At 72.0% G+C, this 57,671-nt stretch carries 52 protein-coding genes (1 of these 52 running past the window's edge); 19 read left to right on the top strand and 33 right to left on the bottom strand.

Annotation, left to right across the window (positions count from 1 at the left end):
* The 12 genes from scpB to uvrB all read right to left on the bottom strand — a co-directional run.
* A protein-coding gene (gene scpB / locus ABD54_RS01595) for an SMC-Scp complex subunit ScpB (protein ID WP_235431927.1) crosses the window boundary here: on the bottom strand, positions 1-74 show its 5' portion. It extends 610 nt beyond the left edge of the window; only the first 74 of its 684 coding nucleotides appear in the window; its start codon is at positions 72-74; its stop codon lies off the left edge, out of view.
* Entirely contained in the window at positions 71-946 is an 876-nt protein-coding gene (locus ABD54_RS01590) for a ScpA family protein (RefSeq protein ID WP_047867640.1), read from the bottom strand. The genes scpB and ABD54_RS01590 overlap by 4 nt, the downstream gene beginning before the upstream one ends.
* Positions 947-1,068: 122 nt before the next feature.
* Entirely contained in the window at positions 1,069-1,470 is a 402-nt protein-coding gene (locus ABD54_RS01585) for a hypothetical protein (protein ID WP_047867639.1), read from the bottom strand.
* On the bottom strand, positions 1,467-2,420 hold the full coding sequence (locus ABD54_RS01580; protein WP_047867638.1) for a ParA family protein: 954 nt from the start codon (positions 2,418-2,420) through the stop codon (positions 1,467-1,469). Before ABD54_RS01580 ends, ABD54_RS01585 begins: the two co-directional genes overlap by 4 nt.
* A gap of 250 nt (positions 2,421-2,670) precedes the next feature.
* Positions 2,671-3,657, bottom strand: a complete 987-nt coding sequence (locus tag ABD54_RS01575; RefSeq protein ID WP_047867637.1) for a site-specific tyrosine recombinase XerD — start codon at positions 3,655-3,657, stop codon at positions 2,671-2,673.
* A gap of 3 nt (positions 3,658-3,660) precedes the next feature.
* Positions 3,661-4,323, bottom strand: coding sequence for an NUDIX domain-containing protein (locus ABD54_RS01570; protein ID WP_047867636.1), 663 nt, complete (start codon positions 4,321-4,323; stop codon positions 3,661-3,663).
* Between the two features lie 48 nt (positions 4,324-4,371).
* A complete protein-coding gene (locus tag ABD54_RS01565; protein ID WP_082166625.1) occupies positions 4,372-6,012 on the bottom strand; it encodes a CTP synthase in 1,641 nt (546 codons plus the stop codon).
* Positions 6,013-6,341: 329 nt separating this feature from the next.
* Positions 6,342-6,962, bottom strand: a complete 621-nt coding sequence (locus ABD54_RS01560; protein ID WP_047867634.1) for a nucleotidyltransferase domain-containing protein — start codon at positions 6,960-6,962, stop codon at positions 6,342-6,344.
* A complete protein-coding gene (locus ABD54_RS01555) occupies positions 6,946-7,869 on the bottom strand; it encodes a hydroxymethylglutaryl-CoA lyase (protein ID WP_047867633.1) in 924 nt (307 codons plus the stop codon). The genes ABD54_RS01560 and ABD54_RS01555 overlap by 17 nt, the downstream gene beginning before the upstream one ends.
* 184 nt (positions 7,870-8,053) lie before the next feature.
* On the bottom strand, positions 8,054-9,049 hold the full coding sequence (locus ABD54_RS01550; RefSeq protein ID WP_047867632.1) for a GNAT family N-acetyltransferase: 996 nt from the start codon (positions 9,047-9,049) through the stop codon (positions 8,054-8,056).
* Positions 9,050-9,419: 370 nt separating this feature from the next.
* Positions 9,420-9,872, bottom strand: a complete 453-nt coding sequence (locus tag ABD54_RS01545) for a DUF3060 domain-containing protein (RefSeq protein ID WP_082166624.1) — start codon at positions 9,870-9,872, stop codon at positions 9,420-9,422.
* A 182-nt stretch (positions 9,873-10,054) separates the two neighbouring features.
* Entirely contained in the window at positions 10,055-12,154 is a 2,100-nt protein-coding gene (uvrB, locus tag ABD54_RS01540; protein ID WP_047867630.1) for an excinuclease ABC subunit UvrB, read from the bottom strand.
* A 153-nt stretch (positions 12,155-12,307) separates the two neighbouring features.
* On the opposite strand from uvrB, the gene ABD54_RS01535 reads away from it, so the two are divergent.
* On the top strand, positions 12,308-13,411 hold the full coding sequence (locus ABD54_RS01535; RefSeq protein WP_235431926.1) for a hypothetical protein: 1,104 nt from the start codon (positions 12,308-12,310) through the stop codon (positions 13,409-13,411).
* A gap of 184 nt (positions 13,412-13,595) precedes the next feature.
* Here the strand turns inward: ABD54_RS01535 and coaE are convergent, their stop codons facing one another.
* The 5 genes from coaE to polA all read right to left on the bottom strand — a co-directional run bounded on the left by coaE (position 13,596) and on the right by polA (position 20,119).
* On the bottom strand, positions 13,596-14,198 hold the full coding sequence (coaE, locus tag ABD54_RS01530; RefSeq protein WP_047867629.1) for a dephospho-CoA kinase: 603 nt from the start codon (positions 14,196-14,198) through the stop codon (positions 13,596-13,598).
* 48 nt (positions 14,199-14,246) lie between these two features.
* Positions 14,247-14,765, bottom strand: a complete 519-nt coding sequence (locus tag ABD54_RS01525; RefSeq protein ID WP_047867628.1) for a GNAT family N-acetyltransferase — start codon at positions 14,763-14,765, stop codon at positions 14,247-14,249.
* 161 nt (positions 14,766-14,926) lie between these two features.
* Positions 14,927-16,417, bottom strand: a complete 1,491-nt coding sequence (gene rpsA / locus ABD54_RS01520; protein WP_047867627.1) for a 30S ribosomal protein S1 — start codon at positions 16,415-16,417, stop codon at positions 14,927-14,929.
* 429 nt (positions 16,418-16,846) lie between these two features.
* Positions 16,847-17,290 carry an alternative ribosome rescue aminoacyl-tRNA hydrolase ArfB gene (gene arfB / locus ABD54_RS01515; RefSeq protein WP_047867626.1) on the bottom strand — a complete coding sequence of 148 codons (444 nt, stop codon included), beginning with the start codon at positions 17,288-17,290 and terminating at the stop codon, positions 16,847-16,849.
* Positions 17,291-17,335: 45 nt separating this feature from the next.
* Complete coding sequence (polA, locus tag ABD54_RS01510) at positions 17,336-20,119, bottom strand: DNA polymerase I (RefSeq protein ID WP_047867625.1); 2,784 nt, start codon at positions 20,117-20,119, stop codon at positions 17,336-17,338.
* A gap of 135 nt (positions 20,120-20,254) precedes the next feature.
* Here polA and ABD54_RS01505 point away from each other — a divergent pair, with 135 nt between their 5' ends.
* Together ABD54_RS01505 and ABD54_RS01500 are read left to right on the top strand one after the other, a co-directional pair.
* Complete coding sequence (locus ABD54_RS01505) at positions 20,255-20,683, top strand: hotdog fold thioesterase (protein ID WP_047867624.1); 429 nt, start codon at positions 20,255-20,257, stop codon at positions 20,681-20,683.
* 464 nt (positions 20,684-21,147) lie between these two features.
* Positions 21,148-22,395, top strand: coding sequence for an ABC transporter substrate-binding protein (locus ABD54_RS01500; RefSeq protein WP_047867660.1), 1,248 nt, complete (start codon positions 21,148-21,150; stop codon positions 22,393-22,395).
* Between the two features lie 214 nt (positions 22,396-22,609).
* Here the strand turns inward: ABD54_RS01500 and ABD54_RS01495 are convergent, their stop codons facing one another.
* The 5 genes from ABD54_RS01495 to ABD54_RS01475 all read right to left on the bottom strand — a co-directional run bounded on the left by ABD54_RS01495 (position 22,610) and on the right by ABD54_RS01475 (position 26,896).
* Positions 22,610-23,710, bottom strand: a complete 1,101-nt coding sequence (locus ABD54_RS01495) for a glycerate kinase (RefSeq protein WP_047867623.1) — start codon at positions 23,708-23,710, stop codon at positions 22,610-22,612.
* Positions 23,711-23,762: 52 nt separating this feature from the next.
* On the bottom strand, positions 23,763-24,350 hold the full coding sequence (locus ABD54_RS01490; RefSeq protein ID WP_047867622.1) for a hypothetical protein: 588 nt from the start codon (positions 24,348-24,350) through the stop codon (positions 23,763-23,765).
* A 111-nt stretch (positions 24,351-24,461) separates the two neighbouring features.
* Positions 24,462-25,382: a zinc metalloprotease HtpX gene (gene htpX / locus ABD54_RS01485; protein ID WP_047867621.1), complete on the bottom strand. Its 921-nt coding sequence runs from the start codon at positions 25,380-25,382 to the stop codon at positions 24,462-24,464.
* A 456-nt stretch (positions 25,383-25,838) separates the two neighbouring features.
* A complete protein-coding gene (locus ABD54_RS01480) occupies positions 25,839-26,117 on the bottom strand; it encodes a hypothetical protein (RefSeq protein WP_013152004.1) in 279 nt (92 codons plus the stop codon).
* Positions 26,114-26,896 (bottom strand): PspA/IM30 family protein, encoded by a 783-nt coding sequence (locus tag ABD54_RS01475; RefSeq protein WP_082166623.1) that lies wholly within the window; start codon positions 26,894-26,896, stop codon positions 26,114-26,116. The genes ABD54_RS01480 and ABD54_RS01475 overlap by 4 nt, the downstream gene beginning before the upstream one ends.
* Positions 26,897-26,992: 96 nt before the next feature.
* Between ABD54_RS01475 and ABD54_RS01470 the strand changes: the two genes are divergently transcribed.
* The 3 genes from ABD54_RS01470 (at position 26,993) to ABD54_RS01460 (ending at position 29,435) form a co-directional block, all read left to right on the top strand.
* Positions 26,993-27,664, top strand: coding sequence for a DUF3043 domain-containing protein (locus tag ABD54_RS01470; protein ID WP_082166622.1), 672 nt, complete (start codon positions 26,993-26,995; stop codon positions 27,662-27,664).
* Positions 27,665-27,825: 161 nt separating this feature from the next.
* Complete coding sequence (locus ABD54_RS01465; protein ID WP_200904022.1) at positions 27,826-28,830, top strand: aldo/keto reductase family protein; 1,005 nt, start codon at positions 27,826-27,828, stop codon at positions 28,828-28,830.
* A 242-nt stretch (positions 28,831-29,072) separates the two neighbouring features.
* Positions 29,073-29,435, top strand: a complete 363-nt coding sequence (locus ABD54_RS01460) for a DUF1622 domain-containing protein (RefSeq protein ID WP_047867617.1) — start codon at positions 29,073-29,075, stop codon at positions 29,433-29,435.
* Between the two features lie 40 nt (positions 29,436-29,475).
* On the opposite strand, the gene ABD54_RS01455 is transcribed toward ABD54_RS01460, so the two are convergent.
* Both ABD54_RS01455 and ABD54_RS01450 read right to left on the bottom strand, forming a co-directional pair.
* On the bottom strand, positions 29,476-29,940 hold the full coding sequence (locus tag ABD54_RS01455; RefSeq protein WP_047867616.1) for a hypothetical protein: 465 nt from the start codon (positions 29,938-29,940) through the stop codon (positions 29,476-29,478).
* A gap of 65 nt (positions 29,941-30,005) precedes the next feature.
* Positions 30,006-30,212, bottom strand: coding sequence for a hypothetical protein (locus ABD54_RS01450; RefSeq protein WP_047867615.1), 207 nt, complete (start codon positions 30,210-30,212; stop codon positions 30,006-30,008).
* 207 nt (positions 30,213-30,419) lie between these two features.
* On the opposite strand from ABD54_RS01450, the gene ABD54_RS01445 reads away from it, so the two are divergent.
* The 10 genes from ABD54_RS01445 to ABD54_RS01400 all read left to right on the top strand — a co-directional run bounded on the left by ABD54_RS01445 (position 30,420) and on the right by ABD54_RS01400 (position 42,406).
* Entirely contained in the window at positions 30,420-31,415 is a 996-nt protein-coding gene (locus tag ABD54_RS01445) for a bifunctional adenosylcobinamide kinase/adenosylcobinamide-phosphate guanylyltransferase (protein WP_047867614.1), read from the top strand.
* 74 nt (positions 31,416-31,489) lie between these two features.
* Positions 31,490-32,248, top strand: coding sequence for an adenosylcobinamide-GDP ribazoletransferase (locus ABD54_RS01440; protein WP_047867613.1), 759 nt, complete (start codon positions 31,490-31,492; stop codon positions 32,246-32,248).
* Positions 32,249-32,591: 343 nt separating this feature from the next.
* Entirely contained in the window at positions 32,592-34,091 is a 1,500-nt protein-coding gene (locus tag ABD54_RS01435; protein WP_082166621.1) for a leucyl aminopeptidase, read from the top strand.
* A 138-nt stretch (positions 34,092-34,229) separates the two neighbouring features.
* A complete protein-coding gene (lpdA, locus tag ABD54_RS01430) occupies positions 34,230-35,606 on the top strand; it encodes a dihydrolipoyl dehydrogenase (RefSeq protein ID WP_047867612.1) in 1,377 nt (458 codons plus the stop codon).
* A 103-nt stretch (positions 35,607-35,709) separates the two neighbouring features.
* Entirely contained in the window at positions 35,710-37,506 is a 1,797-nt protein-coding gene (gene sucB, locus ABD54_RS01425; RefSeq protein ID WP_082166620.1) for a 2-oxoglutarate dehydrogenase, E2 component, dihydrolipoamide succinyltransferase, read from the top strand.
* 305 nt (positions 37,507-37,811) lie between these two features.
* Positions 37,812-38,378: an NADPH-dependent FMN reductase gene (locus ABD54_RS01420; protein ID WP_047867610.1), complete on the top strand. Its 567-nt coding sequence runs from the start codon at positions 37,812-37,814 to the stop codon at positions 38,376-38,378.
* Between the two features lie 398 nt (positions 38,379-38,776).
* Positions 38,777-39,703, top strand: coding sequence for a TIGR01777 family oxidoreductase (locus ABD54_RS01415; protein ID WP_082166619.1), 927 nt, complete (start codon positions 38,777-38,779; stop codon positions 39,701-39,703).
* A 10-nt stretch (positions 39,704-39,713) separates the two neighbouring features.
* The gene (gene lipB / locus ABD54_RS01410) at positions 39,714-40,418 is read left to right on the top strand and encodes a lipoyl(octanoyl) transferase LipB (protein WP_047867608.1); all 705 of its coding nucleotides are present in this window, start codon (positions 39,714-39,716) and stop codon (positions 40,416-40,418) included.
* Between the two features lie 93 nt (positions 40,419-40,511).
* Positions 40,512-41,465 carry a lipoyl synthase gene (lipA, locus tag ABD54_RS01405; protein ID WP_047867607.1) on the top strand — a complete coding sequence of 318 codons (954 nt, stop codon included), beginning with the start codon at positions 40,512-40,514 and terminating at the stop codon, positions 41,463-41,465.
* A 215-nt stretch (positions 41,466-41,680) separates the two neighbouring features.
* Entirely contained in the window at positions 41,681-42,406 is a 726-nt protein-coding gene (locus ABD54_RS01400) for a DUF4191 domain-containing protein (protein WP_047867606.1), read from the top strand.
* A gap of 80 nt (positions 42,407-42,486) precedes the next feature.
* Here ABD54_RS01400 and ABD54_RS01395 read toward each other — a convergent pair whose 3' ends face one another.
* The 5 genes from ABD54_RS01395 to ABD54_RS01375 form a co-directional block, all read right to left on the bottom strand.
* Positions 42,487-42,711: a helix-turn-helix transcriptional regulator gene (locus tag ABD54_RS01395; RefSeq protein WP_047867605.1), complete on the bottom strand. Its 225-nt coding sequence runs from the start codon at positions 42,709-42,711 to the stop codon at positions 42,487-42,489.
* Positions 42,711-43,361 carry a DUF2975 domain-containing protein gene (locus ABD54_RS01390; RefSeq protein ID WP_047867604.1) on the bottom strand — a complete coding sequence of 217 codons (651 nt, stop codon included), beginning with the start codon at positions 43,359-43,361 and terminating at the stop codon, positions 42,711-42,713. The genes ABD54_RS01395 and ABD54_RS01390 overlap by 1 nt, the downstream gene beginning before the upstream one ends.
* 279 nt (positions 43,362-43,640) lie before the next feature.
* Positions 43,641-45,032, bottom strand: coding sequence for an LCP family protein (locus ABD54_RS01385; RefSeq protein ID WP_047867603.1), 1,392 nt, complete (start codon positions 45,030-45,032; stop codon positions 43,641-43,643).
* Between the two features lie 195 nt (positions 45,033-45,227).
* A complete protein-coding gene (locus ABD54_RS01380) occupies positions 45,228-46,670 on the bottom strand; it encodes an LCP family protein (RefSeq protein WP_047867602.1) in 1,443 nt (480 codons plus the stop codon).
* Between the two features lie 279 nt (positions 46,671-46,949).
* Positions 46,950-47,426, bottom strand: coding sequence for an RDD family protein (locus tag ABD54_RS01375; protein ID WP_047867601.1), 477 nt, complete (start codon positions 47,424-47,426; stop codon positions 46,950-46,952).
* Positions 47,427-47,776: 350 nt separating this feature from the next.
* On the opposite strand from ABD54_RS01375, the gene glnA reads away from it, so the two are divergent.
* Both glnA and ABD54_RS01365 read left to right on the top strand, forming a co-directional pair.
* Positions 47,777-49,201 carry a type I glutamate--ammonia ligase gene (gene glnA / locus ABD54_RS01370; protein WP_047867600.1) on the top strand — a complete coding sequence of 475 codons (1,425 nt, stop codon included), beginning with the start codon at positions 47,777-47,779 and terminating at the stop codon, positions 49,199-49,201.
* Between the two features lie 205 nt (positions 49,202-49,406).
* Positions 49,407-52,526 (top strand): bifunctional [glutamine synthetase] adenylyltransferase/[glutamine synthetase]-adenylyl-L-tyrosine phosphorylase, encoded by a 3,120-nt coding sequence (locus ABD54_RS01365; RefSeq protein WP_047867599.1) that lies wholly within the window; start codon positions 49,407-49,409, stop codon positions 52,524-52,526.
* Between the two features lie 257 nt (positions 52,527-52,783).
* Here ABD54_RS01365 and ABD54_RS01360 read toward each other — a convergent pair whose 3' ends face one another.
* The gene (locus tag ABD54_RS01360; protein ID WP_047867598.1) at positions 52,784-53,656 is read right to left on the bottom strand and encodes a ketopantoate reductase family protein; all 873 of its coding nucleotides are present in this window, start codon (positions 53,654-53,656) and stop codon (positions 52,784-52,786) included.
* 70 nt (positions 53,657-53,726) lie between these two features.
* On the opposite strand from ABD54_RS01360, the gene ABD54_RS01355 reads away from it, so the two are divergent.
* Positions 53,727-54,356 carry a TetR/AcrR family transcriptional regulator gene (locus ABD54_RS01355; RefSeq protein ID WP_047867597.1) on the top strand — a complete coding sequence of 210 codons (630 nt, stop codon included), beginning with the start codon at positions 53,727-53,729 and terminating at the stop codon, positions 54,354-54,356.
* A gap of 243 nt (positions 54,357-54,599) precedes the next feature.
* On the opposite strand, the gene ABD54_RS01350 is transcribed toward ABD54_RS01355, so the two are convergent.
* The 3 genes from ABD54_RS01350 to ABD54_RS01340 all read right to left on the bottom strand — a co-directional run.
* Positions 54,600-56,378 carry a carbohydrate-binding module family 20 domain-containing protein gene (locus tag ABD54_RS01350; protein WP_047867596.1) on the bottom strand — a complete coding sequence of 593 codons (1,779 nt, stop codon included), beginning with the start codon at positions 56,376-56,378 and terminating at the stop codon, positions 54,600-54,602.
* 393 nt (positions 56,379-56,771) lie between these two features.
* Positions 56,772-57,110 (bottom strand): hypothetical protein, encoded by a 339-nt coding sequence (locus ABD54_RS01345; protein ID WP_047867595.1) that lies wholly within the window; start codon positions 57,108-57,110, stop codon positions 56,772-56,774.
* Positions 57,111-57,248: 138 nt separating this feature from the next.
* Positions 57,249-57,671: hypothetical protein (locus ABD54_RS01340; protein ID WP_047867594.1), on the bottom strand; the 423-nt coding region annotated here is incomplete at its 5' end.

The following is a 57,671-nucleotide window of genomic DNA, read 5'->3' as shown; positions in this document are numbered from 1 at the left end:
GCCTCCCGGGCCGCCGTGTCCCCCGCCGCCGGGCCCTCCGCTGTCGGGTCCTGCGCCGTGTCCCGGACGCTCATGCGCGCTCCTCCGTCTCCCCGGGTCCGCTCCCGCCGCCGGTGCCCCCGGCGCCGTCGGCCTCGTCGTACTCGCTCTCCAGCTCGACCTCGTCCTCGCCGCCGGTCCAGGTGACGAGCAGCTCCCCCAGCGGTTCGGGCTGGTCGAAGCCCACGTTGGCGGCCCGGTACAGCTCCAGCAGGGCGAGGAAGCGGGCGATGACCTCGAAGGTACCGGCGCAGACGGCCGTGAGCTGGGCGAAGGTCAAACGCCCGTGCTCGCGCAGCTCCGCGACCATCAGCTCGCCCTGTTCCTTGACCGACGTCTTGGCCTGGTGGATGTGGGTGACCGGGACGCTGGGCGGCTCCTTGGGCGTGAAGACCATCCCCGCCAGGGCCGCGAACTCCCGGGGGCCCAGTTTGAACAGCACGTCCGGCCGCAGCCCGGCGAAGCGCTCCTCCAGCGGGACGGCGCGCGCGTAGCGGCGCCCCTGCGCGGCCAGCCGCGCCCGCATGAACGAGGCGACCTCCTTGTACGCGCGGTACTGGAGCAACCGGGCGAACAGCAGGTCGCGGGCCTCCAGCAGGGCCAGGTCGGCCTCGTCCTCGACGTCGCCGCGCGGCAGCAGGCGCGCCGCCTTCAGGTCCAGCAGGGTCGCCGCGACCAGCAGGAAGTTGCTGGCCTGGTCCAGGTCCCAGTCGTCGCCGTGCGCCCGGATGTGCGCGATGAACTCGTCGGTGACCTTGGACAGCGACACCTCGGTGATGTCCAGCTTGTGCTTGGAGATCAGCCCGAGGAGCAGGTCGAAGGGCCCCTCGAAGTTGTCGAGGTGCACCTGGAAGGCGTTGTCGTCCACCTCCGCGCCGGTGTCCGCCGACGTTCCCTCAGCCCCCATGGCAACGGCCCCGCGTCGTCTTCCTCATGAGACAAGGGTGTCACCGGCCAGAACCCGCCGGTGACACCCGTGTCACCTCCGTCGTCGCACCGGCACCCCCTCCGGTACCGGTGCGCGAGCCCTCAGTCCTCGGTCAGCCTGCGTACCAGCATGCTGGCCGGTCCGTGCTCCTCGAAGTCCGCCAGCAGCACGGCGACGGCCTCGCGGACGAGACGCCCCCTGTCGGCGGACAGCCCGTGCTCGGCGCGCAGTGAGAGCCGGGTCTGTTCCAGTGCCAGCAGTTCGGGCCCGGAGATGTAGACGGTGATCTTCTCGTCGTGGCGTTGGCGCCCGCTCGGTTTGGGCGCGCGCGCCGCCTTCACGGCGGACGTGCCCGTGTTGGTGCCGTCGGAGCGCGACGTAGTCTCGCCCCTGCTGCCCTTGCTGCCCTGCTCCGGTGCCTTGTGCTGGCGTTCGGTCTCTTCCGGCACCTCCTCGGTGCCGCTGGGACGGAAGAACAGTTCGTCCGCCCCGGGTAGGGTCACACGCCGTGACCGCTGAGAGGCCACCTCGCCAGCACCTCCTTGGCCAGCTCCCGGTAGGCGTTGGCCCCGGCCGAGGACGAGTCGAACCTGGTGATGGGCTCGCCCGCCACGGTGGCGTCGGGGAAGCGCACGGTGCGGTTGATGACCGTGCCGTAGACCTTGTCCCCGAAGCCGTCGATGATCGTGGACAGCACCTCGCGCGCGTGGAGCGTGCGCGGGTCGTACATGGTGCCCAGGAAACCGTCGATGACCAGGTCCTCGTTGAGCCGCTCCTGGACCTTCTGGATCGTGTCCATCAGCAGTGCCACACCGCGCAGCGCGAAGAACTCGCACTCCAGCGGCACGATGACGCCGTCCGCGGCGGTGAGCGCGTTGACGGTGAGCAGTCCCAGCGAGGGCTGGCAGTCGATCAGGACCACGTCGTAGTCGTTGATGACCGGTCTCAGCGCGCGGCCGAGCATCTGCTCGCGCGCCACCTCGCCGACCAACTGCACCTCCGCGGCCGACAGGTCGATGTTGCTCGGGATCAGGTCCAGGCCGTCGACGTCGGTCTTGAGCAGGACGTCCTCGACCGTCACGTCCCGCTGCATGAGCAGGTTGTAGACGGTCAGGTCCAGTTCGCGCGGGTCGAGGCGGCCCAGGCCGACGGAGAGGGCGCCCTGCGGGTCGAAGTCGACCAGCAGCACCCGTCTTCCGTACTCGGCGATGGCGGCGCCGAGGTTGATCGTCGTGGTGGTCTTGCCGACCCCACCCTTCTGGTTACAGAGTGCTACAATCCGTGCCGGGCCGTGTTCATCTACGGGCCCGGGCTCCGGATATGCTCGCTCGGGTCTTGAGGTGTGCAGGTTAGCCCCCGTGTTGCGTGTCGTCCCCCACGGGTTGGTCACCGGGTCGGCGAGCTCCCCCTCGCCGACAGGTGCGGTGTTCGCAGCCTTGTTGTCCCAGTTCACAACCCTTGACCTCCCCTACGGATCGGCCACGGCTAGGGATGCCGCGCGCCCCTGTCCCTGGCCGCCGTCGGAAACTCAATATGTCGACAGCAACGTACCTCCGCGCGGCGACTCTAGAACGCCGACACGACGCACATCAACAAAACGTACGGGTAGAATCCCACGCCTGCGCCCCTGGGGGAAATCGGAGCCTCCAACCGGGTTGTTCCGCTTCGCGCCGCTCGCGGGCCCCTCGCGGCGGCGTACCCGCTCAGCGCCGTGCCCTGGGATGACTCGACGCGTAGACCTCGCGCAGGTGCTCGACCGTCACCAGCGTGTAGATCTGCGTGGTGGTGACCGAACTGTGTCCCAACAGCTCCTGGACGACCCGGATGTCGGCTCCGCCGTCGAGCAGGTGGGTGGCGAAGGAGTGGCGCAGGGTGTGCGGTGAGACGCCCTCGACCCCGGCGCGCTCGGCAACCGCCGCCAGGATCCCCCAGCCTCCCTGGCGGGTGAGCCTGCCCCCGCGGGCGTTGAGGAACAGCGCCGGTCCGCCCCGGCCGGAGGCGGCCAGGCCCGGCCGGGCCCGCACCAGGTAGCCCGAGAGCGCGCGGCGGGCGTGGGAGCCCAGCGGCACCACGCGTTCCCTGCCGCCCTTGCCGCGAAAGCGCACCAGCCCCACGGCGTCGTCGCCCTCAACCGCGTCGGCGACGTCGTCCACGTCCAGCCCCACCGCCTCGGAGACGCGCGCGCCCGTTCCGTAGAGCACCTCCAGCAGCGCCCGGTCGCGCAGGGCCAGCAGCCCGGCGCGGTCGCCGGAGGCCGGGGCCCCGACCGGTCCGGCGGCGTCCAGGAGGCGCTCCACCGACGCCAGCGGCACCGCCTTGGGCAGGCGCGTCGGCGGTGCGGGCGGGGAGACGTCGGCGGCCGGGTCGGTGGCGGCCCAGCCCTCCCGGGCCGCGAACCGGTGCAGGCCGCGCACGGCGGCCAGGGCCCGCCCGGCCGAGGCGGCGCCGAGCGGCGGGTGGTCGGCGTCGCCCTCGCGCAGGGCCCGCAGGAAGTCACCCACCCGGGCGGGGCCCACCCGGTCGGGCGAGAGGACGCCGTGCTCGGCCAGATACGCACGGTAGCGCCGCAGGTCGCGACGGTAGGCCGCGAGGGTGTTGTCGGCCAGGGCGCGCTCCGCGCTGAGGTGGTCCAGGAAGGCGGCGCACATCCGCGCCAGCGGGTCTCCCTCCCCGCCCGCCCGGTCGGCCACCCGTCAGTCCTCCGCCGGCTCGCGCAGGGAGGCGAACCCGTCCGCGGCGGCGGCCCGGGCGGCCAGGACGCCGATGAGGGTGGCGCCGTTGTGCAGCCTGCCCGCCATCACCAGGGCGACCGCCTCCTCCAGGGGCACCCACTCGGCGACCAGGTCGGCCTCCTCGTGCTCGCGTTCGAAGCCGATCTCCCCGGGCGGCACCACCGACAGGTCCCGGGCCAGGTACACGTGGATGCGCTCGTCGGAGAACCCCGGCGAGGGGAAGAACTGGGCCAGCTCGTGCCAGAGCCCGGCGCGCAGCCCCGCCTCCTCGAGGAGTTCGCGCTGGGCGGTGCGCAGCGGCCCCTCGCCCTCCTCGTCGATGAGCCCGGCGGGCAGCTCCCACAGGGTGTGCCGCGTGGCGTGGCGGTACTGGCGCTGGAGCAGCACCCGGCCGTCGGAGTCCAGGGCCAGGGCCGCGGCGGCGCCGGGGTGCTCCATGTAGTCGCGGGCGGCCACGGCCGTGCCATCGCCGTCACTGCCGACCATGCGCACCCAGTCCGTACGCATGCCGCACTTGGCGCTGCGGAAGCGTTCCTCGGACCGCTCCACCGGCCACGACTCGGGGGCGTCCGCGACCTTCGCGTCCGCCCCCGTGGGAAGGGCCGGGTGGGTGTCACTGGGCATGGGTTCTCGCCTCTCAGGACTCACTCGTGCCCCGCCCGGCCCCTCGGATCAGGAGTTGTGGTACTCCAGGGCCGCCGAGACCAGTCCGCGGAAGAGCGGGTTGGCCTTGGTCGGGCGGGAACGCAGCTCCGGGTGCGCCTGTGTCGCGACGAAGAACGGGTGGGCGTCCCGGGGCAGTTCGACGTACTCCACCAGCTTGCCATCCGGGGAGAGCCCGGAGAACACCAGACCCGCCTCCTCCAGCTTAGGGCGGTAGGCGTTGTTCACCTCGAAGCGGTGGCGGTGCCGCTCGGAGGCCTCGGCGCTGCCTTCGTAGAGCTCGCGCACCAGGGTGCCCTCGCCCAGCGCGGCCGGGTACATGCCCAGGCGCATGGTGCCACCCATGTCGCGCTCCCCGGCGACGACGTCGGTCTGGTCGGCCATGGTGGCGATGACCGGGTCGGCGGCCTTGTCGTCGAACTCGGTGCTGTTGGCGCCCTCCAGCCCGAGCACGTCGCGGGCGTACTCGATGACGACGGCCTGGAGGCCCAGGCAGATGCCCAGCAGCGGCACGCCGTTCTCACGGGCGTAGCGGATGGCGCCGATCTTGCCCTCGATGCCGCGCACGCCGAAGCCGCCGGGGATGAGGATGCCGTCCGCACCGTCCAGCTCCGAGGCGGCGCCCGAGGGGCTGGCGCAGTTGTCGCTGGCCACCCAGCGGATGTTGACGCGGGTGTCGGTGGCGAAACCGCCCGCGCGCAGGGCCTCGCTGACCGACAGGTAGGCGTCGGGCAGGTCGATGTACTTGCCGACCAGGGCGATGGTGACCTCGTGGTCGGGCTGGTGCACGCGGCGCAGCAGCTCGTCCCACTCGGTCCAGTCCACGTCCCGGAAGGGCATGCCCAGGCGGCGCACGACGTAGGCGTCCAGGCCCTCGCGGTGCAGGACCTTGGGGATGTCGTAGATCGAGGGGGCGTCGGGGGTGGAGACCACCCCGGCCTCGTCCACGTCGCACATGAGGCTGATCTTGGACTTCAGGCTCTGCGTGATGGGGCGGTCCGAACGGCACACGATGGCGTCGGGCTGGATGCCGATGCTGCGCAGGGCGGCCACGGAGTGCTGGGTGGGCTTGGTCTTCATCTCGCCGGACGGGCCGAGGAAGGGGATGAGGGACACGTGCAGGAAGAAGCAGTTGTCCCGGCCGATCTCGTGGCGGATCTGGCGGACCGCCTCCAGGAAGGGCTGCGACTCGATGTCGCCGACCGTGCCGCCGATCTCGGTGATGACGATGTCGACGTCGGGGGCGTCCATCGCGTAGATGCGCGCCTTGATCTCGTTGGTGATGTGCGGGATGACCTGCACGGTGTCGCCGAGGTAGGCGCCCTGGCGCTCCTTGGCGATGACGCTGGAGTAGATCTGGCCGGTGGTGACGTTGGCCGTGGCGGACAGCTCGGTGTCCAGGAAGCGCTCGTAGTGGCCGACGTCCAGGTCGGTCTCGGCCCCGTCGTCGGTGACGAAGACCTCGCCGTGCTGGAAGGGGTTCATCGTCCCCGGGTCGACGTTGAGGTAGGGGTCGAGCTTTTGCATGGTGACCCGCAGGCCGCGCGACTTCAGGAGTCGTCCCAGGCTGGAAGCGGTCAGGCCTTTACCGAGACTGGAGGCGACGCCGCCGGTAACGAAAAGGTGCTTGGTACTCGCGGCGGATGCCAAAGTGTTGCTCCCGTGGGTTGAGTGGCTACGGCGGGCTCGGATCGGGCTGAGCGGCCGTGCGGCGGTCCGGTTGCGGGCGGTTGGTTTCGTCGCTCCGGCCGCCGGACTCCACGGGGCACCAGGATAACAGGCACCCCGGTGGTCCACACCCGGGGGCGCCTCCGTACACCCCCGGGTACCCTCCCGTCACCAGCGTGATCGCCTTGCCCGCAGCGGTTCGGGCCGTGCGGAGGCGCGCGGAAACCGTTCGCGGTTCCCCCGGGCCGGGGGCCCTGAGCCGACGGAGCGCGCGGGGCCGGGCGACGAACGCCACACCCGGTCCGGGCAGGTCAGCCGCACAGCCGCCGTGTCCAGGGGTGATCTCCGAGGGAGAGCGCGAGGGCGTCGGCCAGCCAGCGCCGCTGGGCGGCGTCCAGCACGGGCAGCGCGGCGGCGAAGTCCTCCTCGTCGCGCGGCCGCGGGTCCCGCGCCTTGTAGAACAACTGCACCTCGGGGGCCAGGTACGGGATCCCCTCCGGCGAGACCGCGCCCCACTCGGCGAGGGGTCTGCGGATCCGGGCGTCCCGCCGCGAGACCCACACGTCGCCCTCGGCCTCGTCGAGCATCACCTGGACGCGCCAGGGCTCGCCGGGGCCGGGGCGGCACCACAGGTCGTGGACCCCGGCGGGCAGGGTCCGTCCCCGGGCCCAGGGCCGCAGCACGCCCGGCGGATCGGCCGCCCACCACTCCCAGTCGGGCAGCGCGGCCCTCGCCGCGTGCTGGTCGCGGCGCAGGACCACGACGTCGATGTCCGCGTGGGCGCGCAGGGGGCGCCCGACCGCGAGTTCGACCGCGTGGCCGCCCGCGATCCGCCAGGGGCACTCCAGAACGGAGAAGCGCGCCACCACCTCGGCCAGCGGCGCGGGGTCCCACGGCGGGGCGGCCGGGGACGGGTCAGGCCGGGAAGGCACCGGCGCGGCCCAGGTAGGCGGGCGGCTGCCTGTCCAGGCGCTGGCCCATCCACTCACCCAGGGCGGCGGCCCCGGAGAGGCTGATACCAGTGTGCAGGCCGCTGCGGTGCAGGGCGTACAGCAGGTCCTCGGTGGCGATGTTGCCGGTGGCGGCGGGAGCGAAGGGGCAGCCGCCGAAGCCGCCCAGGCTGGAGTCGAGCACCCGCACGCCCGCGTCCACGGCCGCGAGCGCGTTCGCGTAACCGGTGTTGCGGGTGTTGTGGAAGTGGCAGCGCAGCGCGCGCCCGTCAGCGACCTCGCCGACCGCGGCCACGAGTTCCCTCACCTGGCGGGGCACTCCCACGCCGATCGTGTCGGCCAGGGCTATCTCCACCGCACCGGTGTCGGCGATGCGGCGGACCACCTCCACGACGCGTCCGGGCACCACCTCGCCGTCGAAGGGGCAGCCGAACGCGGTGGAGACGGTCACGCTCAGCGGGATGCCCGTGCCCTCCAGCGCGGCGTCGATGCCGGCCAGGGCTGCGAGCATCTCCTCGACGGTGCACCCCTGGTTGCGGACGCAGAACCCGTCGGTGGCGGGGATTGCGACGTTGACCTCCGACACCCGCGCGGCCACTGCGCGGTCCAGGCCGCGCCGGTTGAGGACCAGGCCGATGTGGGAGACCCCCGGCGCGCGCGTGACGCCCGCCATGACCTCCTCGGCCCCGGCCATCTGGGGGACACGCCTGGGGTTGACGAAGCTGACCGCCTCGATCCGGCGCACACCGGCGGCCACCGCGCGGTCGATCAGCTCGACGCGCTCCTCGACCGGGAGGGCCCTCGCCTCGTTCTGGAGGCCGTCGCGCGGCCCGACCTCGACGATCTCGACGTGCTCCGCGCCCTCGGGCCCGCTGTCGCTGGTGGCCATCGTCCGTCCCCTTCCACGCACCGTCGCGTCAGCGCAAGGGTAGTGGAGCACCCGCGGGCGGGCCCGCACCGGGCGCCGCCCCCGTTGTCCACAGCCACGGGAGCGCCGCTGGCGCGGAACGGGCGGAGCGCGGTCTACTGGATACCGGGGGGCCACCCCGGGCCCCTGCTCCGTGCTGCCCGGATCAGCGCAGGGCGAGCGCGGGGCGGACCTCCCATGTCGTCCACACCGGGCGGTACCCCATACGGTGCCAGAAAGGCCCGGACAGCGGATTCATCGCCGCGTAGTTGAGCACAGAGACGCCCACGCCGTGGCTGTCCAGCGCCTGGTGCGCCTGGCCCACCAGCGCCGTGCCGATCCCGCTGCCGCGCTCCGCCGCGGTCACCACGCCGTAGCCGATGTGCGCGATCGGGCGCGCGTTGACCAGCGACTTGGCCCAGCGCGAACGCTCGGGCGGGGAGACCCACAGCAGGCCCACGGCGCGTCCGCGCCTTTCGGCCAGCCAGATCCAGGACCGGGAGCGGTTCAGCGCCCGGGCTGCCACCTCACGGGTCTGCTCCGCGGTGTCGGGTTGCAGGAACACCCCGCCGAAGTGCTGCTCGTAGCGGTGTTCCTCCATGAGCAGGCCGACCACCTGGGTCAGGTCGCTGCGGTCGGCCAGCCGGATGCTCACGTCGCGCGGCGGCAGGGACGGGGGCACGCCCCGGCGGCGCTGGCGGGCGGCCAGCACGGTGTAGGGCTGCAGGCCGTGGCGCTGGAGCGGGATGATGCCGCACACGTCGCGGGCGGGCCAGCTCACCAGGGCCGCCGACTCCGAACCGGTGCCGGTCGGCAGGTCCTCCAACTGGTCGCGCCAGCTTGTCAGCAGCGAGTCCAGGGCGCGGCCGGGGTCGGGACCGCCCACGATGGGCGTGAGCCAGTGCTGGTCGGGCACGCCCCATATCCGGCCGACCTCGCCCGGCTGGTACCAGGTGTAGTGCATGGTCCCGGCGGCGACGGCACGGCCGTCCTCGTCGCTGACGGTCAGGAGGGGATAGGAGCCCGGAGCGAAGTTGACCGGTTCGGGCAACAGCGAATCCACGGCCGCCCACCGCTGGGCGGCCGAACTCACCAACGGGTCCAGGCCGGCGTCGCCTCCGGGCGACTCATCATGCCGCACCCGTGCGACATAACCGCTCATCCACCCCTCCCCTAGCGGGTCCTCACGTCGAACGCGCGCCCTCGGAACGGCTCCGGCAGGACGCGTGCACCGCCCCTGGGCCGTCGTGCCGCCCCGGCGGGGCAGGCCACACCGCGGGCGGAACGAAACGACCGTACCGTCTCAGAACCGATCAGGAGGACGAAACAGCCAACTGCAACCAAGAATTCACTGCGTGTCGCCACGCCCGCTCGGCCCCGGCGTCCCGCGCCGCTTCCCCGCGCGCGCACGGACGCGCACCACCGTAACGGATCGAAGGTCACCCTCGGGTGCCGGGGCGGCCAACGCCCCGACACGGATCCCCGGCACGGACCCTCCGGCGCGGACCTCGCCGCGCACGGCGCCCGCGGGATCACCGCTGTGCAGCGCCGCCCTCGGCCACGGTGGTGTTGCGCCCGTGGTTGATCACCTCGGGCTCGCCGTCGGCGAAGGAGATCCTGTTGTCCACTCCGACCAGTACGATCTTGTCCGCCGAGCCCACGTCGACGGTGGAGCCGCGACCGGTGGCGCGCACCAGCCCGCACTCGCCGTGCAGCACGACGACGGCGTCGTCCGCGGTGACGACGACCTCGCGCTCACCGCAGCTTTCGCTCACCTCGGCGCCGTCGTCGACGACGATGAGCACGTCCTCGGTGCTGACGTTGTGCTTGGGCATGTCGGGCTCGCCCTCGTCGGAGGCGCTCTGGGTACCCGGAGCGCCGTTGGGCGGCTCGACGTCCTCGTCCCCGAAGGCCAGACCACAGCCGGGAAGGAGGCCGGTGATCAGCAGACCGCCGCCCGCGGCCACGAGAAGCCGAACTCTCATGTTCTCCCCCACAACCGGATAACCGGCAATTGCGACATACGGCTTGCGCGAAGCCAAGAGTATGTCACGCGGAGGTAACTGTGCGACCTCACCGTTCTCAAAAAGTTTCTCTTTCGAGATGTGAGTGCCGCCCCGATCCCGGTGTCCCCAGGGCTGGAAACACTACTCCACAGGCACTCCCGTCACTTCACCCCGGCCGCGTCCATGCCGCGCAGCTCACGTTTGAGCTCGCCGATCTCGTCGCGCAACCGGGCCGCCAGCTCGAACTGGAGGTCGGTGGCCGCCTGGTGCATCTGCTCGCTGAGCTGCTCGATGAGCCCGGCCAGCTCCGCGCGCGGCATGGCGGACACGTCCGCCGAACGCTCGCCCAACGCGGGCACCGGCGCCCGGCCGCCCCTGCCGCCCGAGCTGCGGTACCCGGTGGCCATGAGCTCCTCGGTGTCCACGTCCTCCCGGTTGAGCGCGTCCAGGATGTCGGCGATCTGCTTGCGCAGCGGCGTGGGGTCGATCCCGTGCTCGGCGTTGTAGGCCAGTTGCTTGTCCCGGCGCCGGTTGGTCTCGTCGATGGCCGCCCGCATGGAGTCGGTGACGTTGTCGGCGTACATGTGCACCTGGCCCGCGACGTTGCGCGCCGCGCGCCCGATCGTCTGGATCAGCGAGGTCTCCGAGCGCAGGAAGCCCTCCTTGTCCGCGTCCAGGATCGCCACCAGCGACACCTCGGGCAGGTCCAGGCCCTCGCGCAGCAGGTTGATGCCCACCAACACGTCGAACTCGCCCACGCGCAGCTCGCGCAGCAGTTCCACGCGGCGCAGCGTGTCCACCTCGCTGTGCAGATAGCGCACCCGGATGCCCAGTTCGGTGAAGTAGTCGGTGAGGTCCTCCGACATCTTCTTGGTGAGCGTGGTGACCAGTACCCGCTCGTCGCGCTCGGCGCGCACCCGGATCTCGTGGACCAGGTCGTCGATCTGCCCGTCGGTGGGCTTTACCAGCACCTCGGGGTCGACCAGCCCGGTGGGGCGGATGACCTGCTCCACCACCTCGCCGCCGCCCTGGCGCAGCTCGTAGCGGCCCGGGGTCGCCGACAGGTAGACGCTCTGCCCGATGCGCTCGGTGAACTCCTCCCACTTCAGCGGCCGGTTGTCCAGCGCCGAGGGGAGCCGGAACCCGTGCTCGACCAGGGTGCGCTTGCGCGCGGCGTCGCCCTCGTACATCGCGCCGATCTGCGGGACGGTCACGTGCGACTCGTCCAGCACCAGCAGGAAGTCCTCGGGGAAGTAGTCCAGGAGCGTGTTGGGCGGACTGCCCGGTTCGCGGCCGTCGAAGTGCCGCGAGTAGTTCTCGATGCCCGAGCAGGTGCCGAGCTGGCGCATCATCTCCAGGTCGTGGGTGGTGCGCATGCGAAGGCGCTGCGCCTCCAGCAGCTTGCCCTGGGCCTCCAGCTCGGCCAGCCGCTCCCCCAGTTCCGCCTCGATGGTGGCGATCGCCCGCTCGGTGCGCTCCTCGCCGGCCACGTAGTGCGAGGCGGGGAAGATGAACATCTCCCTGCTCTCTCCCAGCACCTCGCCGGTGAGCGGGTGCAGGGTCAGCAGGCGTTCGACCTCGTCACCGAACATCTCGATGCGGATCGCCAGCTCCTCGTAGACCGGGATGATCTCGATGGTGTCGCCGCGCACCCGGAAAGTGCCGCGCGTGAACGCGGTGTCGTTGCGGGAGTACTGCATCTCCACCAGACGGCGCAGCAGGTCGTCGCGGTCGACCTCCATGCCCACCGCCAACTGCGCCATCCGGTCAACGTACTCCTGCGGGGTGCCGAGGCCGTAGATGCACGAGACCGAGGCGACCACGATCGTGTCCCTGCGCGTGAGCAGCGAGTTGGTGGCCGAGTGGCGCAGCCGCTCGACCTCGTCGTTGATGGAGGAGTCCTTCTCGATGAAGGTGTCGCTCTGCGGGACGTAGGCCTCGGGCTGATAGTAGTCGTAGTACGACACGAAGTACTCGACGGCGTTGTTGGGCAGCATCTGGCGCAGTTCGTTGGCGAACTGCGCCGCCAGGGTCTTGTTGGGCTGCATCACCAGGGTGGGCCGCTGGAGCTGCTCCACCGTCCACGCCACGGTCGCCGTCTTGCCGGTGCCGGTCGCGCCGAGCAGCACCGTGTGCGGCTCCCCGTCCCGCACCCTCCTGCTGATCTCGGCGATGGCGCCCGGCTGGTCCCCCGCCGGGGTCATCTCCGAGATCACCTCGAAGGGCGCCTCGCTGCGTTTGATGTCGCTGACCGGTCGCACGTCGCCTCTTCTCCCGTCGAAGGCGGGCCGCCCCCGCTGGCCCGCGTGTCCCTCACCCCTAACGCTACAGACCGCGTACGACATCCCTTCCCGGCCGAGGGCGCGGAGTTACCATCGAGACCAGCGCTCTGCGTCCGAAGCGAGGTGGCAGCCGTGTCACACCCCTCCAGAACGACCTTCGACCCGGGCATACCCCCGCGCGCGGTCGCGCGCATGAGGGCCCATCCCGAAAGACTGCTCCCGGCCTCGGCCCGCCGGCGGCGCGGGCCCACCTGGCGCCAGGGCGCCGCGATCACGGCCGCGGGGTGCACCTCCCTTGCCGCCGTCGCCCTGCTCTCCCCGACGGCGGGAGCCGTCCTGGTGGCCCTGCTCTGCCTGGGGACGACCGCGGCCGTCCTCGGCCTCGCCTCGCTCCGGGGCTCCTTCACCGACGACTGGGCCGACCTGGTCATGCACGCCTTCTGGGCGCTGCCCGCCTCCGCCGTGGGCGTCCTGGGCGCCCGGACGCTGCTCGACCAGGCGTTCGGTCCGGTCGGCGCGGTTGTCCCCGGCGATCCCGCGACCGCCGTCCTCTACCTGACCGCCGCCGCGGGCGGCGCCGGGGCCATACTGCGGCCAGGCATGGTCGCCCGCCTGGCCTCGGAGTACGCCGACCGGTACGTGCTGCCCCAGGACTTCGGCCGCACCCACGGCTACGCCTCCCGCACCGAGGAGCCCGAGGCCCACCTGTTCGCCGCGCTCCAGCAGGCCACCGACCGGGTGGAGGAGGGCGTGCGGGTGCTCGGCGACTCCTTCGACGCCGACCGGACCCTGCCGCTGCTGCGCGAGGAGGAGTGGAAGCTGGCCCAGGAGCTGCTGCGGCTGCGCTCCCTGCGCAGGGAGCTGCTGGTACGTCGGCGCGAGGCCGTGTCCGAGCAGGTCACCCGGGCCCTGCAACCGCAGGAGGAGGCGGTGGCCCGCGCCACCGAGGCGCTCGACGAGCGGGTCGGGGTGCTGACCGGTTACGGCGACCGGGTCCACGCGGCGGTGACCGCGCACCGCGAGTGGGAGCAGTGCCAGGAGATCGCCGACCGCGCCGGGGACTACGCCGACCTGGCGCTGTTCTCGGCGCAGGAGCGCATGCGCCCCCGGGAGATAGACGACAGCCTGCTCAGCGTGGAGGCCGCGCACTCGGTCCGCGAGGAGCTGGTGCGCGAGGCCGTGGCCGCCGGGTCGTCCCTGTCCGAGGTCCTGCGCCGCTACCCCGGACGGGAGTGACGGGAGCGGGGCGGTGTCAGGTCGGCGGGACCACGTCGAGGACGGCCCCGGGCCGGTCCGCCGACGCGGGGACCGTGGACCGGGCAGCGTGGGGACCCGGTGAGCAGGCCGTGGAGGCCGCCGGGGGCGGACCTCGTCGGGTGTGGAACGTCGCGGCCTCTCCGACGGGCGGGGAAAGGGCGCGCTACCGGGCGCGCCCGACGAGTTCTCGCCAGAGCCCGGCCACGCGCTCCGCCAGTTCTCCGCGGGTGCCGGAGTTGTCCACCACCAGGTCGGCGGCGGCCAGGCGGGTCTCCCGGTCGGCCTGCGCGCGTATGCGGGCCTCCACCTGCTCGCGCGGCATGCCGCGGTTGGCGGCTACCCGCTCCACCCGAACCTCGTCGGGGGCGTCCACCACGACCACCACGTCGTAGAGCGGCCCCAGGCCGTTCTCCACCAGCAGAGGGACGTCGTAGACCACCACCTCCACGCCGGAGGCAACGGCCTCCTCCATGAGCTGGGAGCTGCGCTCGCCCACCAGGGGGTGCACGATGGCGTTGAGCCTGGCCAGGCTGGCCTCGTCGGAGAAGACGATCTCACCGAGCCGGGATCGGTCCAGGCGCCCGTCGGGGGTGAGCACCCCTTCGCCGAACTCGGCGACGACGGCCTCCAGGCCCGGAGTGCCGGGTTCGACGACCTCCCGGGCGATGGCGTCGGCGTCGACCACGGTGGCGCCGTAGGCGGCCAGTTCGGTAGCGACCGCGCTCTTGCCCGAGCCGATCCCGCCGGTGAGTCCCACTGTGAGCATGTCGCAAACCCTAGACCGCCGGCCGCGTCCGAGTGGTGGCGCCCCCGTCTACGGCGCGGCCCGGGCGGTGCCCTCCGGACGCGCCTCGGCCGGGGCGAGCTCCTTGCGCATGTGCACCATGACCAGGTGTTCGGCGACGCGCTCGCGGGAGGTCTCGGCGTATCCCAGGCCTCGGTAGAGCCGCTGCTGGCCGGTGTCCTGGGCCCCCGCGGACAGGGTGAGCGCGGCCAGGCCGGGGTGGCGTTCGCGCAGGCGGCCCTCCAGGTCGGCGAGCAGCGCCCGTGCGATCCCCCGGCGGCGCAGGTCGGGCACGACCGCCAGGCGGGAGACCACCGCGCTGGTGCCCAGCACCCGCGCCCGTACAGAGCCGACCAGACGGGTTCCGGCGACGGCCTTGAGCACGAGGGTGCCCTCCTGCCCCAGAAGTCTCTCCACCCTGTCCAGGCTCTCGGTGAGGGCCAGCACGAACGGGTCGCCGAAGGCCTGGGCCTCGTCGACGAACGCCGCGCGCTGGAGGGTGAAGACCTCGCCCGCGTCGGCGGGAACGGCCGGGTGGATGTCGAACACGTAGCCTCCTGGAGCGCCCCTCCGTCAGGGGACACGGCACGAGCCTACTCCCCGGCCCCTCGGGTGCCTCGGGACCCGGCCGGGGCCGGGCACGGCGAAGGGCCGCCCCCTCCGGAGAGGGGACGGCCCGAACAGCTTCTCAGCGTGTCCTCGGAGGCTGTTTAGGCCTCGCCACCCGCGAGCTTCTCGCGCAGGGCGGCCAGGGCCTCGTCGGAGGCCAGGGCGCCGCTGGAGGACTCCGAGCCGGACGAGCCGCTGCTCTGTCCGCCACCGGTGTAGTCGTCCTCCTCCACCGGGGCAGGAGCGTTGGCGGCGTCGGCCTCGGCCGCGCGCGCCTCCTCGACCTGCTTGCGGTGCGCCTCGAACCGGGCCTGGGCCTCGGCGTAGCTGCGCTCCCAGTCGTCGCGCTGGGCCTCGAAGCCCTCGAGCCACTCGCCGCTGTCCGCGTCGAAGCCCTCGGGGTACTTGTAGTTGCCCTGCTCGTCGTACTCCGCGGCCATGCCGTAGAGGGTGGGGTCGAAGTCCACCTGGTCCGGCGAGACGCTCTCGTTGGCCTGCTTCAGCGAGAGGCTGATGCGGCGGCGGTCGAGGTCGATGTCGATGATCTTGACGAAGATCTCGGTGCCGACCTGGACGACCTGCTCGGGCACCTCGACGTGGCGCTCGGCCAGCTCGGAGATGTGGACCAGGCCCTCGATGCCCTCCTCGACTCGCACGAACGCGCCGAACGGAACCAGCTTGGTGACCTTGCCGGGAACGACCTGGCCGATCTGGTGGGTCCGGGCGAACTGCTGCCACGGGTCTTCCTGGGTCGCCTTGAGCGACAGGGAGACGCGCTCGCGCTCCATGTCCACGTCGAGGACCTCGACGGTGACCTCCTGGCCGACCTCGACGACCTCGCTGGGGTGGTCGATGTGCTTCCAGGACAGCTCGGAGACGTGCACCAGGCCGTCGACGCCGCCCAGGTCCACGAACGCGCCGAAGTTGACGATCGAGGAGACCACACCCTTGCGGATCTGGCCCTTCTGGAGGGTGTTGAGGAAGGTCTGGCGGACCTCGGACTGGGTCTGCTCCAGCCAGGCGCGGCGGGACAGGACCACGTTGTTGCGGTTCTTGTCCAGCTCGATGATCTTCGCCTCGAGCTCGCGGCCGACGTAGGGCTGCAGGTCGCGCACACGGCGCATCTCGACCAGGGAGGCGGGCAGGAAGCCGCGCAGACCGATGTCGAGGATGAGGCCGCCCTTGACGACCTCGATGACGGTGCCGGTGACGACGCCGTCCTCCTCCTTGATCTTCTCGATCGTGCCCCAGGCGCGCTCGTACTGGGCGCGCTTCTTGGACAGGATCAGGCGGCCTTCCTTGTCCTCCTTCTGGAGGACGAGGGCCTCGACCTGGTCACCGACGGCAACGACCTCGCCGGGGTCGACGTCGTGCTTGATCGAGAGTTCCCGTGAGGGAATCACACCCTCGGTCTTGTAGCCGATGTCGAGCAAGACCTCGTCTCGATCGACCTTCACGATGGTGCCCTCGACAATGTCACCGTCGTTGAAGTACTTGATGGTCTCGTCGATCGCCGCGAGGAAGGCTTCCTCGGACCCGATGTCGTTGACCGCTACCTGGGGTGTCGAGGTGGCCTCGGTGCTGCTCGTCATGTGTGGGTGGACTCCGGATACGGACAGATTCAGAAAGATGGTCACATCGCGGGTTCGAACCCGTCGATCCGTCGTCCGAGGAGCGGAGCCGAGGCGGCGATGAACCGCCTGGACACCAATCGCCAGGTGCAGGGTGTCGACCGGAGCGGCGCGGTCGCGCCGACCCTCAACGGAGACAGCGGACGCACGCAGGAACCCACAACGCTCCCGCCAGAATATGAGACAAGGGCGTCCTGGTCAATCGGAACCCAGGGCCGCCAACCCGGCGTAGGTCGCAATGGCGGCAATTTACCCGAGCATGGCGGTCAAGATCAACTGGGGGGTAGCCCCACGTCCGAACGGGGGTTTCGTTCCCGCGGGGCGGCCGCGGCGGCGGTCCGGGGCACCGGCGCGGAGGCTGGAAGAAAAAGCACGAAGGGCCGGTTACGGTCAGTCCGCGGAAGGCTTGGAGCGTGACCGTTTGATGGCGCTCCGTTGCTTCTTGGCGTCAAGGCGGCGCTGTTTGGCCCTGCGGCTCGGACGGGTCGCCCGGCGCTCGCGGGCGGGCGGCGCGATCGCCTCCTCGAGCAGGGCGGCCATCCGCTCTCTGGCCTCGGCCCGGTTGCGCGCCTGCGAGCGGTGGGTCTGCACGGTGACCGTGAGCACGTCCCCGACCAGGCGCCCCCGGAGCCGCTCCAGCGCGCGCTGGCGCCGCGTGCCGCCCAGGCCGGGGCAGGACGCCACGTCCAACGAGAGCGACACCCGGGTGTCGGAGGTGTTGACGTGCTGGCCGCCGGGCCCCGAGGAGCGTGAGAAGCGCCAGGTGAGGGCGTCGGCGGGGACGGTGACCGGACCGGCGCTCAGCCCCTCTTCCGCCGTGCTCCGTGCCGTCACCGTCCCCCGCCTTCCCGTCGTGCGCGTGCCGCGCGCGGCCCCTGTTCAGTGCGCGGCGTCGTGCCAGTTCTGGCCGCTGCCGACCGAGACGGCCAGCGGCACACGCAGATCATAGGCGGAGCTCATCTCGCGCGCCACGATGTTTTCGACCTCCCCGCGCTCGCCGGGCGCGATTTCCACCACGAGTTCGTCGTGCACCTGGAGCAGGACCCGGGAGGCGAACCCGCCCCCGGTGATGGCCGCGTCCACCCGGAGCATGGCCACCTTGATGATGTCGGCGGCCGACCCCTGGATCGGCGCGTTGAGCGCCATCCGCTCGGCCATCTCCCGACGCTGGCGGTTGTCGCTGGTCAGGTCGGGCAGGTAGCGGCGCCGCCCCAGGATGGTCTCGGTGTAGCCGACCCGGCGGGCCTCCTCGACCACGGCGTTGAGGTAGTCGCGCACCCCGCCGAACTCGGCGAAGTAGTCCTCCATGAGGCGCTTGGACTCCTCCGGCGTGATCCCCAGCTGCTGGGACAGGCCGTAGGCGCTCAGCCCGTAGGCCAGGCCGTAGCTCATGGCCTTGATCCTGGACCGCGCCTCGCCGTCCACCTGCTCGACCTCGATGCCGAAGATCTGCGCGGCCATCTGCGCGTGGAAGTCGTAGCCGCTGTTGAAGGCGTCGATCAGCGCCTGCTCACCCGACAGGTGCGCCATGATGCGCAGCTCGATCTGGCTGTAGTCGGCGGTGAGCAGCTCCTCGTAGCCCTCCCCCACCACGAACGCGCGGCGGATGCGCCGCCCCACGTCGGTGCGCACGGGGATGTTCTGGAGGTTGGGGTCGGTGGAGCTCAGGCGCCCGGTCGCCGCCACCGTCTGGTTGAAGGTGGTGTGGATGCGGCCGTCGTCGGCGACGGTCTTGATCAGCCCCTCGACCGTGGTGCGCAGCTTGGTCTGGTCGCGGTGGTGCAGCAGGACCGCGGGCAGCTCGTTGTCGGTCTGGGCGGCCAGCCACGCCAGCGCGTCGGCGTCGGTGGTGTAGCCCGTCTTGATCTTCTTGGTCCTGGGCAGGCCCAGGTCCTCGAACAGCACCTGCTGGAGCTGCTTGGGCGAGCCGAGGTTGAACTCGCGGCCCACGATCTCGTGCGCGCGCTCCACCGCTACCCGGCCCGCCGCGGCGAACTCGCCCTGGAGCTCCTCCAGGTAGGCCCGGTCGGCGGCGATCCCGGCGCGCTCCAGGCGGGCGAGCACGTCCACCAGGGGCAGTTCGACCTCGTGCAGCAGGTGGGTGCCGCCGCGCTTGTCGAGTTCGGCGGAGAGCACCCCGGCCAGGTCGCGGGTGGCGCTCGCGCGCACTGCCAGCAGGTGCTGGCGGCCCGAGCCCGCCCCGTCCCCGCCGCCCAGGTCCAGGGTGAGCTGGTCGCCGGAGGAGTCCTCCTCCAGCTCCCGGCCCAGGTACTTGCGGCACAGGTCGGCCAGGTCGAAGCGGCGCTGCCCCGGCTGGACCAGGTAGGCAGCCAGGGCGGTGTCGCTGACCACCCCGCCCAGCTCCCAGCCGTGGGCGCCCAGGGCCAGCAGTGCGCCCTTGTACTCGTGCACGGCCTTGGGACGGCGGGGGTCGGCCAGGAAGTCCGCCAGCGCCTCGGTGTCGGCGGGGTCAAGGGCGGTGGGGTCCACGAACACGGCGTCGCCGGAGGGCACGCTGATGGCCAGCGCGTCCACCCGTCCGGTGCCCTGCCCCCAGACGCCGTCCAGGGCCAGCCCCGCGGGAGCGGTGGGCGTGAGGGTGTCGGAGGCCGCGCCGTCGGGTGCGGCGTGCGCGGCCAGCCAGGGGGCCAGCCCGCCGGTTCCGGCCACGGTCAGTTCGACGCGGAAGCCCTCGGCCGCATCGGTCCCGGTCTGCCCGGAGTCGTCGTCGGGCAGGCGGACGACGGCGTAGAGGCGCTCGCGCAGGTTGGAGGCGAACTCCAGGTTGTCGAAGAGCGCGTCGATCCCGGTGCGGTCCGCCTCGCCCAGGGCCAGGGCGGAGACCTCCGCCTCCAGCTCCACGTCCGTGGCCAGCCGGTTGAGCCGCTGGTTGCGCAGGACGTCGTCCAGGTGGTCGCGGAGACTCTGCCCGGCCTTGCCGGTGAGCTCGTCGGCGCGGGCGACCAGCTCGTCCAGGGACCCGTACTTGGTGATCCACTTGGCGGCGGTCTTGGGGCCCACGCCCGGCACGCCGGGCAGGTTGTCGGCCTTCTCCCCCACCAGCGCGGCCAGGTCGCGGTAGCGCTCGGGGGTGACCCCGTACTTGTCCTGGACCGCGGCGGGGTCCATCCGCCGCAGGTCGGACAGGCTCTTGCCCGGGTACAGGACCGTGCAGGAGTCGGTGACGAGCTGGAAGGCGTCGCGGTCGCCGGAGGCGATGAGCACCTCCATCCCGGCCTCGCCGCCCTGGTGTGCCAGGGTGGCGATGACGTCGTCGGCCTCGAACCCGGGGGCGGACAGGTTGGCGACGCCGATCAGCCTCATCAGGTCCTGGGTGAGCGGCACCTGGGAGGGGAACTCCGGCGGGGTGTCGGAGCGGCCGTCCTTGTACTCGGAGTACTCCTCGTGCCGGAAGGTGGGGCCGGACAGGTCCCAGGCCACCGCGACGTGGGTGGGCTCCTCGTCGCGCAGAAGCTTGACCAGCATCGACGTGAAGCCGTACACGGCGTTGGTCGACTGCCCGGTACTCGTGCCGAACTTGTCCACCGGGAGCGCGAAGAACGCGCGGAAGGCCATCGAGTGGCCGTCCAGGAGGAGGAGCCGGGGGCGCCTGCCGCCGCCGGTCCGGGTTGTCTGGTCGGGGGTCTCTCGCTTGGTCACCACAGGTGAATCCTAGGATGCGACGCAGACACTTCGCGGCCATACCGCGAGGGCAGTGACACGACGGCGGGGACGCCGCCCCCGGTCCGGCGCGGCCCGTGCCCGGCCGCGGCGGGGTCCCGAGGAGGCGGAGGGCACATGACGACGGACTCCGAGGCGATGCGGCGGATGCTCGACACGGGCGCGCTCGCGGGCGGTCTGGGCGAGCGCATGGGCATCGAGGTGACGGAGGCGTCCGCCGAGCGCGTGGTGGGCCGGATGCCGGTGGAGGGCAACGTCCAGCCGTTCGGACTGCTGCACGGCGGCGCGTCGTGCGTGCTGGCCGAGACCCTGGGCTCGATCGGCGCCACGGCCCACGCCTCCCGGTTCGGCAAGGTCGCGGTCGGCATCGAGATCAACGCCACGCACCACCGCTCGGCCACGGAGGGGCACGTGACCGGTGTGGCCGCACCCGTGCACCTGGGACGGACGCTGGCCACGTGGGACATCACCATCACCGACGACGGGGGCCGGAAGGTGTGCACCTCCCGGCTCACGTGCATGCTGCGCGAGCTGCCGGGGGCGTAGCGGGACCCGGCCCCCCGGGACGGTCCCGGAGGGTCCGCCGGGTGGTCGCCCCTTCTGCGCCGCGTATAGCGGTCAAGGGTTTTCTCGTTTTAAGGAAGGACCGCTTCACACCCGCGTGTAGTGTGCCTGCGGCTTTCCTCCGGTCCGGCCGCCGCCCTTGACGGCCGGACCGCGTCATGCCTGATCATCGCGACAGTTCGCTACCCCGCGAGCACGGAAAGCTGTGATCTGTACAGAGACGAAACGTCGGATGTCAATGATGACTACAGAGCCATAACAGCCTGACGGCGAGTCGGCACCAACGCCCGTTCCGTGCTTTCCGCGCCAGAACTTTCATGATTAAGCTCCGCTAACGCTCCTGATTAAGTCATGCCACACATCACGGACATTCAGGACGCGCATGCTCATGGCACGGCTGCCCCGCGCAGTACGTGCTTCGCCGGTTGAACGGAGTGACCACGATCATGGCTAGCAAGAAGGTCCTAGGCCTCACTGCCGCAACCGCGGCCCTTGTCCTCGGCCTGACCGCGTGTGGCAGCGACGGCGGCGAGGGAGGCGGCGGCGGTGAGGGCGGTGAGGAGTTCACCTACGGCATCCTCTACCCGCAGACCGGCAACCTCGCCTTCCTCGGCCCGCCCCAGATCACGGCCGCCCAGTACGCGGTCTCCGAGATCAACGCCGCGGGCGGCATCCTCGGCACCGAGGTCCCCGCCATCGTCGAGGGCGACGAGGCGGGCGACAACGCCCAGGCCAACGAGGCCGCCAACAACCTGGTCTCCGACCAGGTGAACGCCGTCATCGGCGCGGCGGCCTCCGGCATGACGCAGGCGACCTACGACACCATCACGGGTTCCGAGATCGTCCAGTGCTCGGGCTCCAACACCGCCGCCGAGCTCAGCGAGATCGAGGACGACGGCTACTACTTCCGCACCGCGCCGAGCGACCTGCTCTCCGCGGTCGTGATGGCCCGCACGATGGTCGAGAACGGCAACCAGAACATCGCCATCGTCGCGCGCGCCGACGACTACGGCGGCGGCTACGCGGGCGCCCTCCAGACGGAGCTGGAGAACCTGGGCGCCCAGGTCGTGGTCAACGAGACCTACGACCCGCTGGCCACGACCTTCGACTCGGTCGTCAACAGCGTCACCACCGAGGAGCCGGACGCCGTCGCGCTCATCGCCTTCGAGGAGGGCGCGCAGGTCATCGCCCAGCTCCTGGAGGGCGGCACCGAGGGCGAGCAGCTCTACGTCACCGACGGCCTCAACGACCCGAACCTGGGCGAGACCGTCAGCGCCGACGACCCCGAGAGCGTCACCGGCATCACCGGTATCGCCCCGAGCGCGGACAACCCCGAGTTCACCGAGGGCCTGACCAGCTTCAACGAGGAGCTGGAGGTCTTCCAGTTCGCCCCGCAGGTCTACGACTGCGTCACCGTGATCGCCCTGGCCGCCGAGGCCGCGGGCAGCGTGAACCCGTCCGAGTACGTCGCCGAGCTGCCCAACGTCAGCCGTCCCGAGGGCACCGAGTGCGGCACCTTCGAGGAGTGCCGCGACCTGCTGGCCGACGGTGAGGAGATCAACTACCAGGGCGTCAGCGGCAACATCGACTTCAACGACAACGGCGACCCGACCGCCGCCACCTTCGAGATCTTCCACTACGGGGAGGACGGCCACGAGATCCTGGCCTACGAGGAGCACTCCCTGGAGGAGTAGCGGCGACGGTTCGTAGCGGCTCCCGCCGTCACGGACCCCTCCGTCACGGCGCGGTCCGTGACGGCGCACGGCAGCGGCGCCCCGGGAGCGGGTTCTCCCGGGGCGCCGCTTCGCGTGTGCGCGCCCCGCGGCGCGAGGGCGCGGGGAGGGGGCGGCCCGCCCCTCCGTGCCCGACGGGGGCCGGTCTCAGCCGGAGCCCGGACCGACCGGGGTCTCAGCGGCTCCAGCGGCGGGCGATGCCGGCGGCCAGGGCGCGCAGCTCGTCCGCGGAGCGGGTCATGGCGGCCTCGACCGAGCCCGAGGACTCCACGAGGGAGTAGGCCTCGGTGATCCCGGCCGCGGCCGCCTCGGCCCGGCCGACCTTGACCGCGCCCGCGGTGACCACGCACGGGACGCCGTGCTTGTTGGCGGCCTGGGCGACGCCGTGGGGCAGCTTGCCGCGCAGCGACTGGGAGTCGAAGGAGCCCTCTCCGGTGATGACCAGATCGGCCCCCGCGAGGCGGTCGGTCAGGCGCACGGAGTCCAGGACGCGGCTGATGCCCGACTCGACGGTGCCGCCGAGCAGGAGCAGGGCGAAGCCCAGACCGCCCGCGGCTCCGGCGCCGGGGGTGTCGCGGACCTCGCCGCCGGGGTCGACGCGGTCGGCGAAGGCGGTCAGCGCGGCGTCCAGGCGCTGCACCTGGTCGGGGTCGGCGCCCTTCTGGGGCCCGAAGACGGCGCTGGCCCCGTGGATGCCCAGCAGGGGGTTGTCGACGTCGGTGGCGGCGACGACGCGGACCCCCGCCACGGCCCGGCGGGCTCCGCCGAGGTCGACGTCGCCGGGGTCGGCCAGGGGGCCGCCGCCGTGGCTCAGGGGGTCGGCGGGGACGGCGCCCAGGGCGGCCAGGAGACCGGCCCCGGCGTCGTTGGTGGAGCTGCCGCCGAGTCCGACGACGACGGTACGGGCGCCGGAGCGGACCGCGTGGGCGACCAGCTCGCCGACGCCGTGGGTGGTGGTGCGGCCGGGGTCGCGGTCACCGGAGGGCACCAGGTGCAGGCCGCAGGCCTGTGCGCTCTCCACGTAGGCGGTGTCGCCGTCCAGGAGGTACTCCGCGGTCACGGGCGCGCCGAGGGGGCCGGTCACCTCGGTCCGGTGCACCTCGCCGCCGAGAGCCGTGTGCAGGACCTCGACGAAGCCGGGTCCGCCGTCGGAGAGCGGCAGCAGGTCCGTCGTGGCGGAGGGATCGGTCCGGTGCCAGCCGTCGGCGACCGCCTGCGCGGCTTCGAGGGCGGAGAGGGTACCGGCGAACTTGTCTGGAGCGATGAGGATACGCACCGGACCAGTGTGCCAGGCCACATTTCCCCCGGCGCGGGGCACCCCCCGCTGGTCAGAGGCCGGGCGCCCCGTAGACGGGGAACCAGCGGGACCGGTCCGCCTCCAGGGGCAGGTCGCGGCCGATGGCGGACTCGGCCTGGAGTTCCAGGGCGTTGTCCCTGCGACCGCCGTCGCCGACCGGGGCGAAGGGGTAGAAGGTGCCGCGCTTGTAGAGGTAGACCAGCCCCAGCGAGCGCGTGCCGTCGGTGAAGCCGACCAGGGAGCAAAGGAGGGAGGGCCCGTAGCCGTTGGCCTCCAGGGTGGAGTTGACGGCGTGCAGGTCGGTCACCAGGCCGGTGATGTCGGGGTCGGCGGCCCCGTCCGGGCCCGCCGAGCGCACCACCAGCCAGGTGTAGCCGTAGTCGTCGGCGACCAGTTCGACGGGCGTCCCCCCGTCGGCGTTGAGCAGCTCAGTGACGTCGCGTTCCAGGTCGGCGAAGGCGGCGCCCTCGGTGGCGCGGAAGGCGACGGAGCCGGTCCCGGTGGGCGTGAAGCCCGCGGCGGCACGCAGGGTGACCGACGCCGAGGGCAGGCCGAACAGGGCGTCGAGGTCGGGCTGGGCCGGTTCGGAGCGCCCGAAAAGCGCTCGCCAGAAGCTCATCGTGGCCGGTCCTCTCTCGTGGTCGTGTCGGTCGCGCGCGGACGGGATCGGCCCCGTGCCCGCCCGCGCGGATCGGTGCCGCCGTCCCCTCCGGCGGCCCCGCGGACGGGGTCAGCGCCCCTGCCCGAGCTGGCGCGAGATGTCGGACAACTGCTCCAGCCGCCGCTCCACCGGCGGGTGTGTGGCGACCAGCTGGCTGAAGCTGAACCCCTTGCGGGAGAAAGCCGGAGCGAAGAAGAAGGCGTTGAACGGCTCCGCCTGGCGCAGGTCGCGGGTGGGGATGCGGGACATGTCTCCGGTGATCTTGGTCAGGGCGCTGCCCAGCACGGACGGGCGCCCGGTGAGGTAGGCGGCGGCGCGGTCGGCCGACAGCTCCCGGTAGCGCGACAGCGCCCGGGTGAGCAGGAAGCTGAGCGCCCAGGCCACGGCGCTGACGGCCACGACGAGCAGGGCGACCACGGCCGGCGCGGGCCCGTTGTTGTTGCCGCGCGACGCCCCGGCGAACATCGCGAAGCGCAGCCCCGCCTGGGTCAGGAATCCGGCCACGATGCCCAGGAACCCGGCGACGGTCATCACCATGACGTCGCGGTGGGCGATGTGGGACAGCTCGTGCGCCAGGACCGCCTCCAGCTCGGGGCCGTCGAGGCGGCGCATGAGGCCGGTGGTCACGCACACGACCGCGGACTTCTCGTTGTGCCCGGTGGCGAAGGCGTTGGGCACGTCGGTGTCGGCGACCCCGACGCGGGGCTTGGACATGTCCGCCATGGCGCACAGCCGGTCGACGAGGGCGTGCAGCTCGGGCGCCTGCTCCGGGGAGACCTCCTTGGCGCCCATGGCGAACATGGCGATCCTGTCGGAGGCGAAGTAGCTGAACAGCGCGAACCCGGCGACGATGAGCAGCACCAGCCAGACGTTGAGGCCCACGAGGACCAGCCCCGCGACGAAGGCCGCGTAGACCAGGACGAGCAGGCCCATGGTCGTCACCATGCGGGTGGTCAGTCCCCGGTCAGGTCTGAACTTGGATCCGGCCATGCCGTAGTCCCCTCCGCCGACGCGTCGACTGCCTCGGAGTGTAGTTCGCCCAGGTGGGAAACGGTATGAGGTGGTCCGCCCGCCGCGTGTTCGCCGACCGCGCGTGCCGCCGGCCCCGCGGAACCGCTGCGGCCTCCCCGGCGGACCGCCACCCCGCGCGCAACGAGGGTTCCCGTACTCTCACCTGCCCTCCACCACGTCCAACGGCCGGGGGTCCCGCCGCGGTTCCCGGGGGGCGGGCGGCGCACGCCACACGGGGCCGGTCGCGGGCGGCCGGGACGGGCGCGTACTCCACCGGACACGCGAAAGCCGCCGTGACACGTGGTCACGGCGGCCCGGAAACGCGCGCGCAGGCACCGAGCGCCGCACCGGCCGACCGGAATCCGGCCCGCCGTGCGCACTCACCGGTCCGGACGCGCCTGGACGGAGGCGGCGCGCCGGACGGAGGACCCGGTCCTAACCGGGGATGAGTCCGTCGTCTTGGAGCATCTCCCGCACCTCTTCCATGGTGGCGTCGGCGTGCGGGAGGATGAACTGCGAGGGCTCCAGCGCGTCGGGCGGCAGCGGCCGACCGTCCTCGCGGACCCTCTCCAGGAGGTCGTGCAGGGCACGGCGGAACGTGGCCTCGTCACCCGACTCGATCGCCGACTCCAACGCGGAGTCGAAGGAGTTGAGCAGTTCCAGGTCTGCGTCGGTGAGGTCGAGCTGTCCCTCACCCATGATGCGGACGATCACGCGCCCTCCCGGTTGCCGGTGGTGCCGGTGCTGCCCGCGCCGTTGCCGCCCTCGATCTGGGGGGTGGAACCGCCGCTGCCCTGGCCGAGCTCCATCTTCATGCGCTCCAGCTCGGCGTCGACACCGGTGGTGCTGGCCATGCGGTCCAGCTCGCTCTGGATGTCGTCCCGGGCCGTGCCGGTGACGTCGTCGAGCGCGCCCGAGGCGAGCAGCTCGTCCACGGCGCCCGCGCGGGCCTGCATCTCGGCGGTCTTGTCCTCGGCGCGCTGGACGGCCATGCCGACGTCGCCCATCTCCTCGGAGATGCCGGAGAAGGCCTCGCTGATCTGCGTCTGGGCCTGGGCGGCGGTGTAGTTGGCCTTGATGGTCTCCTTGCGCGTGCGGAAGGCGTCCACCTTGCTCTGGAGGCGCTGGGCCGCCATCGTGAGCTTCTGCTCCTCGCCCTGGAGGTTGGCGTGCTGCTCACGCAGGCTGTCGATCTGCTGGGACAGACCGGAGCGGCGGGTCAGGGCCTCGCGGGCGAGGTCCTCGCGCCCCTGCGTCAGGGCGGCGCGGCTCTGGTTCTCCAGCTTGCCGGACTGCTGCTCCAGCTGCTGGATCTGGAGCTCGACGCGCTTGCGGGAGGTCGCGACGTCGGCCACACCCCGCCGCACCTTCTGTAGGAGCTCGAGCTGCTTCTGGTACGAGTAGTCGAGGGTTTCCCTTGGGTCCTCGGCTGCGTCCAAGGCCTTGTTGGCCTTGGACTTGAAGATCATCGAAAGTCGCTGAAACACGCTCATCGGCGTGGCCGTCCCCTTCTCGGTGCGTACATCGGCTGTTCCCAGCGGGCGCTTTGCCCAACCCTACGCGCTCTGGTCCGCGGTCGCCATAAAGCTATGACCGGCTACCCTGTGGGTGTGTTCCGACGTCGCTCCGCTTCCGCAGCCACGGATCCGGCCTCCGCCGAATCCGCCAGCCCTGAGGCCACTGAGTCCACCCAACCTAAGGGATACACGCCCAAGAAGGGTGTGCCCACCCCAAAGCGCAGGGAATCCGAGCCCAACCCCCGTCGACCGCTCAAGGCGCCCGAGACGCGCAAGGAGGCCTACCAGGCCTACCGGGATCGTCTTGACCGCCAACGCGGCAGGGGCGCCGCGAGTTCCGCGATCAAGGGCGTGCCCAAGGACGAGGCCCGCTACTACCGGCAGCAGGACCTCGGCGAGGCCCGGGCGTTCGCCCGCGACTTCGTCGACTCGCGCCGCAGCGCCAGCGAGTTCTTCCTGCCCTTCTCGATCGTGATCATCGCGCTGCTGTTCATCAACAACCCGATGTTCCAGATCGGTGTGGCCTACGTCCTGTGGCCGCTGATGATGGTCACCATCATCGCCGAGGGCGTCATGGTCGGCCGCACGGTCAAGAAGCGCGCCGCCGGGTACTTCCCCGACGACCCCGCCGTCAAGGGCGTCGGGATGTACGCGGCCATGCGCCAGCTCCAGTTCCGCCGCCTGCGCCTGCCCAAGCCGAGGCTCAAGGTCCGCGAGGACCCCACGCCCCGCCACGCGCGCTGACGGCTCCCGCCACCGCCTCCCCGACGACGTGAGCCCGGGCCGGTCCCAGCGCCGGCCCCTCACTCCCCGCCGAGCCTGCGCTCCCCTCGAGTTGGGAGCGCTTGCAAGCGCACGGCGTAGAACCTCGCAAACGGGCACAATCCCCTATTAGAGTGCTCGACATGGAATTTCGGCATCTGGGCAACAGCGGCCTCATGGTCAGCGAGATCGCGTACGGGAACTGGATCACGCACGGCTCCCAGGTCGAGGAGGACACGGCCAAGGCCTGTGTCCGCGCGGCGCTGGACGCGGGCGTCACCACGTTCGACACCGCCGACGGCTACGCCGGGGGCAGGGCGGAGGAGGTGCTCGGCCGCGCGCTGAGGGGCGAGCGCCGGGACGGGCTGGAGATCTTCTCCAAGGTCTTCTGGCCCACGGGTGAGGGCAAGAACGACCGGGGCCTGTCCCGCAAGCACATCGTCCGCAGCGTGGAGGACTCCCTGCGCCGCCTGGGGACCGACTACCTGGACCTGTACCAGGCCCACCGGTTCGACTACTCCACACCGCTGGAGGAGACCGTACGGGCCTTCGAGGACCTGGTCCGCCAGGGCAAGGTCCTCTACGTCGGCGTCTCCGAGTGGCGCGCCGAGGAGATCGAGCAGGCGCTCAAGATCGCCGACGAGATGGGCTTCGACCGCATCATCTCCAACCAGCCGAAGTACAACATGCTGTGGCGGGTCATCGAGTCCGAGGTCGTCCCGCTCTCCGAGCGCGAGGGCGTCGGCCAGATCGTGTGGTCTCCGCTCGAGGGCGGCGTCCTGAGCGGCAAGTACAAGCCCGGCCGGGAGCTGCCCGCCGGTTCGCGGGCCGCCGACCCCGGCGGCGGCCGCTTCCTGAGCGACCAGATGAAGGACCGGGTCATGCTGGAGCGCGTGCAGCGGCTGGAGCCGCTGGCCGCCGAGGCGGGCCTGACACCGGCGCAACTGGCCGTGGCCTGGGTGCTCCAGAACCCGAACGTGTCGGCCGCGATCATCGGCGCCTCCCGCCCCGAGCAGGTGGAGGGCAACGTCAGGGCCGCGGGGGTCAGGCTGGACGCCGAGCTGATGGCGAGGATCGACGAGGTCCTGGGCGACAGCGTCCAGCGCGACCCGGCGCTGACCAGGAGCCCCGAGAACATCCGCGGCTAGACGGTGCTTCTCGGACCTTCGCCTCGGTCCGTGTCCGGGCACCCGAACCGACCCCCCGCGAGCTGAGACCGGTTCGAGGAACAGACCCCGGTCGCACCCGGGCGGTGTGCCGCGCCGCGGGCCCGGCCGTCCACGGGGACGGCCGGGCCCGTCCGCGTTCCGGGGCCGGCCCGCCCCTGGTGTCGCCCCGGCCCCACCTGGGTAGCTGCTGGCGCGCACGCACGCGGCACGGAGGGGGCTCCATGGACATCGCGCACTCCATCGAGGCGGTGGGCACCGCGGTCGACATCGCCGGGGTCGGCGTCATCGTCGTCGGGGCCCTGGGCGCGACCGCGCTGTTCCTGTACCGGTGGGTCGGCGGGCACGGGCTGGCCGCGGCCTACCGGCCCTACCGGCAGGGGCTGGGCCGGGCGATCCTGCTGGGCCTGGAGTTCCTCGTCGCCGGGGACATCATCCGCACGGTCGCGGTGTCGCCCACCTTCGCCACCGTGGGGGTGCTCGCCGGGATCGTCCTCATCCGGACCTTCCTCAGCTTCTCCCTGGAGGTGGAGCTGGAGAACCGCTGGCCGTGGCAGGACCGCCGATCCGTCCCCGGAACCGGCTGACCCGCGCGGGAGGCCCGGCCGACCGTCCTCGCGGGAACGGTCAGCGCGCCATGTCGCGCGACAGGTGGGAGCGGCGCAGGCGCCGGGTCCGCACCAGCCGCCCCAGGTCGGCGCGCGTCTGGTGGGACAGCTGGACGTGGAAGTAGTTGACGTGCTCCAGGAGCGCGAAGAGCCACAGGCCCAGGCCCGGCCAGACCCTCGTCCCCGGAGCGTCGGCGACCAGTGCCGCGGCCACCACCGCGCCGCCCGCGAGGAACAGTGCGATGTTGGCCCGCCCCAGGGCGCGGAAGAGCGCCATGCCCGCCGGGCGGCGGTCCCCCGCGCGCAGTTGGCGCACCTTGGCCCACCAGTAGGCGCCTCCCTGCGCCAACAGCAGGGCGAAGAGGGCGAACCCGACCAGGTTGGCGGGTGAGGCGGGCACGCCCAGAAGGAGGAACAGCACCGTCGCGAACAGGGGGATGTTGACCAGTTCCAGGACGGCCAGGTTGCGCAGAGCGGGGATCACGCCCCCATTGTCACGGAGGCGGCCGACCCCTCCGGGGGCCCTCGCGGCCCCCGGACGGGCGGGCGCTACTCGACGGGTTCCAGGGACATCGCGTAGACCTCCGCGTCGCCGTCGAGCAGGGCGACGCGTCCGACACCGCCCTCGGCGAGCTCCTGCCAGTTCTCCCCCAGCCAGCTCTCCGCGTCGCCGCGCGAGGTGAACGACTCCGAGGGCAGGTCCGACCCCAACGGGTCGGCTCCGTCGGCCTCGAAGTACCGCCAGGTCCACGCCATGTTCGACCGCCCCTTCGTCACGGAGGTCACAGCGCCGGTCACCGTGATCCTGGCCCGAGCTTAACCAAGCATTGGTGGACGATGCTGTTTACTTTTTCGGTGCGTATCCGATTTCTCGGGACTGCCGGGCACTCGGGGTGGCCCGCCCCCCAGTGCACCTGCGCCTCCTGCAACAAGGCCCTCTCCGAGCGCCGCCTGCCCCTGCGGGTGACGGTGGACGACCGCTTCCGCGTCCGCGAGGCGGGGGTGGTCGGCCCTGTGCCGCCGGGGTACTCGGTGAGCCCGACCCCCGACGGCGTGCTGGTCGAGGGCCCGGACGGGGGCAGGCTGATGTACGCGCGCACGGGCCCGGGGCCCCTGCCCGGCGTGCCCCCGGCGGAGGCGCGCGCAGAGGGCTCCTCCGGCTACTCCTCCGTCCGCCCCGACCAGCAGGTGGACATGGTCGTCGTGGACGCCGCGCAGCGCCCGGAGGTCATCGGCGAGCTGCGCCGCTCCGGGGTGATCGGGGTGACCACGGCCGTCGTCGCGGTCGGCGGCGACCACCGCGTCCGCTCACAGGAGGAGTTCGCCCGCCGGGCCCGGCTGTGGGGCGCCCTGGTGCCGAACGACGGGCAGGTCCTGTCGTGCCCCCCGGCGGTGTGGCCGGAGTCGCGGCCGCGCGGGCCGCACCGGACCCTGGTGACCGGGGGCGCGCGCTCGGGCAAGTCCACCGAGGCGGAGCTGCGCCTGATGGCGGAGCCGAAGGTGCTGTACGCGGCGACCGGCCCGGAGCCCGACCCGGTCGCGGACCCCGACTGGGCCGACCGGGTGGCCCGGCACGTGCGGCGCCGCCCCTGGTGGTGGCGCACCGAGCAGACCGCCGACCTGGCCGCGGTGCTCAAGGGCGCCAGGGGCGCGGTGCTGGTGGACTGCCTGGGCACCTGGTTGACCCGGGTGATGGACGAGGCCGGGATGTGGGAGGACAGCCCCCCGTCCGACGCGGAGGACGAGGTGGAGGCGGCGGTCCACGGGCTGCTGGAGTCCTGGCGTTCCACCCAGGCCTACGTCGTGGCGGTCACCAACGAGGTGGGCTCGGGCGTGGTGCCCGCGACCCGCGCCGGGGGGCTGTTCCGCGACCACCTGGGCCGGCTGAACCAGTGGGTGGGCGCAGAGTCCGAGGACGTGGTGCTGGTGACCGCGGGCCGCGTCCTGGAGCTGCCGTGAGCGCTGCCGCCGGCCCCCGTCCGGAGGGCCCCTCCGCTCCCTCCCGCGCAGCGGACGCGGTCGCGGGGGCCCGGATGGCGCTGGGGACGTTCACCGTGTTCCCGGTGCGTGCGGGGCGGCTGGACCGCCGGGTGGCCGGGTGGGCGATGGTGTGGGCTCCCGCGCTGGGCGCGCTCTTGGGCGGCCTCACCGGCGCCGCGGCCGTGCTCGGGACGGCGGTCGGACTGTCCGCCGCCCTGGCCTCGGTGCTGGCCGTCGGCCTGGGGGCGCTGCTGACGCGGGGACTGCACCTGGACGGGCTGGCCGACCTGGCCGACGGTCTGGGCAGCGCGCGCCCGGCCGAGGGCGCCCTGGAGGTGATGCGCCGGTCCGACATCGGTCCGTTCGGCGTCATCACCCTGGTGGTCGTGCTCACCGCGCAGGCCATGGCCCTGGGCCAGTTGGCACAGGCCTCGGCCGGGGCGGCGCTGACGGGCGCGGCGGCGGCCGGGGCCGCCGGGCGGCTGGCGGTGACTCTGGCGTGCACCCCGCGCGTGCCCTCTGCGCGGCCCGGGGGGCTGGGCGCGTTCGTGGCGGGGACCGTGCGCCTTCCGGGTGCGCTGCTGGCAGCCGCCCCCGTGCCGCTGGTGTGCCTGGCGGGCTGGGCGCACGCGCCGGGGTTCGCGCTGGCCTGCGCGCTCGCCGCCGCGGCGGGACTGCTGGCGGCGGGCCTCGTGCTGCGCCGGGCGGTGCGGCGGCTGGGCGGCGTCACGGGCGACGTGCTGGGCGCGCTGTCGGAGACGGCGGTGACGACGGCGCTGGTGGTGGCCGCGGCGGCCTCGGCCCGGCTGTGAGGACCGGAACGGGGATTCACGGCCCCGGTCGTCGGGCCTCGGGGCGTCCCGACAGGCGGTTTCCTGCCAACCGGTAACCGACTCGGGGGTGCCCGATGTCGTGATCATCACATTTTTTCACACAGGTTTCACGGTTCTCGCAGACGGGAATGCGGAGTCCGCCCCGGAGGCGACCCACGACACCCTTCACCGGCGGCCAGAGGCACCCTCGCCGCGCGCGCGGATCCGGAGCCGACCCCGCACACCCCCGGCTGCCGCCGCCCCCGCAGCGCCGCGTCAGGACCCCCGCGGACCCGGGACGCCGCGTCCCCGCCGGGCGCGCGGGGCGACTAGCATCGGGGACGTGAGCACGTCGTTGTCAGTAAATACGGAGTCCCCCAGTTCGCTCGACGCCGACGCGGTTGTCGTCGGTTACCACTCCGGAGGCGACGCTCCGGAGCCCGCGTCGGGCGCTCATGACGTCGATGCCGCCTTCTCCGGCGGCCTCGCCCAGACCCTGTCGCTCATGGGAGCGAGCGGCACCCCCGAGGAGGTGCACACCCTTGCCTCCCTCGGAGCCGTCAAGGCCCCGGTCGTCGTCGCGGTCGGTCTCGGCCCGGCGCCGACCGAGGGCCCCGTCGACCCCGACGTCCTGTCCCGCGCCGCCGGCGCCGCGCTGCGCTCGCTGACCTCGCGCCCAGGGGGCGCGGGCCGCGTGGTCCTGGCCCTGCCCGCCGGGACCGCCTCCGAGGCCGCAGCCGTCGCCCTCGGAGCCCGCCTCGGCGCCTACGGCTTCGACCGGTACCGGACCGCCGCCAAGGAAGAGCCCGCCGCCGAACTGGTCCTGTCCAGCTCCGCCGGGGACGCCGGGGAGGCCGCCGAGCGCGCCGCCGTCCTGGCCGAGGCCGTCAACCTCACCCGCGACCTGGTCAACACCGCACCGGCCGACCTGGTGCCCGAGGACCTGGCCGCCACCGCCCAGGAGATCGCCCAGCAGTCCGGCCTGCGCGTCGAGGTCCTGGACGAGGCCGCCCTGTCCGAGGGCGGCTACGGCGGCCTGACCGGCGTCGGCCAGGGCTCGGCCAACCCGCCCCGCCTGGTGCGCCTGGCCCACAGCCACCCCGAGGCCACCAGGACCGTCGCCTTCGTCGGCAAGGGCATCACTTTCGACTCGGGCGGCCTGTCCCTCAAGCCCGCGGGTTCGATGGACTGGATGAAGTCCGACATGGCGGGCGCCGCCTCCGTGCTGGCCGCCATGCGCGCCATCGCCGCCCTGAACCTGCGGGTGAACGTGGTCGGCTACCTCGCCGTGGCCGAGAACATGCCCAGCGGCACCGCCCAGCGTCCCTCCGACGTGCTGACCATCTACGGCGGCAAGACCGTCGAGGTGCTCAACACCGACGCCGAGGGCCGCCTGGTCATGGCCGACGCCCTCGTGCGGGCGCAGGAGGACGAGCCCGACCTGGTCGTGGACATCGCCACCCTGACCGGCGCCCAACTGGTCGCGCTCGGCACCCGGGTGTTCGCGGTCATGTCCAACGACGACGAGGCGCGCGACCGGATCGTCGCCGCGGCCGCCGAGGCGGGCGAGGCCTCCTGGCCGATGCCCCTGCCCGAGGAGCTGCGCGCGGGCCTGGACTCCGCGGTCGCCGACATCGCCAACGTGGCGGGCGAGCGCTGGGGCGGCATGCTCTCCGCGGGCGTCTTCCTCAAGGAGTTCATCGAGGAGGGCGTCACCTGGGCGCACCTCGACATCGCCGGGCCGTCCTTCAACCAGGGCGGTCCGCACGGCTACACCCCGAAGGGCGGCACCGGCGCGGGAACCCGCACCCTGGTCCGCATCGCCGAGGGGTACGCCGGATAGCACCCGCCCAGGGGGCGGCCTCCCGAGCCGGAGCGCCGCCCCTCCCGGCCACCGCGGCCGCGCACACCCTCCCTCCGCCCGCGCGGGGCCCGGCCGCGACCACCACCCATCACCAGCCACAACAAGGAGTTCGTTCCCGTGAGTGAGAGCGGCGGCACCTTCGACCTCGTCGTCCTTGGCGGCGGCAGCGGCGGCTACGCGGCGGCACTGCGCGCCGCGGAGCTGGACATGAGCGTCGTCCTGATCGAGAAAGACAAGCTCGGCGGCACCTGCCTGCACCGCGGCTGCATCCCCACCAAGGCCCTGCTGCACTCGGCCGAGGTCGCCGACTCCGCCAAGGAGAGCGAGAACTTCGGGGTCAAGGCCACCTTCGAGGGCATCGACATCCAGGCCGTGCACACCTACAAGGACAAGGTGATCGGCGGCCTGTTCAAGGGCCTGACCGGCCTGGTCAAGTCGCGCAAGATCACCGTCGTCGAGGGTGAGGGCAAGCTCACCGGCAAGGACGAGGTCACCGTCGACGGCGCCGTCTACAAGGGCCGCAACATCCTGCTGGCCACCGGTTCCAAGCCCAAGACCCTGGGGCTGGACATCGACGGCGAGAAGGTCATGACCAGCGACCAGGCCCTCGACCTGGACCGCGTGCCCGAGTCGGTCATCGTCCTGGGCGGCGGCGTGATCGGCGTGGAGTTCGCCAGCGTGTGGCGCTCCTACGGCGCCGACGTCACCATCGTCGAGGCCCTGCCGCACCTGGTGCCGGTGGAGGAGGAGTCCAGCTCCAAGCTGCTGGAGCGCGCCTTCCGCAAGCGCAAGATCAAGTACGAGCTGGGCACCCCGTTCGAGTCGGTCAAGACCACCGACTCCGGCGTGACCGTCACCCTCAAGGGCGGCAAGACCCTGGAGGCCGAGGTCCTGCTGGTGGCCATCGGGCGCGGGCCGGTCTCGGAGGGTCTGGGCTACGAGGAGCAGGGCGTCACCCTGGACCGCGGCTTCGTCCAGGTGGACGAGAACCTGCACACCGGCGTGGGCAACGTCTACGCCGTGGGGGACCTCATCCCCACCCTCCAGCTCGCCCACGTCGGCTTCGCCGAGGGCATCTTCGTCGCCGAGCACATCGCCGGGCAGAACCCGCCCGCGATCGACTACGACGGCGTCCCCCGCGTCACCTACTGCGAGCCCGAGGTCGCGTCCGTGGGCCTGACCACCAAGGTCGCCAAGGAGCGCGGACACAACGTCGTGGAGATGAACTACAGCCTCGCGGGCAACGGCAAGAGCCAGATCCTGCAGACGCAGGGCGCGGTGAAGGTCATCGCCGAGAAGGACGGCCCCGTACTGGGCGTCCACATGGTCGGCAGCCGCGTCGGCGAGCTGATCGCCGAGGGGCAGCTGATCTACAACTGGGAGGCCCTGCCCTCCGAGGTGGCCCAGCTGATCCACCCGCATCCGAGCCAGTCCGAGGCGTTGGGCGAGGCGCACCTCGCGCTGGCGGGCAAGCCGCTGCACGTCCACGACTGACCGCACCACCGGGGGCGGGCCGCAAGGGCCCGCCCCCGCACACATCCGCGCTGCCCATCAAGGGGTTGGGCAGAGACCGCGCCCAGATCCAACGAGGAAACCCATGCCGACTTCCGTTTCCATGCCCGCCCTGGGTGAGAGCGTCACCGAGGGCACCGTCACCCAGTGGCTGAAGAACGTGGGCGACACCGTCGAGGTGGACGAACCGCTCCTGGAGGTCTCCACCGACAAGGTGGACACCGAGATTCCCTCACCCGTCGCGGGCGTACTCACCAAGATCCTCGTCGACGAGGACGAGACCGTGGAGATCGGCGCGGAGATCGCCGTCATCGGCGGTGAGGGCGAGAGCCCCGACGACGAGAGCGGCGCCGAGCCCGCCCCCGAGGAGTCCGCGCGGGAGCCCGAGGAGACCGGGAAGCCCGAGGCGGAGGCCGCCGAGGAGCCCGAGCCGGAGCCCACCCCCGAGCCCGCACCCGAGCCCCAGGCCGGGCCCGACGAGCAGGCGTCGTCCTCCGAGCAGGGGCCGACCACCTCTGTGACCATGCCCGCCCTGGGTGAGAGCGTCACCGAGGGCACCGTCACCCAGTGGCTCAAGAGCGTGGGCGACACCGTCGAGGTGGACGAACCGCTCCTGGAGGTCTCCACCGACAAGGTGGACACCGAGATTCCCTCACCCGCCGCGGGCGTACTCACCAAGATCCTCGTCGACGAGGACGAGACCGTGGAGATCGGCGCGGAGATCGCCGTCATCGGCGGCACCGGGGACGAACCCCCGGCCGTCTCCGAGGGCGCCGCCCCGGCCCAGGCGGAGCCCGAGGCCGAGCCGAAGCCGGAGCCCGCCGAGCCCGCCGCCCCCGCCCCGGAGTCCGAGGCCGGGCCCGCCGCGGACCGGGACAAGGACGGCGAGAGCCCGTCCGTGGACATCGGCACCCTCAGCGGCACCGGCCGCGCCTCGGGCACCGACGCCGGTACCGAGGCGTACGTGACCCCGCTGGTGCGCAAGCTCGCCTCAGAGCACGGCGTGAACCTCAGCCGCGTCAAGGGCACCGGCGTGGGCGGCCGCGTCCGCAAGCAGGACGTTCTCAAGGCCGCCGAGGAGCAGAAGGCCGACGCCGCGCGCGCCGCCGCCCCCGCGCCGTCCTCGGCCCCGCGCAAGGGCGCCACCGACACCTCCCTGCGCGGCCGTACCGAGAAGCTCACCCGCCTGCGCCTGTCCATCGCCGACCGGATGGTGGAGTCCCTGCACGTCTCGGCCACGACCACGCAGGTCATCGAGGTGGACGTCACCAAGATCGCCCGCCTGCGGGAGCACTCCGCCGAGCGCTTCGCCGAGCGCGAGGACGTGCGGCTGGACTTCTTCCCGTTCTTCGCGCTGGCCGCTGTGGAGGCCCTGCGCTCCCACCCCAAGCTCAACGCCGTGGTCGACAGCGACAAGCAGGAGGTGACCTACCACGACGTGGAGAACCTCGGCGTCTCGGTGGACACCGAGCGCGGTCTGCTGGCCCCGGTGGTCAAGGACGCGGGCAAGCTGGGCCTGGGTGAGCTGGCGCGCAGGCTCAAGGACCTGACCGAGCGCGCCCACACCGGCCAGCTCGGCCCGGACGAGTTGGGCGGCGGCACGTTCACCATCACCGAGACCGGCTGCACCGGCGCGCTGTTCGGCACGCCGATCATCAACCAGCCGCAGGTGGCCATCCTGGGCACCGGCGCGGTCGTCAAGCGCCCCGTCGTGGTCGAGGACACCGCCATGGGCGACGAGGTGATCGCGGTCCGCTCGATGGTGTACCTGTCGCTGGCCCACGACCACCGCCTGATCGACAGCGCCGACGCAGGGCGCTTCCTCCAGAGCGTGAAGGCGCGTCTGGAGGAGGGCGCCTTCGAGGACGACCTGGGCCTGTAGGCCCGGGCCGCGAAGGCCCCCACACCACCCGCCGGGCCGGGTGCCGCATGTCGGCACCCGACCCGGCGCGTCCTTTATAGGGGAATGTGTTGTCCGATTTGACCTCAAGACCTGTTGAGGTCCTAGCGTTGTCCCGTCCCCTGGGGAGTGTTCCGCGGAGGCTTGCGAATCAGCGAGATGCTCCAGGGAACACGACCCGAGAACCGACGGTGCGCCGCGCGGCTCCCTGAGCCGGTCCGCGCGTGCCCGCCCGACGTGCCCGCTCACGTGTGGGCCGAGACGGCACCAAAGAAGCAAGGACCCACATGGACAACCTTCGGATCGCGGTCATCCTCGGCGGAAACCGCCGGGGCCGCACCGGACCCGCCGTCTCCCGCTGGTTCGTGGACCGGGCCAGGAAGTACCCGGACCCCTCCGTGGCGTTCGACTTCCTCGACGTGGAGGACATCAGCCCGCAGGACGGCCACGGAGGCCCGATGGCCCCGGAGTCGGCGCGCACGGTGGAGGCGGCCGACGGGTACGTCGTGCTGACCCCGGAGTACAACCACGGATACCCGGGCGAGCTGAAGAGCGCCATCGACGCCGCGCGCCGGGAGTGGTTCGGCAAGGCGGTGGGCTTCGTCTCCTACGGCGGGATGTCCGGCGGCCTGCGGGCGATCGAGCAGCTGCGGTCGGTCTTCTCGGAGCTGCACACCGCCACGATCCGCGACACGGTCAGCCTGCACAACGCGCAGACGATGTTCGGCCCGGACGGGACCCCCGTGGTGGACATGTCGTCCGCGGAGGCCGCCGTGGAGCGTATGCTGCGCCAACTGGCGTGGTGGGCGCTGGCCCTGCGCGAAGCCCGGGAGCGGCGCCCCTACCCCGGTTAGGGGCTGACCCGCTGAGGGGCCCTCGGGCCCCCTGAGGCACCCGCGGCCCGCGCCTCCTCGGGGGCGGCGCGGAGCCCGCGGCGGGGAAGTGGACGGGGCGGCGCCTCTCGGCACCGCCCCGTCTTTCTACCCCACCAATCACCATCCCCTGATGATCCCCATCATCAAAGGTCTGTGGTCGGGGACGCGGCAGTCAGCCCGACAGCGCGTCGCCCACAGTAGCTCCGCGTTGACGCGGAGTTCCTGTCCCACGTTCAAACTAGAAGACCGAGGCCCTCTCGCGCAGCTCTTTCAAGGAAAAAGCCGAAGAAAAACCGGGCGGGTGCCCTCCGTCGTCCGTTTGGTGTGTCCCCACGCGCGAGGACCGCCCTCCTTCGGGTAGACCCAGGACCATGCGAGTGGCTATCACGGGGGCGACGGGTCTCATCGGCAGGGCGCTGGAGGCGTCCCTGCTCGGCGACGGGCACACGGTGGTGCGCATGGTGCGCCACCTGCCGCGGGGGCGGCACCACCCGGACGTGGAGGAGGCGGAGTGGCGCCCCGAACAGGGACGGGTGGACACCGTGGCCCTGCACGAGGCCGACGCCGTGGTGCACCTGGCCGGGGCGCCGGTCGGCCCGGCCCTGTGGACGCGGCACCGGCGCACCCTCATCCGGCGCAGCCGTGTACGCGGCACCCGCGCCCTGTGCCAGGCCCTGGCGGGAATGTCCTCGCCTCCCCCGCGCCTGCTGAGCGCTTCGGGGATGCACTTCTACGGCGACACCGGCGGGCGCGCTGCCACCGAGGCCTCCCCGCCGGGCACCGGCTTCCTTGCCGGGGTCTGCCGGGACTGGGAGGAGGCCACCGCCCCGGCAGAGGAGGCGGGCCTGTCGGTGGCGCACATGCGCACCTCGGTGGTGCTCGACCGCTCGGGCGGGATGCTGGGCACGCTGCTGCCGCTGTACCGGGCGGGGCTGGGCGGACGCCTGGGGTCGGGGCGCCAGTACATGAGCTGGATCGCCATGCGCGACCAGATCGGGGCCGTGCGCTTCCTGCTGGAGCACCCCGAGATCACCGGGCCGGTGAACATGTGCGCGCCCGAGCCGGTGACCAACGCCGAGTTCACCAGGGCTCTGGGGCGCGCCCTGCGGCGCCCCGCCGTCCTGCCGGTCCCCGCGCCGGCGATGCGCGCACTGCTGGGGGACTTCGCCGAGGAGACCGCGCTGATCGACATGAGGGCCGAGCCCGAACGCCTCACGAAGGCCGGTTATTCCTTCGCGCTGCCCACCGTGGACAGTGCGCTATCCGACATCCTGGCCAGACCCGCACAGTCCGCCGGGGCGTAAGGTTGGATGTGTGAGTGATCTCGTTTACGCATGGCTGGGCGACACTCCCGTCCCTTACCACCGGGGCTGGGATCTCCAGAAGCGGCTGCACGAGAGCCGCGTCGCCGATGAGGTGCCCGACACCGTCCTGTTGCTGGAACACGAGCCCGTGTACACCGCCGGAAAGCGCACCGGGAGGTGGGATCGTCCCATCACCGACCCCGGGGCGCCCGTGGTGGACATCGACCGGGGCGGAAAGATCACCTGGCACGGTCCCGGCCAGCTGACGGTGTACCCCATCGTCCGGCTGCCGGACCCCGTCGACGTGATCGCCTACGTCCGGATGCTGGAGGAGGCCGTCATCCGCACCGTCGCGGAGTACGGCCTGACCGGCACGCGGGTGGAGGGGCGCACCGGGGTGTGGCTGGCCGCCGACCCCGAGCGCGGCCTCATCGAGCGCAAGGTGGCCGCCATCGGCTGCCGGATCGCCCGCGGGGTCGGGATGCACGGGCTCGCGTTGAACTGCAACAATGACATGTCGTGGTACGACCGGATCGTCCCGTGCGGAATCACCGACGCCGGGGTCACCTCGCTCTCCGCCGAACTGGGGCGCGACGTGTCCGTGGCCGACGCGCGGCCCCGGATGGAACGCCATCTGGCGGACCTGCTCGGCGCGCGGGAGTACCGCCACACCGACGGCGCGGACCTGCTCTCCGGCGCCACCGCGCGTGGATGACACACCACACCATGAGCCAGTCCCCGCGGGGACGCCGAGCCCCCACGAGGGGAAGGGTCCCCGGCACGGGGCACAGAAGGGAACGGGTTCACGTTGACCATCGCTCCTGAGGGCCGCAGGCTGCTGCGCGTGGAGGCGCGCAACAGCGAGACCCCCATCGAGAAGAAGCCGCCGTGGATCAAGATCAAGGCGCACATGGGGCCCGAGTACACCGAGCTCCACTCCCTGGTCAAGAGCGAGGGCCTGCACACGGTCTGCCAGGAGGCCGGGTGCCCCAACATCTACGAGTGCTGGGAGGACCGCGAGGCGACCTTCCTCATCGGCGGGGACCAGTGCACGCGGCGCTGCGACTTCTGCAACATCGCCACCGGCAAGCCCACCGCCCTGGACCGCATGGAGCCGACCAAGGTCGCCAACTCCGTGAAGACCATGGGCCTGCGCTACGCCACCATCACCGGTGTGGCCCGTGACGACCTGGAGGACGGCGGCGCCTGGCTGTACGCCGAGACCGTCCGCAAGATCCACGAGCTCAACCCGGGCACGGGCGTGGAGCTGCTGATCCCCGACTTCAACGCCGACCCCGACCAGTTGGCCGAGGTGTTCGGCTCGCGTCCGGAGGTGCTGGCGCACAACGTCGAGACGGTGCCGCGGATCTTCAAGCGCATCCGTCCGGGCTTCCGCTACGAGCGCTCCCTCAAGGTGATCACCGAGGCGCGCGCGGACAACCTGGTCACCAAGTCGAACCTGATCCTGGGCATGGGCGAGACCCGTGAGGAGATCAGCGAGGCCATGCGCGACCTGCACGAGGCCGGGTGCGACCTGCTGACCATCACCCAGTACCTGCGCCCCTCCAAGCTGCACCACCCGATCGACCGGTGGGTCAAGCCGGAGGAGTTCGTGGAGCTCGGCCGGGAGGCCGAGGAGATCGGCTTCGCCGGTGTCATGTCCGGGCCGCTGGTGCGCTCCTCCTACCGCGCGGGCCGCCTGTACAAGCAGGCCCGGGAGAAGAGGGACGCCGAGAACGCCGCCCTGGCGAACAACGCGTAACGGACTTTCCACCCGAGTCGTGACCAAGCTGGAACGGTGGCCCGCTGGCCACCGTTCCTCAGTTACGGGCGCCCGCACATATCCTGATGCGGACAGGCGCCCGTCGGTGGCGCCGCGAGGCGCCGCACCCACGACGACCGCGAAGAGGAGGCAAGGCAGCCGAGGGATCTCCTTCCCCGCCGATCCGGCGTCGGCGTGAGCTGCCTGAGAGCACGATGGCGAAAAAGCCCAAGGGTTCACAGAACACGGCCCAAGGCAAGGGCGGTGCCGAGAAGCAGCCGGGCCGTCTCAAGCAGATCGGCATGGTCGCCAAGGTCGTCCACCAGCAGAGTCCGCGCAGCATCCCGCTGGCGGTCACGGCGGCGTTGGTCATCCTCGCGGTGTTCGTCGGCATCGGCATCTGGACCGGGTCGTGGATCCTGTGGCCGCTGACCGGTCTGCCGGTCGCCTTCCTGGTGGGGTTCATCATCTTCACCCGCTCCGCGCAGCGCGTGCAGTACAAGATGCTGGACGGACGCCTGGGCGCGGGCATGGCGATCCTGGACAACATGCGCGGCAACTGGGTGGTCGAGCCGGGTGTGGCGGCCAACAAGCAGATGGACGTCGTGCACCGCGTGGTGGGGCGCCCCGGCGTGATCCTGGTCGGCGAGGGCGACCCCGGCCGCCTCAAGCCGCTGATCGCCGGTGAGAAGAAGCGCGTGGCCCGCGTCGCCTACGACACGCCCATCTACGACTTCAAGGTGGGCAACGGCGAGGACCAGGTGCCGGTCTCCAAGCTCCAGCGCACACTGGTCAGGCTCCCGCGCAACCTGGACAAGGCCGGGACCGCCGAGCTGAACTACCGGCTCAAGGCGCTGCCCGCCAAGATGCAGATGCCCAAGGGGCCCATGCCCAAGAACGCCAAGATGCCCCGGGGCATGCGCGGCCAGATGGGCGGCTGACCCGGCCGGGACCGCAGTCGGACGAGGGGGCCGTCGCACCGTTGGGTGCGGCGGCCCCCTCGCGCGTGCCCGGACGCGGGTCAGTCCGGGTCGTAGCTGATCAGGTCGCCCGGCTGGCAGCGGAGTTCGCGGCACAGCGCGGCCAGGGTCGAGAAGCGGATCGCCCTGGCCCGGTCGTTCTTGAGCACCGACAGGTTGACGACGGTGACGCCGACCCGCTCGGCCAGTCGGGTGAGGGTCATGCCGCGCTCGGCCAGGAGCTCGTCCAGGTGGACGCGGACGCCGGTGGCCTCCTCGGGTGGCATCAGACGAGTCCCTCGACGTCCTCGCGGAGCCGGGTGCCCCGACGGAAGACCTCGGCGAGGGCGGCGATGACGAGGCCGACAGCGGCCAGCGGCAGGACACCGCCGCCAAGGTCCAGGCTCAGGGAGAACACCGCTGCGGCGTCCGCGCCCAGCGCCCGGTGCTCCAGGACGGCGCCGAGGAGTGCCTCCGCGGCGGGGACCGCGAGGGCGCCGGTGACCACTGTCAGTGCGATGGCGTACATGCGGCGGACGTTCGCCGGGACGAAGGGGTCTCCCCCGTCCAGGGTCAGGACCATGCGCAGCAGCAGATAGGCGACCAGTCCCGACGCCAGGGCGGTGAGCAGCGCGGGAGCGACCAGCATGACGCGCTCGGCCACGGAGGGGGCGTGGAAGGCGATCTCCATGCCGCCCGCCCCCTCGACGGTGACGTCGCCGCGCACGGCGACGTCCGGCGGCTGCGGCACCGTGCCGGGGGGCAGGTCCCGGACGAGCGCGTTGGGGCCCGCGCTCGTGGCGACTGGGACGAGACCGGTGCTCCAGACGAGCAGGAAGAGCGCGTGCACCACCTGGAAGCCCAGGAAGACGACGAGGACGAACCGGAGCAGAGCGGAGTCCGCCCTGGACCAGTCCAGGGCCTTGCGAAGGGACATGACGGCCTTTCTCTTATCGCTTATCGATAATAACGATAAGCGATAAGCTCGAATCTGTCACACGGGGTGGCACCGCGTTCCGCCGGGGGCGACGAGGGGGCCCGGGAGGCGGCGAAGGCCCCTCACGCGTCCCCGGGAGCCCATCCGCCCTCCGGCGGCCTACGCGTCCGGCGGCGCCCCCGGCGCGGCGGGAACCGCCGCCGGACCCGTCCGGCACAGGAAAAGGGCCCCGCGGACGCCTGCGCGGCGCCTGCGGGGCCCGAAGCCCCCTGAAGGGTCCTACTCGCAGCTGACCTCGTCCTCGGCGGCGCTGGTGGCGCCCAGACCGGCCAGGGCGTCGCCCTCACTGCCCCCGCCGCCGGAGCCGCCTCCGCTCACGGCCAGGCCGTCCCAGTCCTGCACCCCCATCACCAGCTCCAGCTCCGGGCCGAAGTCGGGGACCTCCTCCAACTGGGCGGCGCTGAGCGCCGAGGCCAGCTCCTCGGCCTGCGCGCGCTGGTCGGGGCCGTGGTAGATAGTGGTGACGGCTGGGGTCCGCTCGACCGGGTCGCCCTCACCGGTGACGTTGAACCCCTGCTCGGTGAGCAGCGTCCCGACCTGGCTGGCCAGGCCGGTGATGCCCGTGCCGTTGAGCACCCGCACGGACACGTCCGCGGGTTCGACGGCGGGCTCCTCCGAGCCCTCGCCGCCGCCGTCGCCGCCCTCCTCCTCGGGCAGGGCGTCGCCGGAGGCGATCGCGGTGAACAGCTGCTGAGCAGGGCCCTCGTTGAGCACCAGCTTGTTCGAGTCGCTCGGGGCTTCGAGGACCGGGGCGGTGACCATGCGCATCCGGCCCAGGTCGACCTCGCGCATGGAGATGGCCAGCTCGGTCATCTGGTCCACGGTGAACCCGTCGTCGGTCACCAGGCTGTCGGTGACCGAGCCCATGAAGTCGTAGAGCGTGGCGGGGCTGGACATGATCTCGCCGCTGGTGACCTTGCGCAGGATGGCGCCCATCATGCGCTGCTGGTTCTCGATCCGGTTGAGGTCGCTGCCCTGCTCCGTGCTGGCCCGGGAGCGGGCCAGGCCCAGCGCCTGCTCGCCGTTGAGGGTCTGCGTCCCGGCGTCGAGCGTGATGTGGGCCTTGGGGTCGTCGATCGGCCGGGGGACGCACATCTCCACGCCGCCGATCGAGTTCACGATGTCCTGGAAGCCCGCGAAGTCGACCATCACCATGTGGTCGAGGTGGATGTCGGTGACCGTCTCCACCGTGTTGCCCTGGCAGTCCATCCCGCCGTAGGTCATGGCGTGGTTGAGCTGGTCCACCGTGCCCGTCGTCACACCGGGGTTCTCGCCGTTGGCCGGGCAGTCGGGCATCGACACCAGCAGGTCGCGGGGCATGTTGACCATCGTCACCCCGCCCTCGTCCACGTTGATGCTCACCACGACCAGCACGTCGGGGCGGACGCCGTTGGCCACGTTGTACTCGGCGTTCTCCTCCGCGCGCTGGTCGGTGGCGAGCAGCAGGATGTTGTGGATGCCCTCCGCCTGGGCCGGGCGGTCACCCCAGGCGTCGGTGTTGATCTCCTCGGTCGCGATGCTGAGGACGTCGCGGTAGCCCGCGTACACGGTGAGACTGGCCGCGATGAGCAGACCGGTCGCCCCGCACGCCACCCACTGGCCGGCACTCATCTTCCCCGCCGGGGCTGAGGACGCGTTTCTGGGAGCCAAGGGGCACCTGCGATTCGGTATGGGACAAGGGCTGGTCCGGTCGGTGGGGGAGGTAGTACTGCGAGAGAGCTGACACGGACGTAACGGCCGGATGGTACCGGACGGGCACGTACCGTGTCAGATCGGAACCGGTCCCCGGGTACCGGTGACCGGCCCTCAGCAGGCGCTCTCCTGGGCCCCGGCCGCGGTGGTGCCGCCCAGGTCCTCGGTGATGGAGACCTCGGACCCGGACGAGCCGCCCCCGCCCGTGAAGCCGTTCCAGTCCTGGCCGATGACCAGTTCCAGGGTCTGCGGGAGGTCGGCGGCCTCCTCGGTGACCGCGCTCTCCAGCGAACCCGCCAGCAGTTCGGCGGCGGCCGCCTCACCCGGAGCGTAGTAGACGGTGGTCAGCTCGGGGAAGCGCACCACGGGTTCGCCGATACCGGTGACGTTGTACCCCTCCCCCAGCAGGACTCCCCGGACCTCGTTCGCCAGACCGGAGACGCCGGTGTTGTTGAGGACCTGCACGGAGATGTCGGCGGGCGCCGGTGCGGCCTCGCCGGATCCCCCCTCCGGCTCCTCCCCCTCGTCCTCCGGCTCCTCGTCCTCCAGGTAGGCGCCGGAGTTGATCGCCGCGAACAGCTCGGAGGCTGCGGGCTGGCTCATGGCCAGCCGGTTGGCGTCGGCGGGGTGCTGGCCGTTGGGCACGGTGACGAACTGGATGCGCTCCAGGTCCACCTCGCGCATGGAGATGGCGATGTCGGTCATCGTCTCCACGGTCAGCTCCTCGTCGGTGGTCACCGAGTCGGTGACGGCGCTGAGGAAGTTGGTGATGGTCACCGGGCTGGTCATGACCTCGCTGCTGAGCACCTGGCGCAGCATGGCACCCATGAACTCCTGCTGGCGGTCGATCCGGGACAGGTCGCTGCCGTCGCCCTGGCCGTAGCGCGAGCGCACGTAGCCCAGCGACTCCTCACCCATGAGGGTCTGCGTCCCCGCGTCCAGCGTCAGGTGCGCCTTGGGGTCGTCCACCGGCGCGGGGACGCACATCTCCACGCCGCCGATGGCGTCCACCATGTCCTTGAACCCGGTGAAGTCCATCATGACGAAGTGGTCCAGGTGCACGTCGGTGACCTCCTCGACGGTCTGCCACTGGCAGCCCACTCCGCCGAAGGTCATCGCCGAGTTGATCATGCCGCTGTGCGGGCCCATCCCCTCGTAGCCCTCCACCGCGTCGCAGCCGGGCAGGTCCACGACCAGGTCGCGGGGCAGGTTGACCAGCGTTGCCGCGCCGTTGTCCACGTTGATGCTGGCGATGAGCATGGTGTCCGGGCGCGCGCCCTCGGCCTCGCCGTAGTTGGCGTTCTCCCCCGACCGGACGTCGGAGCCGATGATGAGCAGGTTCATCACGCCCTCGACGCTGGTGGGCCGGTCCCAGGCGTCGGTGTCCACCTGCGCCGTGGTGATGTTGCCGACGATGCCCTGGTACCAGCCGTAGCCGCCGAGGCTGGCGATGATGGCCAGGGCGGTGGCCACGCAGGCGACCCACTGCCCCGGGGACATGCGCACGGCGTGCACGGCGGCGGACGACGGGCGGGGGGCGGAGCGTTTTCCAGCCATGCGAACCTTCGGATGCGGCGGCGTGCGTGGGAGGCGGCCGGGTCCCCCGACGGGGACGGGGCCCACCGGTGGGAACGGGCTCCGCGTCGGGGACCGGGTCCCCGCGCGGGGTCCGGACCCGGTTCCCCGCGCGCGAACGGATCCCCGTGGGGGAGTCGAGAGCGCAGGGTTTCGGTCCGTTCCCGGGCCAAGTAATGAACGGATGTTAACAGCAGCTCGGATGAAGCCGCGCCCACGCGCGCCCCGGCTCCCCGGCCCCCGGGAACCCCCTGTGAGGTTTCAGTAGCGGGTGGCGACCGTCCCGGCCGCCCGGTCGTGCAGCCCGCGGGTGTCGCGGTCGTAGATGACGGCGGGGATGACCAGGCACAGCAGGAGGGTGCGCACCGTCATGGACACGAACCAGGGCCAGGAGCGCTCGCCGGTGGCGGTGATGCCCACACCGACCAGGCGGCGGCCGACGGTGGTGCCGAAGAGGGTGAGCAGGAGGACGTTCATGACCGCGAAGACCACCAGGGCGGTGTTGCTGACCATCGGGACGGCCTCCGCCTGACTGGCGTCCGCGCCGACCAGCCCGACGCCGTATGCCCCCCAGGCGAGCGCGAGGGACAGCGTCCAGTCCAGGACGAGCCCCACCAGGCGGCGCATCACACCGGGCACCGAACCCGGGCCGTGCTCGGGCAGGCCGAGCCGGTTGCCCCGGTACCGGAAGTCGTCCCCGGACGCCGCGGTGGCGGAGCCCCGGCTCTCGTCGCTCATGCCCTCCACGGTATCCACCCGGTCGGAGGGCCCGTACCCGGGGCGTCGGAGCGGCTGCGACCCCCGCGCGGCCGATCATGGCGGAGGTCACACCGGAGGCCGTGGCCAAGGCCACAAACAGAGGTGTCGGGTGTCCCTTTTCGGCCCCTACAGGGCGGAATCACCGGGTCAGACCCGTTGGTCTGCGACAACAGCCGGGTCCGTAACATACAGGAAACAATCGAGACATGGCGCGGAAACCACCCGCTCCTAGCTTCGGAGACGAAGCCGGGAGACGGCTCGCGATCCGACGTGTCCGCGATGGGGCGGACCCCGGTCCACCGTCTCAGCCACCTGCACGGAGGTTCGTTTTGTTCAGCAGCGTCGACGAGGTGCTCGCCTACATCCGGGACGAGGACGTCAAGTTCCTCGACGTCCGATTCACGGACCTTTTCGGGGGCGTGAACCACGTTACCCTCCCGACCGAGAACGTCGACGAGTCGACGTTCACCGATGGCCAGATGTTCGACGGCTCGTCGATCCGCGGCTTCCAGGCCATCCACGAGTCCGACATGCTGCTGCTGCCGGACCTGAGCACCGGCGTGCTGGACCCGTTCCGCAAGCACAAGACGCTGAACATGACGTTCTTCGTCCACGACCCGCTGACCCTGGAGTCCTACAGCCGCGACCCGCGCAACGTCGCCCGCAAGGCCGAGGCCTACCTGCGCGGCTCCGGCGTGGCCGACACCGCGTTCTTCGGCCCCGAGGCCGAGTTCTACATCTTCGACGACGTCAAGTTCGAGACCCGGTCCAACACCGGCTACTACGAGATCGACTCGATCGAGGGCGCCTGGAACACCGGTTCGGCGATCGAGGGCGGCAACCGCGGCTACCGTCCCCGCTACAAGGGCGGCTACTTCCCCGTCGAGCCGGTCGACCACTACAGCGACCTGCGCTCGGACATGGTGCAGCAGCTGATCGAGTCGGGCATCGAGGTCGAGCTCCAGCACCACGAGGTGGGCACCGCGGGCCAGGCCGAGATCGGCATCAAGTTCGGCACCCTGCTCCAGCAGGCCGACAAGGTGCAGCTGTACAAGTACATCGTCAAGAACGTCGCCAACGCGGCGGGCAAGACGGCCACCTTCATGCCCAAGCCGCTCTTCGGCGACAACGGCTCGGGCATGCACTGCCACCAGAGCCTGTGGAAGGACGGCGAGCCGCTGTTCTTCGACGAGTCCGGCTACGGCCAGCTCTCGGACACGGCCCGCTACTACATCGGCGGCCTGCTCAAGCACGCCTCGGCGCTGCTGGCCTTCACCAACCCGACGGTGAACTCCTTCCACCGCCTGGTGCCCGGCTACGAGGCCCCGATCAACCTGGTCTACAGCCAGCGCAACCGCTCGGCCTGCATCCGCCTGCCGCTGACCGGCTCCAACCCCAAGGCCAAGCGCATCGAGTTCCGCGTGCCGGACCCGTCGGCCAACCCGTACCTGGCCTTCTCCGCCATGCTGATGGCCGGCATCGACGGCATCAAGAACAAGATCGAGCCGCCGGAGCCCGTGGACAAGGACCTCTACGAGCTGCCCCCGGCGGAGGCCCAGGCCATCAAGACCGTCCCGGCGTCGCTGGACGAGGCCCTGGAGGCCCTGGAGGCCGACCACGAGTTCCTGCTCGAAGGCGGCGTGTTCACCAAGGACCTCATCGAGACCTACGTGGACTTCAAGCGCACCGAGGAGATCGACTCCCTGCGCCTGCGCCCGCACCCGCGCGAGTTCGAGCTCTACTACGACATCTAAGGCGTAGACAGCAGCTCCGGGAGGGCGCGCACCGCGCACTCCCCCATCGGGGCCGGTATCCGTTCGGGTACCGGCCCCGACCCGGTTCCGGGCGGGCGCGACGGTCCGCCCCGCGCACCGGGGACCGGACCGGTCCGGGGCACCGGGACCGCTCACCGGCCGGACCGTTACCGTTGAACACGTGGTGAGGGACGGAACGACGAACATGACGGCAGGCGCGCTCGCCAGGCGCGGTTTCAGCGACAGCACCCGGGCCCTGCGGCTGGTGGAGGAGGCCGGGCTCGACGCCCGGGCCGACACCGAGATCATCGGAGCGCTCGCGGCCGCACCCGATCCCGACCAGGCGCTCCTCGGGCTGATCCGCGTCCTGGAGTCCGACCCCGACCCCGCCGAGTTCCTGCACGCGCTGCGCGAGGACCGGGAGCTGCGGGCCCGGCTGTGCCGGGTGCTGGGCACGAGCACCGCCCTGGCCGACCACCTGGTGCGCCACCCGGGCGACTGGCGGGAACTGCGGGGCGCCGACGCCGCCCGCTCCCCCGGACCGGAGGAGGTGCGCCGCGGCCTGTTGCACACCGTGGGCGCCGACCCCCACAGCCCCGCGCCGACCGCCGACCCGGCCGTGGTCGGCGACAGTTCGCCGGAGGCCCTGCGGCACGTCCTGCGCGTGGCCTACCGCAGGCGGGTGCTGCGCCTCGCCGGGCGCGACCTGACCGGGCTGTGCACGGTGGACGAGGTCGCCGGGGAACTCGCGGGCCTGGCCGCGTCGCTGCTGGACGCTTCGCTGGCGGTGGCCCGCGCCGAGCACCCCGAGGACGCCGCGCTGTGCCGCCTGGCCGTCATCGGCATGGGCAAGTGCGGCGGCCGCGAGCTCAACTACGTCAGCGACGTGGACGTGGTTTTCGTGGCCGAGCCGGTCACGGAAGGGGAAGCGGACGGGGACGCGGGCGCGGGCCCGGATTCCGGGAGGCCGGTGGACGAGCAGGCGGCGATGCGCGCGGCGACCCGGCTGGCCACCGCGATGATGCGCATCCCCGCCGAGACCGACGCCGAGGGCGCCCTGTGGGAGGTGGACCCGGCGCTGCGCCCCGAGGGCAGGAACGGCCCGCTGGTGCGCCCGCTGTCGGGGCACCGCGCCTACTACGAGCGCTGGGCCAAGACCTGGGAGTTCCAGGCGCTGCTCAAGGCCCGGCCGATCGCCGGGGACGCGAAGCTGGGCCGGGCCTACATAGACGCCATCTCCCCCATGGTGTGGGAGGCGGCGGGCCGCAAGGACTTCGTGGAGGACGTGCAGGCGATGCGCCGCCGGGTGGTGGCGCACATCCCGGCGGGCGAGGCCGAGCGCGAGCTCAAGCTGGGCCCGGGCGGGCTGCGCGACATCGAGTTCTCCGTGCAGCTGCTCCAGCTCGTGCACGGGCGCACCGACGAGCGGCTGCGGTCGGGCAACACCCTGGAGGCGCTGGCCGCGCTGTCGGAGCACGGGTACGTGGGGCGCGGCGACGCGGCGGGGCTGGCGGAGGCCTACCGGTTCCTGCGGCGGCTGGAGCACCTGTTGCAGTTGGAGCGGCTGCGGCGCACGCACCTGATGCCCGACGCTGCCGCCGAGGACGGCCCCGACCAGCTGCGCCGTCTGGGGCGGGCGCTGGGGATGACCGCGGACCCCGTGCGGAAGTTGACCGAAGCGCGCCGCCGGGTGTCGTCGGAGGTGCGGCGCCTGCACGAGAAGCTGTTCTACCGGCCGCTGCTCAACGCGGTGGCCAGGCTGCCGGGCGAGGAGGCGCGACTGTCGCCGGAGCAGGCCAGGGACCGCCTGGAGGCGCTGGGGTTCGTCGATCCGGGCGGTGCGCTGCGCCATCTGGAGTCCCTGACCTCGGGGGTCTCGCGCAGGGCGGCGATCCAGCGGACGCTGCTGCCGGTGATGCTGGGCTGGTTCTCCGACTCCCCCGACCCCGACGCGGGCCTGCTGGGCTTCCGCCAGGTGAGCGAGGCCCTGGGCACCACGCCGTGGTACCTGCGCCTGCTGCGGGACGACGTGCGGGTGGCCGAGCGGATGGCGTGGCTGCTGGGGACGAGCCGGTACGTGACGGAGCTGCTGCTGCGCGCACCGGAGGCGGTGGCGATGTTCGACGACGACGGCGACCTGGCGCGGCGCGACCCGAAGGTGCTGGCCGGAGAGGCGGAGGCGGCGCGGCGCCGGTACGACACGGCCGAGGAGTCGGTGTCGGCGGTGCGCGCGCTGCGCCGCCGCGAGCTGCTGCGCACCGCCGCCGCCGACCTGCTGGAGGTCGCCTCGGTCCAGGAGGTGGGGGCGGCGCTGACCGACATCGCCGCGGTGACCATAGAGGCGGCGCTGCGGCTGGCTCAGAACCGGGTGGTGGCGGCGTCGGCGGACGAGCCGCTCACCCGGGTGTGCGTAGTGGCGATGGGCCGGTTCGGCGGCGGTGAGCTGACCTACGCCAGCGACGCGGACGTGATGTACGTGCACGACCCCCTGCCGGGCGTGGACACGGGCGCGGCGACCAGGCAGGCGCTGGCCGTCGTGCGGGAACTGGCGCGGCTGCTGGAGATGCCCGCGGCCGAACCGCCGCTGAAGGTGGACACCGACCTGCGCCCGGAGGGCCGAAGCGGGCCGATGGTGCGCACGCTGGAGTCCTACGCGGCCTATTACGGGCGCTGGTCGCAGGTGTGGGAGAGCCAGGCGCTGCTGCGGGCCAAGCCGGTGGCGGGCGACCCGCAACTGCGGGAGGCGTTCACGAGGCTGATCGACCCGATCCGGTACCCGGAGGGCGGGATCGACTCCTCGGCGGTGCTGGAGATCCGCAAGCTCAAGGCGCGGATGGAGTCGGAGCGGCTGCCGCGCGGCGCCGACCCGACGCTGCACACCAAGCTGGGCCGGGGCGGGCTGTCGGACGTGGAGTGGGTGGCCCAGCTGATCCAGTTGCGCCACGCGCACGAGTACCCCGACCTGCGGACCACCGGCACGTTGGAGGCGCTGGAGGCGGCCGTGGCGCACGGCCTGCTGGACGCGGAGGACGGCGAGGTGCTGGGCCGGGCCTGGCGGCTGGCGTCGCGGGTGCGGGGCATGGTGATGCTGGTGCGCGGCCGGGGCGGGGACTCGCTGCCCTCGGACCTGCGGGTGCGCGCCGCGCTGGCGGGGGCGATGGGCTGCCCCGTGGACGGTGGTGGCGAGGACGAGGACGAGGACGAGGGCGCCGGGGAGGGCGCGGAGTCCGTGCGGGAGGGCCCGGCCGAGCAGTTGACGGAGACCTACCTGCGCGCCACGCGCCGGGCGCGGGCGGTGATGGAGCGCGTCTTCTACGACGACTAGGTGTACCGACCACTGGGGTTGGTAACACCTGCCCCGTCTGACACGCGAAGAGGGCCTCCGGTAACGGTGTGGATTGCGACATCCACCACCGGACCGGAAGGCCCTCGACGCCCGGACGGGTCTGGAGCCGAAGGCTCTCCGTCGAGGGTGGCGAAGGGCGACGCCCTGGGCCGAAACGGTCCGAGGAACACGGCCCTCTGCCGCGTCGGTCGGCCTTCGCCCCGTGGCGCCGCGCTGTTCGGGGGACGTGGCCGCGGCTAGCGGGCTCCCTCGGGGGCCCGGAGCTGTTCGGCCAGCCGTTCGAGTTCGGCGGCCGCGGCGGGCGAGCGGTTGCTGAGGCCGCTGTGCACGGCCGTCGGGCTCTTCAGGAAGCGCCGGAGCGCGGCCACGAGGAGTCCCTGCGGCAGGGCCCGCAAACCCGTGAACGCGCGAGGCGTCGGCGGCGTCTCCAGCGCGGCGAGGTTGCCCCGCATGAGGTGGAGCATGCCGCGGACCGCGTCCGGGTCGTCGGCCAGCGCCACCGGTCCGCCCGCCGCCTGTACCGCCTGCCCGAGCGGGACCTCGAACGCGGCGTGCGTCCTGAGCCAGGCGTCCATCCGCGGCTCGGCCTTGGCGTTGACCCCGGCGGCGCGGAACGTCTCCACGATCCGTTCCAGCCGCGGGGTCGTACGGCCGTCGGGCTCGCCGACCGGCATCGCGACCCGGCGGACAACGGGTCCGCTCCCGCGGTAGCGGACCACGTCGCCTTCCATCGTGCCGCCGAACGAGGGGAAGCCGAGCAGCAGCCGCTCGTGGCCGATCGCCGCGCCCAGTGCCTCCGGACCGGCTGCCCAGTTGAACTGGGACAGCACGTCGCCACGGACACCGGCGAGTGATTGCAGCACCGCGTCCGCCTGGTGGGTGCGGACGAAGACGGCGATCAGGTCGTACCCGCTGTCCGGGCGCTCGACCACCGGTACCGGCACCCGCTCGACCGCCGGGGCGTCCTCCTCGGCGAGCCGTACTCCGTGTCGGCGCAGGGCGGTCAGGCGCTCGCCCCGGGCGAGGAGCGAGACGTCGTGGCCGGCCTCGTGCATGCGGGCGGCGAACAGGCTGCCGCAGACACCGGCGCCGTAGACGAGCAGTTTCACGGCAGTCCTCTTTCATACGTTCGTTTGATTCATACGTTCGTTTCATTGAAACATATGTAGAGTCCCTCGTGTGGCGACCACGGACACCCGCACCCAGATCCTCGACGCGGCCGAGCACCTCTTCGCCGAGCACGGATACCGCGGCACCTCGGTCCGCGCGATCACCGCGCTCGCCGGGGCGAACCTGGCCGCAGTCGGCTACCACTTCGGCTCGAAGGCGGAGCTGATGGCCGCGGTCGCCCGCCGCGTGGTCGAGCCCATCAACGCCGCCCAGTGCGCCGGGCTCGACGCACTGCTCGCCCGGACACCCGATCCACCGGTCGGCGAACTGGTGGAGGCGTTCGCGGGGCCGCTGTTCGACGGGATGCCGGTCGGCGACGAGGGCGGTGCCCGGACGTCCCGGATGATCGTGACGATCCTCAGCGACCCGGCCGAGGAGGTACGCGCCTGGACCGGTCCGGCCGAGGCCTCGGTACGCGAGCGCTACCTCGCGGCCTTCGCTCGCGTGCTCCCCGAACTCTCACCGGAGGAGCTGCGGTTCAGGATGCGGGGGATCCTTGCCGTGACGGCCGTCGACCGCCTCGAGGTGCACCAGCGGACCTCCCCCGGCTGCGCGCCCCCGGCAGCGGGCGAGGCGGCCCGGCGGTGGGCGATCACGTTCCTCACCGCGGCGATGAGTGCGCCACCGACCCGGACCTGACCACCCGGGGCGGGCGCGGGCGGCGCGGGCCGGGATGCGTCCGCCGCGCCGGTCGGGGTCTGGACGGTCTCGGCTCGGTGGCCGCCCCCGCGCCGGAGGAGTCGGACGCGGGGGCGCCGGGGCCGGGGAGTGACCGGCCCCGCGGAAGCGGCTAGCGGCTCCCGGGAGAGCGCCCCGGGAGGGCCGTGCGCGGCGCCCCGGGAGGGCCGTGCGCGGCGCCCCGGGAGGGGCGCCGCGCACGGGTCAGCCGCGCCAGGCGACGCTGGTGGCGGGACCGACGCGGTTGGCGCCGGACTCCCACTCGGCGTCGCCCGCGCCGTCGATCTTGACCAGCTTCCACTCGGTGTCGGCGCCGATGGGAGCGGTGCCCGACCACACGGGGTAGGTGGAGGCGTCGGTGGACAGCTTCACCCCGTTCCGGGGGTTCCAGGCCCCCAGCGCGGGGGTGGAGCCGACCACGTACACCTCCTGTCCGTACCAGGTCTCCACGGTGGCCGAGACGCTGACCTGGCCGGGCTCGCCCGGGTCGCCGCCGCCCTCGCACTCGGCGGGGTCGTCGCAGGTGCCGCCCACGTGCAGGGCTACGGCCCCGTCGGCGGGGACCCGGGCGCTGATCCGGCCGTCGGCGACGGTGAGGGTTCCGCTCCCCGCGGCGTTGTCGTAGCTTCCGTCGGGCAGGTCGGTGTCGGCGGTCAGGTTCCAGACGGCGCCGGTGGCGTTGAAGGCGGCGAAACCGCGGTCGCCCCGGTCGAAGGCGAGCCGCGAGGAGCCGTCGGCGGCGCGCTGGACGACGGGGGTGTCGCCGGTGGCGTTGCGGAAGGCGGCCATCCCGGCGACGGTCGGGTGGCGGTGCTCGCAGACCCACTCGGCGCTGGAGCAGTCGGTGTCGGCGGTGATCCAGCCCGCCGGGTTGCCCTGCGCCTCACCGACGCTGGGCGGCCCCTGTGTGACGTTGGAGCCGAAGTCGTAGCTGGACATCACCACGGGGCTCCCGTAGGGGTGGGCCAGCATGAACGCCACGGCCAGGTGGTAGCGGTCGCCGTCCTTGAAGGTCAGCGTCGGGTGGTAGCGCTGGGTGTCGTGGTTGTCGACGAAGACGGTGGCCTGCTCGTCGGTGAGCCCGCCGTAGTTCGGGAGCTGGGCCAGGCCGGAGATGTTGCCGTCCGCGAACTTGTTGGAGATGTCGCGCTGGTAGTCGAAGGCGGTCACTCGGCCGTAGGGCGTGTAGGCGGTGTAGGGGACGGTCTGGTCCCCGTAGACCTCGTGGAAGACGTCGGGCTGGCCGCCGAAGACCGGGACCTCGTTCAGGTCGGAGAAGATCGCGTCGACGTGGGCCTCGGGGACGTGCTTGGAGGCGTCCACGCGGAAGCCGGCCACGCCCATGTCCACCAGGCCGTTGAGGTAGCGGCGGATCTGGGCGCGCACTTCGGGGTCACCGGTGTCGAGGTCGGACAGTCCGACGAGTTCGCAGTTCTGCACCTCCCACTTGTCGTTCCAGTTGCTGATCTCCCTGCGGCAGGAGCTGAAGTCCTCCCCGGTGTGGGAGGCGGTGCCGTCGCCGAACAGGTCGGGGTACTCGTACTTGGCCCATTCGGTGCCCGCGCTGCCGGTACCCGAGCCGTCGCCGGTCATGTGGTTGATGATCGCGTCGGCGTAGATCCGCACGCCGTTGTCGGCGCAGGTGGAGACCATCGCCTGGAACTCCTCGGCGGTGCCGCGCCGGGTGTTGTCGATGCGGTAGGAGGTCGGCTGGTAGTCCTGCCACCAGGGGTAGTCGCCGCCCTCGGCGAAGGGGATGACCACGTGCTCCTGGGGCGGGGAGACCTGCACCCCGCCGAAGCCGTGGGGGCCGAGGAACTCCTCGCACTCGGTGGCGACGGAGTCCCAGTTCCACTGGAAGAGCTGGACGATGGCCTCGCCGTTGTCGGCGGCCCGGGCGTCCTCGGTGGGAGCGGGGGCTGCCAGCAGGCCGGCCCCCATCAGGACCGCACCGGCGACGGCGCCGGGTCGGATGTGCTTCATGTGCGCTCCTTGGGGGAGGTAGCGCGGCGGGGCTTCACTGCCCCGTCCGCTGTCCCCTTGCAGTGTTTGCAAGAGTTTGCGTGAGCGTGACGAAGCTAACAGACCGGAACGCTCTTGTGAACGGGTGTTGATCTGAACGTCACACCGATCACACAGCGCGACGGCTTCCGCCTCCACCTGCCGCTATGCGCTTCGGGCCACCTTCCCCGCCGGTTCATCCCAGGAGCGCGCTCCCGCATGAGCTGGGACGACACTCGCGCAAGACTCCGAAGTCCGTGGGAAAAATTTCGCAAGATTACGGAAAAGCACCCAGAAAAAAACCGGTGGCGGCACGTTTCGTGCCGCCACCGGCGGTGGCTCCGACTCGGCCTGCGGGGACCGCCCCGGGAGGGCTTACCAGAAGACGGCCACACCGATGTTGACGATGGCGAGGACGCCCGCGATGATCGCGAGGTTCTTGGCGGGCTTGCGCAGGTTGATCACGCCCACGACCACGACGGCCAGCGCGACCAGGAGCTTGACCGCGATCTTGACGTGGTTCAGCTCACCGAGGTCGGCCATCTCGGCCACCCCGACCAGCAGCAGGCCGGTGACGAACTGGAGCAGGGAGCTGTGCAGCAGGACCTTGGTCGACTTGGGGTTGTCGGTGATGACCTGCATGAGGAAGCCCGCGATGATCCCGGCCAGGCCGAGCATGTGCAGGAAGACGAGCGCGGAGTAGAGAATGTCCATGCCGGAAACACTACTACGCCATGTAGTTTTCCCTCCCCGGTTTAATGACACGCTGACGTAACAAAACCGGCGCCCCATCCGCAGGCGCCCCCACCTGCCCGGCTCCTCGCCCGCACGACTCCCCGCCTGCGCGGCTCCTCACCCGCGCGACACCGCCCTCCTGCGCCGCCACAGCGTCCAGGCCAGCCACGCCGCGAGGGCGATCCCCCCGGCCCGCAGCAGGTTCACGGGGTCGGTGTACTCCGAGACCCGCGACATGGCGGTCTGTTCCGCGACCAGGACCGAGTCGCTGGCGCAGGCGGCCGGGTCGGCGTCGCGTTCCAGCAGCAGGCAGGCGGTGCTGGTCAGGCGCTCCCCCGTCGCCTCCGGAGCTCGGACGCGCACCGTGTACACCGCCTCCTCCCCCTCGGGCACCGTCACCCGCCAGTTCACGATCCCGTCCCGGACCACCCCCTCCTGCCCGACCTCGACGACCTCCAGTTCCCCGGGAACGTGCTGGGCCAGCAGGGCGCCCTCCACGGGACCGTCGCCGACGGTGGTGCTCAGCGTGAACTCCTCACC

This window comes from Nocardiopsis sp. RV163 (assembly GCF_001029525.1).
In the GTDB taxonomy this organism is placed as follows: domain Bacteria; phylum Actinomycetota; class Actinomycetes; order Streptosporangiales; family Streptosporangiaceae; genus Nocardiopsis; species Nocardiopsis dassonvillei.
The sequence above is the reverse complement of the archived record's forward strand: the minus strand, read 5'-3'. Positions and strand labels throughout refer to the sequence as shown.

Coding starts and splice junctions, on each gene's coding strand:
- ABD54_RS01470 (WP_082166622.1), top strand. CDS start 26,993: ATGACCGGCTACCCTGTGGGTGTGTTCCGACGTCGCTCCGCTTCCGCA.
- ABD54_RS01400 (WP_047867606.1), top strand. CDS start 41,681: ATGGCGAAAAAGCCCAAGGGTTCACAGAACACGGCCCAAGGCAAGGGC.
- ABD54_RS01395 (WP_047867605.1), bottom strand. CDS start 42,711: ATGCCACCCGAGGAGGCCACCGGCGTCCGCGTCCACCTGGACGAGCTC.
- ABD54_RS01570 (WP_047867636.1), bottom strand. CDS start 4,323: ATGCCCAGTGACACCCACCCGGCCCTTCCCACGGGGGCGGACGCGAAG.
- rpsA (WP_047867627.1), bottom strand. CDS start 16,417: ATGACGAGCAGCACCGAGGCCACCTCGACACCCCAGGTAGCGGTCAAC.
- ABD54_RS01555 (WP_047867633.1), bottom strand. CDS start 7,869: ATGGCCACCAGCGACAGCGGGCCCGAGGGCGCGGAGCACGTCGAGATC.
- ABD54_RS01420 (WP_047867610.1), top strand. CDS start 37,812: ATGGACAACCTTCGGATCGCGGTCATCCTCGGCGGAAACCGCCGGGGC.
- ABD54_RS01590 (WP_047867640.1), bottom strand. CDS start 946: ATGGGGGCTGAGGGAACGTCGGCGGACACCGGCGCGGAGGTGGACGAC.
- ABD54_RS01460 (WP_047867617.1), top strand. CDS start 29,073: ATGGACATCGCGCACTCCATCGAGGCGGTGGGCACCGCGGTCGACATC.
- ABD54_RS01465 (WP_200904022.1), top strand. CDS start 27,826: ATGGAATTTCGGCATCTGGGCAACAGCGGCCTCATGGTCAGCGAGATC.
- ABD54_RS01505 (WP_047867624.1), top strand. CDS start 20,255: ATGACGACGGACTCCGAGGCGATGCGGCGGATGCTCGACACGGGCGCG.
- ABD54_RS01475 (WP_082166623.1), bottom strand. CDS start 26,896: ATGAGCGTGTTTCAGCGACTTTCGATGATCTTCAAGTCCAAGGCCAAC.
- ABD54_RS01545 (WP_082166624.1), bottom strand. CDS start 9,872: ATGAGAGTTCGGCTTCTCGTGGCCGCGGGCGGCGGTCTGCTGATCACC.
- ABD54_RS01450 (WP_047867615.1), bottom strand. CDS start 30,212: ATGGCGTGGACCTGGCGGTACTTCGAGGCCGACGGAGCCGACCCGTTG.
- ABD54_RS01550 (WP_047867632.1), bottom strand. CDS start 9,049: ATGAGCGGTTATGTCGCACGGGTGCGGCATGATGAGTCGCCCGGAGGC.
- ABD54_RS01375 (WP_047867601.1), bottom strand. CDS start 47,426: ATGAGCGACGAGAGCCGGGGCTCCGCCACCGCGGCGTCCGGGGACGAC.
- ABD54_RS01385 (WP_047867603.1), bottom strand. CDS start 45,032: ATGAGTGCCGGCCAGTGGGTGGCGTGCGGGGCGACCGGTCTGCTCATC.
- ABD54_RS01390 (WP_047867604.1), bottom strand. CDS start 43,361: ATGTCCCTTCGCAAGGCCCTGGACTGGTCCAGGGCGGACTCCGCTCTG.
- ABD54_RS01440 (WP_047867613.1), top strand. CDS start 31,490: ATGGCGCTGGGGACGTTCACCGTGTTCCCGGTGCGTGCGGGGCGGCTG.
- ABD54_RS01490 (WP_047867622.1), bottom strand. CDS start 24,350: ATGAGCTTCTGGCGAGCGCTTTTCGGGCGCTCCGAACCGGCCCAGCCC.
- ABD54_RS01365 (WP_047867599.1), top strand. CDS start 49,407: ATGACGGCAGGCGCGCTCGCCAGGCGCGGTTTCAGCGACAGCACCCGG.
- ABD54_RS01380 (WP_047867602.1), bottom strand. CDS start 46,670: ATGGCTGGAAAACGCTCCGCCCCCCGCCCGTCGTCCGCCGCCGTGCAC.
- ABD54_RS01500 (WP_047867660.1), top strand. CDS start 21,148: ATGGCTAGCAAGAAGGTCCTAGGCCTCACTGCCGCAACCGCGGCCCTT.
- htpX (WP_047867621.1), bottom strand. CDS start 25,382: ATGGCCGGATCCAAGTTCAGACCTGACCGGGGACTGACCACCCGCATG.
- ABD54_RS01345 (WP_047867595.1), bottom strand. CDS start 57,110: ATGGACATTCTCTACTCCGCGCTCGTCTTCCTGCACATGCTCGGCCTG.
- sucB (WP_082166620.1), top strand. CDS start 35,710: ATGCCGACTTCCGTTTCCATGCCCGCCCTGGGTGAGAGCGTCACCGAG.
- ABD54_RS01350 (WP_047867596.1), bottom strand. CDS start 56,378: ATGAAGCACATCCGACCCGGCGCCGTCGCCGGTGCGGTCCTGATGGGG.
- coaE (WP_047867629.1), bottom strand. CDS start 14,198: ATGCTCACAGTGGGACTCACCGGCGGGATCGGCTCGGGCAAGAGCGCG.